Source organism: Arthrobacter sp. 01T419 (genome assembly GCF_056398865.1).
Map to the genome: position 1 here is coordinate 227172 of NZ_JBFTQF010000005.1, position 57671 is coordinate 284842.

General features: G+C 63.3%; 51 protein-coding genes, 1 tRNA gene and 1 pseudogene (2 of these 53 cut by a window edge). 41 read left to right on the forward strand and 12 right to left on the reverse strand.

Annotated elements, in window-relative coordinates; translation table 11 throughout:
- From AC1DLO_RS10120 to AC1DLO_RS10170, 11 genes and pseudogenes are all read left to right on the forward strand, one after another.
- A protein-coding gene (locus AC1DLO_RS10120; RefSeq protein WP_476889642.1) for a cupin domain-containing protein crosses the window boundary here: on the forward strand, window positions 1-304 show its 3' portion. It extends 131 nt beyond the left edge of the window; 304 of the gene's 435 nt are visible here — the last part of the coding sequence; the start codon falls outside the window, past its left edge; the stop codon is at window positions 302-304.
- Window positions 301-477: a hypothetical protein gene (locus AC1DLO_RS10125; RefSeq protein WP_476889643.1), complete on the forward strand. Its 177-nt coding sequence runs from the start codon at window positions 301-303 to the stop codon at window positions 475-477. The genes AC1DLO_RS10120 and AC1DLO_RS10125 overlap by 4 nt, the downstream gene beginning before the upstream one ends.
- A gap of 339 nt (window positions 478-816) precedes the next feature.
- Window positions 817-2760, forward strand: a complete 1944-nt coding sequence (locus tag AC1DLO_RS10130) for a beta-glucoside-specific PTS transporter subunit IIABC (protein ID WP_476889644.1) — start codon at window positions 817-819, stop codon at window positions 2758-2760.
- A gap of 27 nt (window positions 2761-2787) precedes the next feature.
- Window positions 2788-4206 carry a glycoside hydrolase family 1 protein gene (locus AC1DLO_RS10135; protein ID WP_476889645.1) on the forward strand — a complete coding sequence of 473 codons (1419 nt, stop codon included), beginning with the start codon at window positions 2788-2790 and terminating at the stop codon, window positions 4204-4206.
- Between the two features lie 60 nt (window positions 4207-4266).
- On the forward strand, window positions 4267-4914 hold the full coding sequence (locus AC1DLO_RS10140; RefSeq protein ID WP_476914471.1) for a BglG family transcription antiterminator: 648 nt from the start codon (window positions 4267-4269) through the stop codon (window positions 4912-4914).
- Between the two features lie 163 nt (window positions 4915-5077).
- Window positions 5078-6790 carry a phosphoenolpyruvate--protein phosphotransferase gene (ptsP, locus tag AC1DLO_RS10145; RefSeq protein ID WP_476889647.1) on the forward strand — a complete coding sequence of 571 codons (1713 nt, stop codon included), beginning with the start codon at window positions 5078-5080 and terminating at the stop codon, window positions 6788-6790.
- A 76-nt stretch (window positions 6791-6866) separates the two neighbouring features.
- Window positions 6867-7049 (forward strand): hypothetical protein, encoded by a 183-nt coding sequence (locus AC1DLO_RS10150; protein WP_476889648.1) that lies wholly within the window; start codon window positions 6867-6869, stop codon window positions 7047-7049.
- 55 nt (window positions 7050-7104) lie between these two features.
- Complete coding sequence (locus AC1DLO_RS10155) at window positions 7105-7398, forward strand: HPr family phosphocarrier protein (protein WP_476889649.1); 294 nt, start codon at window positions 7105-7107, stop codon at window positions 7396-7398.
- Window positions 7399-7406: 8 nt separating this feature from the next.
- Window positions 7407-7718 (forward strand): annotated as a pseudogene (locus AC1DLO_RS10160) (TrmH family RNA methyltransferase); the annotation flags it as partial.
- A 170-nt stretch (window positions 7719-7888) separates the two neighbouring features.
- Window positions 7889-8146: a type B 50S ribosomal protein L31 gene (locus AC1DLO_RS10165; RefSeq protein WP_009358283.1), complete on the forward strand. Its 258-nt coding sequence runs from the start codon at window positions 7889-7891 to the stop codon at window positions 8144-8146.
- Window positions 8147-8227: 81 nt separating this feature from the next.
- On the forward strand, window positions 8228-9325 hold the full coding sequence (locus AC1DLO_RS10170) for a lipoate--protein ligase family protein (protein WP_476889650.1): 1098 nt from the start codon (window positions 8228-8230) through the stop codon (window positions 9323-9325).
- On the opposite strand, the gene pepN is transcribed toward AC1DLO_RS10170, so the two are convergent.
- Window positions 9322-11925, reverse strand: a complete 2604-nt coding sequence (gene pepN / locus AC1DLO_RS10175) for an aminopeptidase N (RefSeq protein ID WP_476889651.1) — start codon at window positions 11923-11925, stop codon at window positions 9322-9324. The genes AC1DLO_RS10170 and pepN overlap by 4 nt on opposite strands.
- Window positions 11926-11929: 4 nt before the next feature.
- A complete protein-coding gene (locus tag AC1DLO_RS10180) occupies window positions 11930-12973 on the reverse strand; it encodes a YeiH family protein (RefSeq protein WP_476889652.1) in 1044 nt (347 codons plus the stop codon).
- Window positions 12974-13085: 112 nt separating this feature from the next.
- Here AC1DLO_RS10180 and AC1DLO_RS10185 point away from each other — a divergent pair, with 112 nt between their 5' ends.
- From AC1DLO_RS10185 to AC1DLO_RS10195, 3 genes are all read left to right on the forward strand, one after another.
- The gene (locus AC1DLO_RS10185) at window positions 13086-14642 is read left to right on the forward strand and encodes a circularly permuted type 2 ATP-grasp protein (RefSeq protein WP_236811067.1); all 1557 of its coding nucleotides are present in this window, start codon (window positions 13086-13088) and stop codon (window positions 14640-14642) included.
- Between the two features lie 72 nt (window positions 14643-14714).
- Window positions 14715-15641: an alpha-E domain-containing protein gene (locus tag AC1DLO_RS10190; protein ID WP_476889653.1), complete on the forward strand. Its 927-nt coding sequence runs from the start codon at window positions 14715-14717 to the stop codon at window positions 15639-15641.
- Window positions 15638-16489 carry a transglutaminase family protein gene (locus AC1DLO_RS10195; protein ID WP_476889654.1) on the forward strand — a complete coding sequence of 284 codons (852 nt, stop codon included), beginning with the start codon at window positions 15638-15640 and terminating at the stop codon, window positions 16487-16489. Before AC1DLO_RS10190 ends, AC1DLO_RS10195 begins: the two co-directional genes overlap by 4 nt.
- Window positions 16490-16514: 25 nt before the next feature.
- Here AC1DLO_RS10195 and AC1DLO_RS10200 read toward each other — a convergent pair whose 3' ends face one another.
- Together AC1DLO_RS10200 and glgC are read right to left on the reverse strand one after the other, a co-directional pair.
- Entirely contained in the window at window positions 16515-17966 is a 1452-nt protein-coding gene (locus AC1DLO_RS10200) for an SDR family oxidoreductase (RefSeq protein WP_476889655.1), read from the reverse strand.
- Between the two features lie 101 nt (window positions 17967-18067).
- A complete protein-coding gene (gene glgC / locus AC1DLO_RS10205; RefSeq protein ID WP_476889656.1) occupies window positions 18068-19450 on the reverse strand; it encodes a glucose-1-phosphate adenylyltransferase in 1383 nt (460 codons plus the stop codon).
- A gap of 104 nt (window positions 19451-19554) precedes the next feature.
- Here glgC and glgA point away from each other — a divergent pair, with 104 nt between their 5' ends.
- A complete protein-coding gene (gene glgA / locus AC1DLO_RS10210; RefSeq protein WP_476889657.1) occupies window positions 19555-20754 on the forward strand; it encodes a glycogen synthase in 1200 nt (399 codons plus the stop codon).
- A 115-nt stretch (window positions 20755-20869) separates the two neighbouring features.
- On the opposite strand, the gene AC1DLO_RS10215 is transcribed toward glgA, so the two are convergent.
- Complete coding sequence (locus tag AC1DLO_RS10215) at window positions 20870-22972, reverse strand: acyl-CoA dehydrogenase family protein (protein WP_476889658.1); 2103 nt, start codon at window positions 22970-22972, stop codon at window positions 20870-20872.
- A 35-nt stretch (window positions 22973-23007) separates the two neighbouring features.
- Window positions 23008-23730 (reverse strand): TetR family transcriptional regulator, encoded by a 723-nt coding sequence (locus AC1DLO_RS10220; protein WP_476889818.1) that lies wholly within the window; start codon window positions 23728-23730, stop codon window positions 23008-23010.
- A 68-nt stretch (window positions 23731-23798) separates the two neighbouring features.
- Between AC1DLO_RS10220 and AC1DLO_RS10225 the strand changes: the two genes are divergently transcribed.
- From AC1DLO_RS10225 to AC1DLO_RS10235, 3 genes are read left to right on the forward strand one after another with little or no spacing between them, the layout of a single operon-like run.
- Entirely contained in the window at window positions 23799-25169 is a 1371-nt protein-coding gene (locus AC1DLO_RS10225) for an acetyl-CoA C-acetyltransferase (RefSeq protein ID WP_476889659.1), read from the forward strand.
- Between the two features lie 5 nt (window positions 25170-25174).
- Window positions 25175-26527, forward strand: a complete 1353-nt coding sequence (locus AC1DLO_RS10230) for a 3-oxoacyl-ACP reductase (RefSeq protein WP_476889660.1) — start codon at window positions 25175-25177, stop codon at window positions 26525-26527.
- On the forward strand, window positions 26524-27435 hold the full coding sequence (locus tag AC1DLO_RS10235) for a MaoC family dehydratase (protein WP_476889661.1): 912 nt from the start codon (window positions 26524-26526) through the stop codon (window positions 27433-27435). The genes AC1DLO_RS10230 and AC1DLO_RS10235 overlap by 4 nt, the downstream gene beginning before the upstream one ends.
- 218 nt (window positions 27436-27653) lie before the next feature.
- On the opposite strand, the gene AC1DLO_RS10240 is transcribed toward AC1DLO_RS10235, so the two are convergent.
- Window positions 27654-27736: transfer RNA gene (locus AC1DLO_RS10240), tRNA-Leu, on the reverse strand.
- Between the two features lie 277 nt (window positions 27737-28013).
- On the opposite strand from AC1DLO_RS10240, the gene AC1DLO_RS10245 reads away from it, so the two are divergent.
- On the forward strand, window positions 28014-29318 hold the full coding sequence (locus tag AC1DLO_RS10245) for a M20/M25/M40 family metallo-hydrolase (RefSeq protein ID WP_476889662.1): 1305 nt from the start codon (window positions 28014-28016) through the stop codon (window positions 29316-29318).
- Between the two features lie 11 nt (window positions 29319-29329).
- Window positions 29330-30490, forward strand: a complete 1161-nt coding sequence (locus AC1DLO_RS10250) for an acyl-CoA dehydrogenase family protein (protein ID WP_476889663.1) — start codon at window positions 29330-29332, stop codon at window positions 30488-30490.
- Between the two features lie 61 nt (window positions 30491-30551).
- On the opposite strand, the gene AC1DLO_RS10255 is transcribed toward AC1DLO_RS10250, so the two are convergent.
- Window positions 30552-30785, reverse strand: a complete 234-nt coding sequence (locus tag AC1DLO_RS10255; protein ID WP_059389241.1) for a DUF5703 family protein — start codon at window positions 30783-30785, stop codon at window positions 30552-30554.
- A 39-nt stretch (window positions 30786-30824) separates the two neighbouring features.
- Here AC1DLO_RS10255 and AC1DLO_RS10260 point away from each other — a divergent pair, with 39 nt between their 5' ends.
- Entirely contained in the window at window positions 30825-31097 is a 273-nt protein-coding gene (locus AC1DLO_RS10260) for a hypothetical protein (protein ID WP_078108892.1), read from the forward strand.
- A gap of 45 nt (window positions 31098-31142) precedes the next feature.
- Here AC1DLO_RS10260 and AC1DLO_RS10265 read toward each other — a convergent pair whose 3' ends face one another.
- Window positions 31143-32075, reverse strand: coding sequence for an aldo/keto reductase (locus AC1DLO_RS10265; RefSeq protein WP_476889664.1), 933 nt, complete (start codon window positions 32073-32075; stop codon window positions 31143-31145).
- A gap of 52 nt (window positions 32076-32127) precedes the next feature.
- On the opposite strand from AC1DLO_RS10265, the gene AC1DLO_RS10270 reads away from it, so the two are divergent.
- Window positions 32128-32961 (forward strand): undecaprenyl-diphosphate phosphatase, encoded by an 834-nt coding sequence (locus tag AC1DLO_RS10270; protein ID WP_184735241.1) that lies wholly within the window; start codon window positions 32128-32130, stop codon window positions 32959-32961.
- A gap of 16 nt (window positions 32962-32977) precedes the next feature.
- Window positions 32978-34261 carry a cysteine--1-D-myo-inosityl 2-amino-2-deoxy-alpha-D-glucopyranoside ligase gene (gene mshC / locus AC1DLO_RS10275; RefSeq protein ID WP_476889665.1) on the forward strand — a complete coding sequence of 428 codons (1284 nt, stop codon included), beginning with the start codon at window positions 32978-32980 and terminating at the stop codon, window positions 34259-34261.
- A gap of 62 nt (window positions 34262-34323) precedes the next feature.
- On the opposite strand, the gene AC1DLO_RS10280 is transcribed toward mshC, so the two are convergent.
- Window positions 34324-35229: a PAC2 family protein gene (locus tag AC1DLO_RS10280; protein WP_476889666.1), complete on the reverse strand. Its 906-nt coding sequence runs from the start codon at window positions 35227-35229 to the stop codon at window positions 34324-34326.
- A gap of 120 nt (window positions 35230-35349) precedes the next feature.
- On the opposite strand from AC1DLO_RS10280, the gene AC1DLO_RS10285 reads away from it, so the two are divergent.
- The 18 genes from AC1DLO_RS10285 to AC1DLO_RS10370 all read left to right on the forward strand — a co-directional run bounded on the left by AC1DLO_RS10285 (window position 35350) and on the right by AC1DLO_RS10370 (window position 56216).
- Complete coding sequence (locus AC1DLO_RS10285; protein ID WP_476889667.1) at window positions 35350-36081, forward strand: HAD family hydrolase; 732 nt, start codon at window positions 35350-35352, stop codon at window positions 36079-36081.
- Window positions 36082-37251 carry a site-2 protease family protein gene (locus AC1DLO_RS10290; RefSeq protein ID WP_476889668.1) on the forward strand — a complete coding sequence of 390 codons (1170 nt, stop codon included), beginning with the start codon at window positions 36082-36084 and terminating at the stop codon, window positions 37249-37251. It begins immediately after the preceding gene.
- 119 nt (window positions 37252-37370) lie between these two features.
- Entirely contained in the window at window positions 37371-38423 is a 1053-nt protein-coding gene (locus tag AC1DLO_RS10295) for a tRNA (adenine-N1)-methyltransferase (RefSeq protein ID WP_184735231.1), read from the forward strand.
- Between the two features lie 101 nt (window positions 38424-38524).
- Window positions 38525-40339, forward strand: a complete 1815-nt coding sequence (gene arc, locus AC1DLO_RS10300; RefSeq protein ID WP_476889669.1) for a proteasome ATPase — start codon at window positions 38525-38527, stop codon at window positions 40337-40339.
- Between the two features lie 50 nt (window positions 40340-40389).
- Complete coding sequence (gene dop / locus AC1DLO_RS10305) at window positions 40390-42006, forward strand: depupylase/deamidase Dop (protein WP_476889819.1); 1617 nt, start codon at window positions 40390-40392, stop codon at window positions 42004-42006.
- Between the two features lie 122 nt (window positions 42007-42128).
- On the forward strand, window positions 42129-42332 hold the full coding sequence (locus tag AC1DLO_RS10310; RefSeq protein ID WP_184735227.1) for a ubiquitin-like protein Pup: 204 nt from the start codon (window positions 42129-42131) through the stop codon (window positions 42330-42332).
- Between the two features lie 78 nt (window positions 42333-42410).
- Window positions 42411-43220, forward strand: a complete 810-nt coding sequence (prcB, locus tag AC1DLO_RS10315; protein WP_476889670.1) for a proteasome subunit beta — start codon at window positions 42411-42413, stop codon at window positions 43218-43220.
- A gap of 1 nt (window position 43221) precedes the next feature.
- On the forward strand, window positions 43222-43929 hold the full coding sequence (gene prcA, locus AC1DLO_RS10320; protein WP_476889671.1) for a proteasome subunit alpha: 708 nt from the start codon (window positions 43222-43224) through the stop codon (window positions 43927-43929).
- A 1-nt stretch (window position 43930) separates the two neighbouring features.
- Window positions 43931-45295, forward strand: a complete 1365-nt coding sequence (pafA, locus tag AC1DLO_RS10325; protein WP_476889672.1) for a Pup--protein ligase — start codon at window positions 43931-43933, stop codon at window positions 45293-45295.
- 108 nt (window positions 45296-45403) lie between these two features.
- Window positions 45404-46342 carry an FKBP-type peptidyl-prolyl cis-trans isomerase gene (locus AC1DLO_RS10330; RefSeq protein WP_476889673.1) on the forward strand — a complete coding sequence of 313 codons (939 nt, stop codon included), beginning with the start codon at window positions 45404-45406 and terminating at the stop codon, window positions 46340-46342.
- A 50-nt stretch (window positions 46343-46392) separates the two neighbouring features.
- A complete protein-coding gene (locus AC1DLO_RS10335) occupies window positions 46393-46788 on the forward strand; it encodes an FKBP-type peptidyl-prolyl cis-trans isomerase (RefSeq protein ID WP_184735218.1) in 396 nt (131 codons plus the stop codon).
- 95 nt (window positions 46789-46883) lie between these two features.
- Window positions 46884-48920: a helix-turn-helix transcriptional regulator gene (locus AC1DLO_RS10340; protein ID WP_476889674.1), complete on the forward strand. Its 2037-nt coding sequence runs from the start codon at window positions 46884-46886 to the stop codon at window positions 48918-48920.
- A gap of 9 nt (window positions 48921-48929) precedes the next feature.
- Window positions 48930-49280, forward strand: coding sequence for a hypothetical protein (locus AC1DLO_RS10345; RefSeq protein WP_476889675.1), 351 nt, complete (start codon window positions 48930-48932; stop codon window positions 49278-49280).
- A 32-nt stretch (window positions 49281-49312) separates the two neighbouring features.
- On the forward strand, window positions 49313-49582 hold the full coding sequence (tatA, locus tag AC1DLO_RS10350; protein ID WP_476889676.1) for a Sec-independent protein translocase subunit TatA: 270 nt from the start codon (window positions 49313-49315) through the stop codon (window positions 49580-49582).
- Window positions 49583-49630: 48 nt separating this feature from the next.
- On the forward strand, window positions 49631-50425 hold the full coding sequence (gene tatC, locus AC1DLO_RS10355; protein WP_184735638.1) for a twin-arginine translocase subunit TatC: 795 nt from the start codon (window positions 49631-49633) through the stop codon (window positions 50423-50425).
- A gap of 24 nt (window positions 50426-50449) precedes the next feature.
- Window positions 50450-53347 (forward strand): DEAD/DEAH box helicase, encoded by a 2898-nt coding sequence (locus AC1DLO_RS10360; RefSeq protein WP_476889677.1) that lies wholly within the window; start codon window positions 50450-50452, stop codon window positions 53345-53347.
- 32 nt (window positions 53348-53379) lie between these two features.
- Window positions 53380-55041, forward strand: coding sequence for an amidohydrolase (locus AC1DLO_RS10365; RefSeq protein ID WP_476889678.1), 1662 nt, complete (start codon window positions 53380-53382; stop codon window positions 55039-55041).
- Window positions 55042-55472: 431 nt separating this feature from the next.
- A complete protein-coding gene (locus AC1DLO_RS10370; protein WP_476889679.1) occupies window positions 55473-56216 on the forward strand; it encodes a polyprenol monophosphomannose synthase in 744 nt (247 codons plus the stop codon).
- 72 nt (window positions 56217-56288) lie between these two features.
- Here AC1DLO_RS10370 and AC1DLO_RS10375 read toward each other — a convergent pair whose 3' ends face one another.
- Window positions 56289-56636, reverse strand: coding sequence for an RNA polymerase-binding protein RbpA (locus AC1DLO_RS10375; protein ID WP_059389983.1), 348 nt, complete (start codon window positions 56634-56636; stop codon window positions 56289-56291).
- A gap of 243 nt (window positions 56637-56879) precedes the next feature.
- Window positions 56880-57671, reverse strand: the 3' portion of a protein-coding gene (locus AC1DLO_RS10380; protein WP_260404710.1) for an SPFH domain-containing protein. Its footprint extends 228 nt past the window's final position; 792 of the gene's 1020 nt are visible here — the last part of the coding sequence; the start codon falls outside the window, past its right edge; it ends in the stop codon at window positions 56880-56882.

Genomic DNA, 57671 nt, shown 5'->3' on the forward strand with positions numbered 1-57671 from the left:
CGAGCCGGGATGCCGCAACAACTGGCACATCCACCACGGCACCGCTGGCGGCGGTGACCAGATCCTGCTCTGCACGGCGGGCAGCGGCTGGTACCAGGCCGAGGGCCAGGACCCCGTCAGCCTGGAGCCGGGAACGGTGATCCACGTCCCGGCCGGGACGAAACACTGGCACGGCGCGAAGGTCGACTCGTGGTTCTCCCACCTCGCCTTCATCACCCCGGGCGAGAACGTCAGCAACGAATGGCTCGAGCCCGTCACCGACGAAGTATACGGAGAACTACAGAAGAACGGAGAGAAGGCATGAGCATCCTAAACGAGAGCTACAACCTGGCCAACGGGGTCGAGATTCCCAAGCTCGGCCTGGGCACCTGGTTCATCGACGACGACAAGGCAGCTGCCGCGGTCCGTGCCGCGGTGGAGATGGTTTGCATGACCGCGTGGACCCCGCAGCAGCTCGAGGAACGCCACTTGAGGTGACGGAGCCAAGCAAGTTCGAGCCGATCACCACGCCTTGCGCCCGCTGCACTGTGGGTCATGAGGGACACCCGATCGGTGACGCCGGTACGTATCCTGATCGCCCAGCGATCTGGACGGCTTGACGTGACTCATATCACCTGACATGATGGTTTCTGGTTCTTTCGAGACCTGGGTATGTAACTCGCTTCGGGCGAGGCAAGGCTCAAGCTCTGCGACCTTCATCGGTCAACCGGCTTGGGTCTTTTTTGTGCCCTGAACCAGGATTATCTGAAACAGCTCAAGCCGTGTTGCCTCACACCTCCGCCCAATGAAGGGCGGATCTGAGAACGCGAGGAAATCATGAGCAAGCAATACGCTCCCTTAGCCGCAGACATCGTGCGGCTGGTTGGCGGCAAAGCCAACATCACCGAGGCCTACCACTGCCAGACCCGGCTTCGTTTCGCCCTCAAGGATGAATCCGCCGTCGCGCTGGACGAGCTGAATGCCACTGAAGGCATCGCAAAAACCCTCTCCAAGGGCGGGGTCTTCCAAGTGGTGGTCGGCATGCACGTCAAGGACGTGTTCGACGAACTGGAGCGCGAGCTCGGCGATCTGTCTGCGAACGCCAAGGACGCCGACGGCGAAGCCAAGGACAAGCGCAAGAACATCGGATCCGCGGTCATCGAGTTCGTCTCCAGCGTCTTCCAGCCCCTCATCCCGGCCCTGTCCGGCGCTGGTATGGTCAAGGCCCTCCTTGCCCTGCTGGTTGTCCTGAAGGTGGTGAACACCGGATCCCAGACCTACGCGCTGGTGAATCTCTTCGCAGATGCGGTATTCTACTTCCTGCCCGTGCTCCTGGCGTTCAGCGCGGCACAGAAGCTGAAAATCAGCCCCATCCTGGCCGCCGCGGTCGCCGCCATGATGCTGCACCCCAACTGGGTCGCCCTGGTGACAAAGAAAGAGCCGGTCAGCTTCTTCGAGATCCTACCCTTCCCGCTGGTGAACTACTCGGGCGCGGTCATCCCGATCATCCTGGTCATCTTCGCCCAGTACTACGTGGAGCGCAGTTTGACCCGGGTAATCCCGAAGTCCGTAAACCTGGTGTTCGTCCCCATGCTGACCTTCCTCATCATGGGCACTCTGGCCCTCGGCGTCCTCGGACCCATTGGCAGCATCCTCAGCGGCTACCTGGGCTCGTTCTTCACCTTCCTCAGCACCAACGCCGCCTGGGCACCGGCCTTGTTGGTCGGTGCGACACTTCCGGTCATGGTCATGTTCGGCCTGCACAACGGCATCGCCCCGCTCGGTGTCGTTCAGCTGGCCCAGACCGGCAAGGAAAGCATCTTCGGCCCCGGTGCCCTGGTCTCCAATATCGCCATGGGTGCTGCGTCCCTGGTCGTCGCTTTCCGAACCAAGGACAAGAAGACGCGTCAGATTGCTACCGCAGGCGGTATCACCGGGCTCATGGGTATCACCGAACCGATTCTCTACGGTATCGCCCTGCCCAAGCGCTACCCGCTCATCGCCGCCATGATCGGCGGTGGCGCGGGCGGCCTGTACGCGGGATTGACCCAGACGCACCGCTTTGCCACCGGCTCCTCCGGCCTGCCCGCCGTTCTGCTCTACATCGGTGACAACACGCTAGTGAACATGATCAACATCATCATCGCCCTGGTCATCTCCGCCCTCGTCTCCGCCGTGCTGACCTTTGCCCTCTCGTTCAAGTTCGAAAAGCCCGCCGTCGAAACGGCCTCGGCAGCGGACGACGACGCGGCCCCGTCCCGCCGTCGCTCTGCTGCCACTGAGACCGCCGCCGTCGCCGGTGGCACAGCAACTCTGGTGAGGACCGAAACCATCGAATTGGCAGCGCCCTGCGCCGGCACAGTTGTTCCGTTGGCCGACGTCAGCGACCCGGTCTTCGCCTCCGGAGCCATGGGCCCGGGCATCGCCGTGGAACCGTCCGAGAGCGTCATCGTCTCCCCGGTGAGCGGCACGGTAGCTGTGGCCATGAAGACCGGCCACGCTTTCGGCATCAAGACCGACGACGGCGTGGACGTACTGGTGCACGTGGGCATCGACACGGTCACCATGAAGGGTGAGGGTTTCCACGGCGCACTGGAACGCGGCACCCGTGTGGAGGCAGGGCAGCCGCTCGTCACAGCCGATCTGGATGCTATCCGCGCCGCCGGTCACCCGGCCACCGTGCTGGTTGTCGTGACCAACGGACCCAAGAACGCCCCTGTGGAGCAGCTTGAGGGCGGCCCCGTGGGGGCAGGCGCGGCGATCGCCGTCGTCGGACGCTGACCAAGAAGCCACGAAAGGAACCGCAGAATGCAGCACGAGCAGCCCACCTCGTTCCCCGGGGACTTCCTCTGGGGAGCCTCCACCTCCGCCTATCAGGTGGAGGGCGGCTGGGACGCCGACGGCAAAGGCCCGTCCGTGATCGACATCCACATGCACCGGCCGGACGGCGTCACGGACTTCACCGTGGCCGCTGACCACTACCACCGCTACGCCGGAGACGTGGAACTCTTCGCCGAACTGGGACTGAACGCCTACCGTTTCTCCATCGCGTGGACCCGGATCATCCCGGACGGCGACGGCGAGGTGAACCCGGCCGGCGTCGCGCATTACCATCGGGTGATTGACGAGCTCCTGGCCAAGGGCATCGAGCCCGTCGTGACCATGTACCACTTCGACCTCCCCGCGGCGCTGGACGCGAAGGGCGGCTGGTCGGAGCGGGCCACCATCGATGCCTTCGATCGTTACGCCCGGGTCCTGTTTCAGGAGTACGGCTCCAAGGTGAAGTACTGGCTCACCATCAACGAGCAGAACATGATGATCCTGCACGGACGTGCCATCGGGACCACCGGCCGCAGCGGCCAGGTGGAGGGGCGTGAGCTGTACCAGCAGAACCACCACATGTTCCTGGCCCAGGCCCGGGCCATGTTGCTCTGCCACGAGCTCCTGCCGGAGGCGAAGATCGGGCCGGCCCCGAACATCGTCTCCGTCTACCCGGCCACCTGCGCCCCGGAAGACATCATCGCGGCAGATGACTGGGACGCCATCCGCAACCTGCTCTATGTGGATCTGTCCGTCCGGGGCAGTTACCACAATCTGGCCTGGGCCTACCTCTGCGCCAAGGGCTGGGAACCGGAGATCCTGAACGGTGATCTGGAGCTACTGGCTGCGGCCAAGCCGGACTTCCTCGCGTTCAACTACTACTCGACTCAGACGGTCGGTGCGTCCCGCGGGGACTCCTCGGACATCCAGGTGCGGGGTGGGGACCAGCAGATCGTGCGCGGAGAGGTGGGCCTCTACCGCGCGGTGAAGAACGAGCATCTGCCCGTCAACCCCTTCGGCTGGGAGATCGACCCGGTGGGGTTCCGCACCACCATGCGCCGCCTCTGGGATCGCTATCAGCTGCCGCTCATCATCACCGAGAACGGTCTGGGTGCCTTTGACGAGCTGGTGGACGGGCGGGTCCGGGACGACTACAGGATCGAGTTCCTGAAGCTGCACCTGGAACAGATCCGCCTGGCCATCAGCGACGGCGTGGACGTGTTCGGCTATTGCCCGTGGACGGCGATCGACCTGGTGTCCACGCATCAGGGGATCTCCAAGCGGTATGGGTTCATCTATGTGGACCGCACGGAGGATGACCTGAAGGGCCTGGCCCGAGTGAGGAAGGACAGCTTCTTCTGGTACCAGCGCGTCATCGCCTCCGGCGGGGACTCGCTGTCCCCCTGAGGACAGGCCCGCTCTGCGGGCACCGGTGGTGGGCTTGCCCGCTTCCTGGATGACATCCCCTTGGACTGCCTGAACGCAGCCGGCGAGGTCGCGGCGCTGGCGCAGAAGCGGCTCGACCTGCGGGTCAGCCAAGCCTTGGTGGTGCCGCTCGCGGATCACCTCAGCTTCGCCATCGAGCGTCTGCAGGAGGGGATCCCTGCCCAGTTCCCGCTGGCCTGGGAGGTCTCCCAGCTGTACCCGAAAGAGCTGGCCACCGGACGCGAGGGGCTGGGCCTGGTGGAGGCGTCCCTGGGGGTGAGGCTGCATGACGACGAAGCGGTGGCCCTGGCCATGCACTTCGTGAACGCTCAGTTCGCTACGCCCGGCATGGAGAAGGCCATGCAGATGACCGGTGTCATCGCGCAGACATTCGCGCTGGTGGATAAGACTTTCGGGTTCACCGTGGACCAGCAGTCCATGAACGCGGCACGCTTCGTCACCCATTTGAGATACCTGTTCAGCCGAGTCGCCTCGGGCAAACAGATCTCCGAGAAGTCCTCCGTGCTGGTGGACGCGATCATTCAGAGCCACCCGGAGGCCGTGGTGTGCGCCGCCAAGATCCAGTACCTCCTGGAAATGGGACTGGACACCAGCCCCACCCGGGACGAGGTGGCATACCTGGCGTTGCACGTGTCACGCCTGGTAGCGGACGTGAGTGAGTACCGCTAAAGCCCAGACGCGTCGTGCCCCGCGGCGTTCGGCGGCCGAGGGCATGCCCACGGAGCGACAGTCATGACACGGTGGGCGACACCGTCACAATCTTCCCTCAACCAACCGGCACCACTGATGCACGCGGGGCACTGTTGAACCGAACAGACGAAAGAGAACTTCGATGGAAGCTATAGCGCTGAAAGTAGCAGGAACCACAAGGCTCCAGGGGGTCGGAGTCAATCCGGGCCGTGTTATCGCCACCGTCCGACACATGCCAGAGCCACTCACGGAGCCCCGCGCCGGGGAGGCCCTGGCGGCCGGGGCTGACCCGGCGGAGGCCATCGCGGGTCTGAAGGCCGCGGCCCTGGCCGTGCATGACGAACTCAAGGAGCGGGCCACGCGCGCCAGCGAGGACGGCAAGGCAGTCCTGGAAGCCACCGCCCTGATGGCCAAGGACACCATGCTCCTGAAGGCTGCCGGCAAGCTCATCAACGCCGGGACCGGCGTGGAACGGGCCGTCTGGGAGGCCGCCGAGGGCGTCGCCGCGCAGTTCAAGGCCCTGGGCGGGTACATGGCCGAGCGCGCCACGGACGTCCTGGACGTCCGCGCCCGCCTGGTGGCTCATCTGCGCGGCGTTCCCGCGCCGGGCATCCCCAGCTCCGCCACCCCGTTCATCCTCGTGGCCGAGGACCTGGCCCCCGCGGACACCGCCACCCTGGACACCTCCGTCGTCCTGGCCCTGGCCACTTCCGGCGGCGGCCCCCAGTCCCACACGGCCATCATCGCGCGCTCCCTCGGCCTGCCCGCCGTGGTCGCGGCAGCGGGCATCGACGAGATCCCGGAAGGTGCCGAGGTGTACGTCGACGGCGCGGCCGGCGTCGTCGTCGCGGAACCCGGTGACGCGGAGCGCGAGGCCGCCGCCAAGTGGGCGGCGAGCGCCGCCACGCTGGCCACTTTCGATGGAACCGGCACGACGGCGGACGGTCACCAGGTGCCGCTGCTGGCCAATGTGGGCGGGGCCAAGGACGCGGTGGCCGCCGCCGGACTCGGTGCCCAGGGTGTGGGCCTGTTCCGCACCGAGTTCTGCTTCCTGGAGAGGGACACCGAACCGACCGTCGCCGAGCAGGCCGCGGCCTACCGGGCCGTGTTCGCCGCGTTCCCGGGAAAGAAGGTGGTGGTCCGCACGCTCGACGCGGGAGCGGACAAGCCGCTGCCGTTCCTGACCGATTCCACCGAGCCGAACCCCGCCCTGGGCGTGCGCGGCTACCGCACCGACTGGACCACCCCGGGGGTGCTGGAGCGGCAGCTCTCCGCGATCGCGGAGGCGGTTGCGGACACCGAGGCCGAGGTCTGGGTCATGGCCCCGATGATCGCCACCCAGCCGGAGGCCGCGCATTTCGCCTCGCTCTGCGCCGCGGCGGGCCTGAAGACCCCCGGTGTCATGGTGGAGGTGCCCTCTGCGGCGCTGACCGCCGGCAGCGTGCTCCAGGAGGTCGGCTTCGCCTCGCTGGGCACCAACGACCTCACCCAGTACGCGATGGCCGCGGACCGGATGCTCGGCCCCCTGGCCGGTCTCAATGACCCCTGGCAGCCGGCCGTGCTACGCCTGGTGCAGCTGACCGTGGAAGGCGCGAAGGCGGCCGGGGACAAGGCCGTGGGCGTCTGTGGTGAGTCCGCGGCGGACCCGGCACTCGCCGTCGTCCTGACCGGTCTGGGCGTGAACACGCTGTCCATGACGGCCCGTTCCCTGGCCGCCGTGGGCACCGTGCTGAAAACCGTTACCCTGGCCGAGGCACAGGAGTACGCAGAGCTGGCCGTGAATGCCGCTACTGCCGCGGAAGGCCGGGAAGCCGTCCGGGCCCGCCTACCGATCCTGGCCGAGCTGGGCCTCTGACTCTTGGGACTAGTGGGCTTTGAAGAAGGACCGTCACTTTGTCGTCGAGCGATGGGAATGCACCGAGGGTATGGCCGTGAGCGTCTATCGCGCGGGAGGCCATATCCGGACCGGAACCGTCGACATGGCGGCTCCGACAGGAGAGTGTGTGTGGATCGCCTCCGACCCTAACGAAGGGCGGATGCTCATCAACCGGAGTGAGGGCTACATCCTCACCGTGGATGAAAAGCAGTCTGCGTTCCTCAACGGCCTGACGTAACCGCCGAACAGATTTCCATACCCATTTGAAAATCAGATTCTTGAAGGAGAACCCCATGCCCGAACGTAAAGCAGTCGTCGCCTGTGCCTCCGGCCTGCACGCCCGTCCCGCCGCGATCTTCGCCGAAGCGGCCGCTGACCTAGACGTCGAGGTCACCATCGCCCTGGACGGCTCTGCCGAGGACGAAGCCATGGACGCCTCGAGCATCCTGTCCCTCATGACCCTGGGTGCGGGCTACGGCCACACCGTGGTGCTGCGCGCCGAGGGTCCAGGGAGTGAAGAGGCGCTGGACAAGCTGGCAGCCCTCATCGAAACCAACCTCGATGAGAATCTGTCGCCCACAAACTAGATTCGGGCATGGGCACAGTCTTCCAGGTTCCCTGGGCACGGCTGGAGTCCTGGCCGGGTGATCTTGAACGCCTCAAGGAACAGGGTTTCACTGTCGCCGCCATGGAGCTGACCGACGACGCAGTGGACCTCGACGAGCTTGCCGCACGAGACCCCGGAAAACTCGCCCTCGTACTGGGCACCGAAGGCGCGGGCATGAGCGCGGAGACGCTCGCCGCCGTCGACCTCGCGGTAAAGATCCCCATGCGGGCCGGTGTCGACTCGCTCAACGTCGCGGCCGCCTCTGCCGTGGCTTTCTGGGAACTGCGGCCGCGAAGCTGACGCGCCCAACGGGGTGATGCCACCCACATGTGGCCGGTTCGTGGCAAGGTGCGGTTTCCGCTATGATTGATTGTTGGCCCGGCACCGGGAACCTGTTTTCAGTGCGCGGACCGAATCCATTCATACCTGGCAGCTGGCAAAATCCAGCTGCGTGAACAAAAGGTCCCATTATGAAGTCTGATATCCACCCGAAGTACGAAGCTGTTGTTTTCAACGACCTGGCTTCCGGCGTCAAGTTCCTGACCAAGTCCACCGTGTCTTCTTCCAAGACCATCGAGTGGGAAGACGGCAACACCTACCCGGTCATCGACGTCGAAATCTCCTCGGAGTCCCACCCGTTCTACACGGGCAAGCAGCGCATCATGGACTCTGCAGGCCGCGTCGAGCGCTTCAACGCTCGCTTCAAGGGCTTCGGCGGCAAGAAGTAATCAACTTCACCTCCAAGCTTCTGTGAAAGCCCGCACCCGTCGTACCTTCGGCGGCTGCGGGCTTTTGCGTTTTCCGGCAGGATGGACACCATGACTTCCAGCGCGGCATTCCAACACCACGACCCCTTGCTCCATGGCGAGTACAAGGTCCCCGGCGGAAAGCTGGTGGTGGTTGACCTCGACGTGGTGGACGGGCAGTTCGCGCGCGTCTCATTGAGCGGCGACTTCTTCCTCGAACCGGACGAGGCCCTGCTGGACATCAACCAGGCACTCACTGGCCTCGCGGAGAGCTCGACGCCGGCCGAGATATCCGCTGCCGTCACCGCGGCGTTGCCTTCCGACGCCGTCCTGTTCGGCTTTTCGGCCGACGCCGTCGCCGTTGCGGTCCGCAGGGCACTGTCCAAGGCCACCGGCTGGGCAGACCACCAATGGGAGTTCATCCCGCCGTCCGTCCTTCCCACGCACCTGAACGTAGCCTTGGACGAGGTCCTCACCGAGCAGGTCGGGGCCGGGCTCCGCAACCCAACCCTGCGCTTTTGGGACTGGGAGGAGCCGTCAGCGGTGATCGGCAGCTTCCAGTCTTACCGCAACGAGGTGGATCCCGACGGCGTCGTTCGCCACGGCATCACGGTGGTCCGCCGCATCAGCGGTGGGGGAGCCATGTTCATGGAGGCAGGTAACTGCATCACGTATTCGCTCTACGTGCCGCAGAGCCTCGTGGATGGCATCAGCTTTGCGGACTCCTATGCCTTCCTGGACGCGTGGGTCATGGCCGCGCTGGAAAAACTGGGCATTACCGCTTTCTACGTCCCGCTCAATGACATCGCCACCGAGCAAGGCAAGATCGGAGGCGCCGCGCAGAAACGGCTCGCCAACGGCGGCATGCTGCACCACGTCACCATGAGCTACGACATCGACGCCGACAAGATGGTAGAAGTCTTGCGCATCGGCAAGGAAAAACTCTCCGACAAGGGCACCCGCAGCGCCAAGAAGCGTGTGGATCCGCTCCGCAGGCAAACCGGCCTGGCACGGACCGAGATCATCAAGGCCATGCAGGAAGTCTTCGCCGAGCGCTACGGAGCCACGGAGTCCCGCATCACCGACGCCGAATTGGCAACGGCCCGGGAGCGGGTGCAGTCAAAGTTCGGTACCGAGGAATGGCTGCACCGCGTTCCCTAACCCGCGGCTTGGGCGGTTAAGGCGCGGAACAAATGGCTCCGCTGCTCAAGGACGATGCGCCGGAGGGCCCGCGGGGCTGCCGGGTGGTTCGCAAGCCAATCGTCGGTACGCCGGAGCACCGGATGTTCCGCCGGAGCCATGCCCGGGGCGAGGTCCTGGGCCGAAGGGAAAAGACCCCGCACAATCCGGCCGGCGATCTCGATGCTCCTGGACTCCCAGACGCTTTCCAAGCAGTCGAAGTACGGTTCCGTGAACCCATCCAGGAGTCCGGACGGCGCTATGGAGAAACCTGCGATCGTCGCGCTCAGAATCTCGTTTGAGAGGGTCGTGTTGCTGACTGCGGCATCCCACGCGGCTGTCTTGACTGCGGCATCGGGGCGGGCAGCAGCGGCCAGTGCATGGCCTTCCTGTCCGGCTGCGGTGCGGTCCTTGGCAAGTTCGGCATCCAGTTCCGGCAGCCCGGCCGCTCCATTGGCTGCGAGGGCTTGCCACAGGCTCCACCGCAGATCCGAGTCCACCGTCAGGCCGTCCACCGTGACGCTCCCCGAAAGGACGCCCCGGAGGAACTCAACGTAGGAGCCATCATGGCGGGACAACTCGGCGAGAGTCCTGGCCCAGGCAAGTTGCTGGTCCGAACCTGGACCGCACGAACGCAACTGCAAAGCACTTGTTTCCAGCAGGCTCCCGCGGACCGCATCGCGATCCGTGGCCGGGACGTAGCGTTCGACGGCGGTCACTGCGTTACCCAAAACGTTCAGCAGCACGCCGATTCCCGATTCGGCGGGGGCGAAGCGCTCGACGGCGGCGACGTACAGCGCCGCCGGCGTGACGGCGTCGCGGGCTGAATCCCAGAGGGCTGTCCAGCACAACGCCCGGGCCATGGGATCACTGAGTCGGTCCAAGGCGGAACGCACTGTTGCCTCAGACGCCGCATCCAGGCGGACCTTCGCATAGCTGAGGTCTTCGTCGTTGACGAGGAGAAGGGCCGGACGCCGCCTGCCCGCCAGTTCCTCCACGGTGGTCTCGGCGCCGTCGACGTCGGTTTCGATGACCTCGGTGCGGAGCAACTCGCCGCTGCCGTCGAAGTCGTAGAGACCGATCCGGAGCCGGTGGGGGCGGTGTTCCTGGCTGCCGGTGATGGGGTCTTCGGATTCCTGGCGCAGGCTGACTGCCTCCATGACATCACTGGCCCCGGTGATCTCCGCCGTCATGGTGGAAATCCCCGAAGTCTGCAACCACTGGCGGGCCCACGCTCCAAGGTCCCGGCCCGATGCTGCGCCAAGGGCTTCGAGCAGGTCGGTCAGGGTGGTGTTGCGGTACTCGTGATCCCTGAAGTAGCGTCGCGAGCCGTCAATGAACGCTTCGAACCCGACGTAGGCAACCAATTGCTTGAGGACGGATGCACCCTTGGCATAGGTGATGCCGTCGAAGTTCTGCTTGGCAGCCTCCAGGTCGGGGATGTCCGCGACAATGGGGTGCGTCGTCGGCAACTGGTCCTGCAGGTACGCCCAGGATTTGCGCTTGTTCGCGAAATTCACCCACGCGCTGTCCCAGTCCGTGGCCCTGTCCACGCCGAGCGTGCCCATGTAGTCAGCGAAGGATTCCTTGAGCCAAAGATCGTCCCACCAGGTCATGGTCACGAGGTCGCCGAACCACATGTGGGCCATCTCGTGCATGAGGGTGTTGGCGCGGGCTTGGTACTGGGCATCCGTCGCCCGCGAGGTGAAGACGTACTTCTCCGTGAACGTGACCAATCCGGGATTCTCCATGGCACCAAGGTTGTACTCGGGCACGAACGCCTGGTCGTACTTGCCCCAGGGATACGGATAATCGAAGAGCTCGTTGAAGAAGTCCAGGCCGTTCTTCGTCAACCGGAAGAGTTCAGCGGCATCGAAGGACTCTTGCATGGATGCGCGGCAATAAAGCGCCAGTGGCACCTCAAGGCTGCTTCCGTCGTCGAGCGTCTTGCTCCAGTGGTCCGTGGCCTGGAAGTAGGGACCGGCCAACACAGTGGTGATGTAGGTGGACATCCGTTTGGTGGTGGCGAAGTCCCAGCGGCTCGTGGCCGGATCGGTGGTCAGCTGCGTCCGAGCGACCTCGGCGCCGTTGGAGGCCACCTGCCAGCCGGAAGGGGCCATGACATGGAAAGTGAATTCGGCTTTCAGGTCCGGCTGCTCGAAATTCGCGAACACGCGTCTGGCATCCGCCGGTTCGTATTGCGTGTAGAGGTAACACTCTCCGTCGGCGGGATCGACGAAACGGTGCATGCCCTCTCCGGAACGGCTGTAGAGGGCGGTTCCAGTGACCGTGACCTGGTTTTCGGCCTGGAGATTCTCCAGCCGGATCCTGTCTTCGTCTACTACTTCGGCGACGTCGAGGCCTTTTCCGTTGAGGAAGACGCTGTGGACTCCGCCGTGGATGAAATCCAAGAACGTGGAGGACCCGGGCTCGGCGGAAAAGTTGATGACGCTACGGCTCGTGTACCCCGGCACGCCGGGATCCGCTGCCTCGCGGATGTCGAGGGAGACGTCGTAGCTGTGGGTGCTGATCAGGGCGGAACGGGTAGCGGCCTCGGCGCGCGCCAGATTGTGATTCGACACCCAGCTATCTAATCATGAGCCAGACGGCGCCCAGGCCCAGCAACGCGATGAGGAACCAGGAGCCCAGGGCAACCAGCACGGCGCGGCCCCCGGTGTGCAACAGCGTGCGGACGCGCACCGCTGAGCCTAGCCCGAACAAAGCGGAGGCGAGCAGTATGTCCTGGATTCCTCCCGCGGCTTCCAGGAGTCCGGGACTGAGCCAGCCCAGCGAGCGGGTGGCCACCATGGCAATGAACCCGAGGACGAAGAGGGGAACGATCGGCGGAAACTTGCCGCCGTCGTCGTTCGCCTCACCGCCGTTGCGAGACTTCCGCCGCATCGACCATCGTTGCGTCAGGCCGGCCCCCGCAACGATGGGAGCCAGAAGGATCACCCTGCTGAGTTTAACGACGACGGCGATCGCCAGCGCCGCCGGACCGGCGGTTTGTGCCGTCGCGACGACTTGACCGACGTCGTGGACGGAGGCGCCGGTCCATGCGCCGAATTGTTCCGGGCTCAACCCCAAAGGGTGCATGAGCAGGGGCAGGACGCCGATGGCGAGCGTACCGCACAGCGTCACCAAGGCAACGGGCAAGACCGTGTCCTGGTGCTTGATGCGGCGCACCGCGGCCATGGCTCCGATTGCCGAGGCGCCGCAGATAGAGAAGCCCGTTGCAATCAGCAGGGCACCCTCCCGGGGAAGCTTCACCAACCGGGCGAGCCCATACGTGCCGGCGAAACTCAGCAGTACGACGGCGGCAATCAGGACAAGCGCAAACCAGCCAAGGTCAAGACCATCGACAACGCTCACCTTCAAGCCCAACAGGACGATGCCTGCCCGCATGTGGTGCTTGCCGGCGAAGTCCAGGCCCGGACGGGCGCGTCCGGCGGCCCATGCCGCCGTGCCCGGTATATTTGCAGCTAACAAACCCAGCGCTACGGCCGCTGTCATGGCAGGGATAGGGGGAAGCAGGGCATGGACAATGAACGCAAGTCCAGTTGCCGCCACTGCCATGACAATCCCGGCTCCCCATCGGGAGACGGATGCCGGAAGACGCTTGGGGTGCATTCGTCAACCTTGATGCATGCAAGCGGTGAAATGCGAACCGGTGCACACTTGGTGTCGCAACATGCAGAGCGCGAAATGCGTTCGTAATCGAAAAGGTGATTGTCTGAGTCCCATGTCAGAGCTATTCCGGGATTACTCCGAGGCCGCCGCCCGTTCCGGCGCCTACGACGAAATGTTCGCCCCAGGCACGGTTGCCCGAAAATCGTACGGCCAAGTGGACGGCGCACTCCGCGAGCTTTCGCTTGCCGATGTGAGCGCGCGTGCCGAGTCGATGGCGCGGACCTTCTTGGACCGGGGCGTGACCTTCGATTATGCGGGCGAGGAGAGACCGTTCCCGCTGGATATCGTTCCGAGGGTGATTCCGGCTGACGAGTGGGATGTTCTTGAACGGGGGGTCAAACAGCGCGTGCGTGCGTTGGAAGCTTTCCTGGACGATGTCTACGGGCGGATGGCGGTGGTCGCGGACGGTGTAGTGCCGCGAGCGTTGGTGACCACGAGTGCGCATTTCCACCGGGCAGTGCATGGTTTCGAGCCGGCGGGCGGCGTGCGCGTACACGTGTCCGGTATCGACGTGGTCCGTGATGCGGCGGGCACGTTCCGGGTGCTCGAGGACAACGTGCGTGTCCCTTCCGGGGTGTCCTACGTGTTGGAGAACCGGCGGGCGATGGCAAAGGGTTTGCCGGAGGCGTTCGGGCAGCAGCACATCCGTCCGGTCGAGGAATACCCGCGCCGCTTGCTTTCGGCATTGCGCAAGACGGCGCCCTCCGGGGTGGATGACCCCACGGTGGTGGTGTTGACCCCCGGGGTGTTCAACAGCGCCTATTTCGAACACACCCTGTTGGCCGGGTTGATGGGCGTTGAACTGGTCGAGGGCAGGGACCTGATCTGCCGCGGAAACCGGGTATACATGCGCACCACCGCCGGTGAGCAGCGCGTGGACGTGATTTACAAGCGGATCGACGACGAGTTCCTGGATCCCTTGCAGTTCCGCTCCGATTCCATGCTGGGGTGTCCTGGACTGGTGAACGCGGCCCGGGCAGGCGGGGTGACGATCGCAAACGCCGTAGGGAACGGGGTGGCTGATGACAAGCTGGTCTATTCCTATGTGCCTGACCTGATCCGGTACTACCTCCACGAAGAGCCGGTGATCGCCAATGTGGAGACCTTCCGGCTGGAAGAGAAAGAAGCACGCGAGCAGGTCCTCGACCGGCTTGAGGAACTCGTGGTCAAGCCGGTGGACGGGTCCGGGGGCAAGGGCCTGGTGATCGGCCCGGATGCTTCACGGGACGAACTGGATGCTTTGCGGAAGCGAGTGCTGGCGGATCCGCGCGGCTGGATCGCCCAGCCTGTGTTGCAGCTTTCTACCGTGCCCACCCTCTCGGGAGACCGCTTCGGCCCCCGGCACGTGGACTTGCGTCCGTTCGCGGTCAACGACGGCGACGACGTCTGGGTGCTGCCCGGCGGGCTGACCCGGGTGGCCCTGAAAGAAGGTTCGCTGATCGTGAACTCTTCCCAAGGCGGTGGCTCCAAGGACACCTGGGTTCTCTCGGACTCCCCGCAACTGCCCGCCGTCGAGCTGCCCCGGTCCTCCATCACGGTCCGTGAACAGGTCTCGGTCTGGCCCGTCGAAAGCAACTGGCGGGACCGCCAATCGGACCAACAGCAGTGATCCGTCACGTCATGATGCCGGAGCAGGACACATTCATCGTCACAACGCAGGACCCGAAGGAGGCACAGCCCCATGCTGAGCCGTATTGCTGAATCCCTTTTCTGGATCGGCCGTTATGTGGAGCGGGCCGACGGGACGGCCAGAATCCTGGACGTTCACCTCGAACGCCTGAACCACCTGCCGCTCGAGGAGCAACGCAGCGTGGCGAGGGAACTCCTTGCTGTCATGGGAGCCAGGCCGCAGAGTGAGGAATTCGGCTTGCCGGAGCTGCTTCACGCCCTCGCCTACGACAAGACGAGTGCCACGTCCATTGCAGGTTCGTTGGCGGCTGCGCGTGAGAATGCGCGGCGGGCACGCGAGACCGTGTCATCTTCATTGTGGGAGAGCCTCAACACCACGTACTACGGGCTGAACCAGCACCGTAAAGACGTCGTGGGTACGTATCGTTTCTGCAACTGGGTGCTGGAACGCACCGCCATGGTCAGGGGCCTCGCGGACACTACGGTGAGCCACGACGAAAGTTGGCTCTTCCTCGTCCTGGGCCGCTCGCTCGAACGTGCCGACATGACCGCACGCATGCTGTCCACGCGGGATGTCCTCTCCGCAGGAATGTCCTGGGTGAACATGCTGCGCTGCGCTGGTGCCTACGAGTCGTTCCTGCGGACCCGCCGTGCGGCCTTCGGGGACCAGCACGCTGCCGAGTTCCTCCTGTTGGACCGTTTGTTCCCACGCTCCATCGTCTTTGCCCTGCGCGACGCCGACGAGTGCCTCGCCAAGTTGGATCCCTCCGCGCAGCGGGTGGGCTTCATCAATGACGCCCGCCGGATCGTTGGCCAGGCCCGCACTTTCCTTGAGTTCCACCGCACGGACGACCTCATGTCCGAGCTGCCCGAACACATGGACCGGGTGCAGAAGGCGGTAACGCAGGCCTCTGACGCGATTTCCCGTAAGTACTTCAATCAGGCGGATGAACTTGCCTGGGTGGGAGAAGTTTCATGACCCGACTGAGCATCGTCCACAAAACGGCTTACAAGTACAACCGCCGCGTGACTCTGTCATACAACGAGGCGCGCATGACGCCGTTGACCGATCCGCAACAGGTGGTCCTTGAATCCTCACTGAAGATCACGCCGTCGCAAGCTGCCGTGAGCACCTACCGTGATTATTGGGGCACACGCGTGACAGCCTTCGACATGCAAATGCCACACGAGCGCCTCGAAGTCGTGGCCACCGCCACTGTGGAAGTCCATCGGGTGGAGCGAGTGGCCCTGGACGAGGAGATTGTTGGCTGGGATGTGATGGGCTCGGAAGAGATCCGGGACCAGTTCAGTGACTGGCTGCCGCAATCGCAGCTCAGCGGACCCGGTGACGAAGTCTTAGGCATCATTCCCCCAGTCGTCACCGACAAGAACCCGCACGAGACGGCCATGGCGATCTTCGAATGGATGCGCGGCGAAATGAGCTACGTGAAAGGCACCACGGGTGTCACCACGAATGCCGAAGAGGCCTGGAACCAGCGCCAAGGAGTCTGCCAGGATCTCGCCCATTTGGCCATCGGATCGCTTCGCAGCTGCGGCATTCCCGCGAGGTACGTGTCCGGCTACATCCATCCGCGTCCCACCGCAGAGATCGGCGAAACGGTGGCTGGCCAATCCCATGCTTGGTTGGAATGGTGGGACGGCGAATGGCGTAGCTGGGACCCCACCAACCACAAGCCTGCCGGAGATTTCCACGTCACCGTGGCGCGGGGCCGTGACTACCGGGATGTTCCTCCCCTTAAGGGCATCCTGTCCGGCGGCGGCGGCTCAGGCCTGACCGTGACTGTCGAGATCACGCGACTCACCTAGCCGGCCCGCGGCCCTCCCTCTGGATTTACCAGGGGGAGGGCTTATAGTCCTTCAGAAACACTCCGTACTGGTCTTCGCCGTTTTCGCCCATGACGATGGGATCGTAGACACGAGCCGCTCCATCCACCAGATCAAGGGGTGCGTGGAAGCCTTCCTCCATGAGACGGACTTTGGTGTAATGCGGGCGTTCGTCCGTGATCCACCCGGTGTCGACGGCGGTCATCAGGATCCCGTCGCTGTCCAGCATCTCCTGTGCGCTAGTTCGGGTCATCATGTTCAACGCAGCCTTCGCCATGTTGGTGTGCGGGTGCCCGGGGCCCTTGTATGCGCGGGAGAACTGCCCCTCCATGGCCGAGACGTTCACGATGTACTTGCGGTGGGCGGTGGAGCGCCTCATCGCCCCGCGGAGCCTGCTGACCAGGAGGAACGGCGCCGTCACGTTGCAGAGTTGAACCTCAAGCATCTCCAATGGATCGACTTCGTCTACCACTTGGGTCCAGCTGTTGATGGTCGCAAGGTCGGGAACCAAGCCTCCGGCGTCGATCGCGGTGCCCGTAGCGATTCGCTCCAGCGAGGCGGACCCCGTGGACAATGCGAGCGAGGTAATCGCATCCCCGGCGAGCACGGGATGTTCGGTAACGCTCTGGGTGATTGCCAGGGGATGCTTGTCGTGCGCGTGGCCGAATGTGACCAGCTCCGGACCGCCATTGGCTGCTTGCAAGGCTTCCGGCAGTGGCTCGTCCTCGGCATCCACCAGCGGCTTGTACGCATTCCCGGAACGCCGGACTGTTTGGGCGGCGTTGTTGATGATGATGTCGAGTGGGCCGGCTTCGTTGAGGGAGTCCGTGAGCGCCATGACCTGCGAAGGGTCCCGGAGGTCGATGCCCACAATCCTGAGCCGGTGCAACCAGTCCGCACTGTCCTCCATGGCGGCAAAGCGGCGCGCCGCGTCCTTGGGGAAGCGAGTGGTAATGGTGGTGTGTGCGCCATCGCGGAGCAGGCGCAGGGCGATGTACATGCCGATCTTGGCGCGCCCACCCGTGAGGAGGGCACGGCGTCCGCTGAGGTCCGTGCGGGCATCGCGCTTACTGTGGCTGAAGGCGGCACATTCCGGGCACAACTGATGGTAGAACGCGTCTACTTGCGTGTAGTGCTGCTTACAGATGTAGCAGGGCCGAGACCGGATGAGGTGGCCGGCGATTTCGCCGGTGGCCGAGGTAGCCAGCTTGTTGCCCCGGGTCTCGTCGTCGATCCTGTCCGGGGCTGCGGTGGCGGTCAGTGCGATGACAGCGCGGTCGGCTTCCGCGATCTCGTCCCGTTTGGTGACCCGGCGATGGCGCTTGACGGCCTTGAACATCTTTCCCGTGGCACGACGGATGGCGACGTAGTCCGGGTGCTCCTCGTCGTAGGCGTGGATGGTATTCAAGACCTTGAGGCAGGCCTGGATCTCTTCAGGCGTCAAATCGGCGGGGCTCATTGGCTCAATTTTACAGGGTCGGGCACAGCAAAGCCTCCCCGACGACTGAGGCTGGATGCCTGCTGTCGCCGGGGAGGCCGGGGAGCCGTCCGGGTTCCGGGTCAGACCTCTACCGAGGAAGCCTGGATTTTCGTAACCTGCTCCGCGGAGTCTCTGATGTCGGGGAACTTCTCCGTGGCAGCTTTGATCGCCTCCGGCACCGACCGGCGGTGCTCGGCTGCCAAGGCGAGCTCGGAAGCGTCAGGCTCCGGTACCACCTGACCCTTGGCGAGTACGGTGATTCCGGATTCGGTGACCTTGAAGCCGCGGGCACGGTCGAGATCGGGGTCCAAGCCAATGGCGGCCCCGGCAGGGACTTTCACGTTCTTGTCGATGATGGCTCGCTTGACCACGGCGCCTTCACCGATGCGCACCTTGTCCATCAGCACCGAGTCCTGGATCCTGGTGGCCGGTCCAACGTAGACATCGTTGGAGAGGACGGAGCCCTCCACGATTCCTCCTGAGATCACCGAGCCACTGGCCACGATGGAGTCCAAAGCGGTGCCGACCGTATTGTTGTCGCCCCGGACAAACTTGGCCGGCGGTGAAATGCTCTGCCTGGTGTAGATGGGCCATTCCGAGTTGTACAGGTTGAACACGGGGACCGGGGAAATCAGGTCCATGTGGGCGTCGTAGAAGGAATCGATGGTTCCAACGTCGCGCCAGTAGGTGCGGTCGCGGTCGGTAGATCCGGGAATGTCGTTGAGCGTGAAGTCGTAGACGCCGGCCTCACCCTGGGACACGAAGTAGGGGATGATGTCGCCGCCCATGTCGTGTTTGGTGTCCAGGCGCTCAGCATCGATGCGAAGTGCTTCCACCAGTGCGTCGGCATCAAAGACGTAGTTGCCCATGGAGGCAAGGAATTGCGTGGGGTCGGCGGCAAGGCCTTCGGTCTCAGCGGGCTTTTCCACGAACGCCGAAATCTTCTGGGGATCGTTTTTGTCGACCTCGATCACGCCAAACTGGTTGGCCATGTTCAGCGGCTGCCGGACGGCCGCAACTGTGGCCTTGGCTCCGCTGGCCACGTGCTGTTGAACCATCTGCTGGAAGTCCATGCGGTAGACGTGGTCCGCTCCGACCACCACCACGATGTCCGGGTTGGCGTCGTGAATCAGGTTCAGGGACTGGTAAATGGCATTCGCGCTGCCGAGGAACCAGCTCTTGCCCACGCGCTGCTGGGCGGGAACCGAGGCAACGTACCTGCCCAGCTGGGTGGACATCCTCCAGGTCTCGGAAATGTGGCGGTCAAGACTGTGCGACTTGTATTGGGTCAACACCACGATCTGCAGGTACCCGGAATTGACCAGATTCGAGAGAGCGAAATCGATCAAACGATAGCCTCCCGCAAACGGCACCGCAGGTTTGGCCCTGTCTGCCGTCAATGGCATAAGGCGGTTTCCTTCGCCGCCAGCCAACACAATTGACAATACTTTCTTCAACGCCATGGTGTTTGTTCTCCCTGTACGTCTTTGTAGCCCCCGAAAAAAGCCCGGGTTGCCGGACCCTTTCACACTAGAACACATACTCCGGAAGGACTACGTTAGGTAGCGTGCGCGTAGACATTGTGACTAAAGAGTTTCCACCCGAAATCTATGGAGGGGCCGGCGTGCATGTTGCCGAGCTCAGCCGCGTCCTGGCAAAACATGTGGATCTGCAGGTGCGCGCCTTCGGCGCGCCCCGTGATGCGGATTTCCACGGTGCAAAGGTGACGTCTTATTCCACACCTGAGGATCTGGGTACGGCCAATGCCGCCCTGCAGACCCTCGGGGTGGATTTGCGCATCGTGCCGGACATCGCCGGAGCGGACCTGGTCCATTCCCATACCTGGTACGCCAACATGGCCGGCCACCTGGCGTCGCTGTTGCATGGAATACCCCATGTGCTCAGTGCCCACAGCCTGGAGCCGCTGCGGCCGTGGAAAGCGGAGCAGTTGGGCGGGGGCTACGCTCTGTCCTCTTGGGTTGAAAAGACAGCCTACGAGGCCGCAGCAGCCATCATCGCGGTCTCGGACGGCATGCGGCAGGACATCCTACGCAGCTATCCCGACGTTGACCCCGCCAAGGTCCGTGTGGTCCACAACGGCATCGACGTCGACATGTGGCAGCCCGACGAGGGCGAGGACGCAATTCGTGCCCTGGGCATCGACCCCGACAAGCCCAGTGTGGTCTTTGTTGGGCGCAACACGCGCCAAAAGGGTGTTCCGTACCTCCTGAGGGCCGCTGCCAGCTTGCCGGAGGGTGTGCAACTTGTGTTGTGCTTGGGAGCCGCGGATACGCCCGAACTCGCCGCAGAAACGGCCAGGCTTATCGAGGAGCTGCAGAGCAAGCGAGAGGGTGTGCTGCTGATCGAGCGCATGCTTCCGCGCCACGAACTCATCCAGGTCCTCAGCCATGCCACGGCATTTGCCTGCCCGTCGATCTACGAGCCCCTCGGCATCGTCAACCTCGAAGCCATGGCGTGCGGTGCGGCCGTGGTTGCTAGTGCCACGGGCGGTATCCCCGAGGTTGTTCAGCACGGCGAAACCGGACTCCTCGTGGAGCTAGAGCAGGTAACGGACGGTACCGGAACCCCGCTCGATCCCGAGAAGTTTGTCGCCGATTTTGCCGCGGCCCTCAATGAGGTCGTCTCCGATCCTGCGCGCGCCAAGCTTATGGGTGCCGCCGGCCGCGTCCGGGCGGAACAGCATTTCTCCTGGGAGTCGATCACCGAAACTACCCTTGAGGTCTACCGTTCGGTCATCGCCTCCTGACAACTGGAGCCACTTGGGAAGAACGACGTGGGCGCCGCACTCCCGCTGAGGGGTGCGGCGCCGTCGTCGTTAAGGAGGATTCCTCAAATGTTCACCGGCCGGCCACGGCGGGATGCTAGCCGGACTTCCTTCCCTTCAATGCAAGCAGGGTCTTCTCCTCGGCTGGAGCGTTGCCACTGGCTCGTTGTGCCTGGAAATAGCTACGGGCTTCGTCCTGACGCTCCTTCTCGGCTCCGGACGCGATGGCCGCCCGCAGGTGCTCCGGACCGTAGCCGAAGGAATCAACGAGGTCCAGCGCGTGGGGACGGATCTTGACGAGCAGCCGGTTGATGTAGGCACCCACTGTGCGCCCGCGCTGCATGGAAAGGCGGCCGTTCATGAGGTACCAAGACAAGTGCTTTTCGATGAGCGAGAGGCCAAAGAGATCGCGAAGCCATGTCAGCACGCGAAGCGTGCCGGGATCGCTGATCTTGCCGAGGGCTTCCGTGAACGCTTCCCATTGCAAGAGTTCGGCGTGTGCCTGCGCGGCGTCGATCAGATCGTCTTGGTGTTGGTTGAAAAGGGCGGCGGCCTGGTGCTGTGGAAGCTTGTTCGCGCCCTTGAGCGCCGAACCGACCTCCGCCACCATCGATTGCACCCGGTCGGTCAGTAGCGTGCGCTGGCCTTCTTCGTCACGCAAGGCCAATGCTGCCTTCTGAACGGATCCCGTGTCAGCGACGAACTGTGCCACCTGCCGGAGCCCGGTGCGGTTGATCGCGACGTCCGCTGCCTGGGCTGCTACGAAACGAGCCAGTACGCCGAAGTCCACATTGCGGAACTCCTTGGCGTAGTCGGCCAGCAGGCGCTTCGCGACGAGTTGGAGCAGCACGGTGTTGTCGCCCTCGAAGGTGGCATAGACATCCAGGTCTGCGCGGAGCGAGGCGAAGCGGTTTTCGATGAGGAATCCGGCGCCGCCGCAGGCCTCACGGCATTCCTGGAGGGTGTCGAGAGCGTGCCAGGTGCTCAAGGGCTTAAGCGCTGCTGCGAGGGTCTCCAGGTCTTGGCGGTCCGCGTCGGTGTCGTGCCGGCCGGAGAAGACGTCGTCGAATTTTTCGAGCAACTGTTCGTGCGCGAAACTTGCCGCAAACGTGGTGGCAAGCCGGGTGAACAGTCGGCGCTGGTGGCGCTGGTAGTCCAGCAGGACCTCCTCGTCAGTGGGAGAGGATGCGTTGAACTGACGCCGTTCGGTGGCGTACCGGATGGCGGTCGTCAGGGCCACCTTGCTCGCGGCGACTGCGGCGCCGTCGAGGGATACGCGGCCCTGCACGAGCGTGCCGAGCATCGTGAAGAAGCGGCGGCCCGGGCTGGCGATCGGGGACGTGTATTGTCCGTCGGGGGAGACGTTGCCGTAGCGGTTGAGCAGGCTGGTGCGGGGGATGCGTACATCGCTGAAGTGAAGCCGGCCATTGTCGATGCCGTTGAGGCCGCCTTTGACGCCGTCATCCTCGCCCCCGATTCCGGGAAGGAACTCTTTGGTGTCCGGGTCCCTGAGCGGAACGTAAAACGCGTGGACGCCATGGTTCACATTGCGGGTCACCAATTGGGCGAACACGACGGCGGCCAGGCCGTCTACGGCCGCGTTGCCGATGTAGTCCTTCCACGCCGCACGGAACGGCGTGTTGATGACGAACTCCTGTGTGGCCTCGTCGTAGGTGGCTGTTGTCGCGATACTGGCGACATCGGAACCATGTCCGGTTTCGGTCATGGCGAAGCAACCGGGGATCTCCAGGCTCATGATGCCCGGCAGCCAGTTGTTGTGGTGTTCCTCGGTGCCGAGGTGCATGACGGCGGAACCAAACAGCCCCCACTGGACGCCGGCCTTGATCTGCAATGAAGGATCGCCGGTGACGAGTTCCTCGAAGCCTGCGATGTTGCCACCGTGATCGTCCGAACCGCCCAAACTGGTGGGGAAAGCCCGGTGCACGGCGTTGTTGTCGACGAGGTACTTCAGCTGCCCGAACACACGCTTGCGGTGCTCGGTATGCGTCAGGCCTTCGATCTTGTGTACCTCAGGGCGACCGGCGAGGTCGCGCGCCGTGCGCCGGATGTGGGCCCACTTGCCCAGCAGCAGTTCGCCGAGCGCCGCTACATCAACTACGGGTGCTCCGGGCTGTGTGGTTGCAGCGGTTCCTGCGGGCTCCCGGGTGCTGGAGGGGGTGCGATCCACTACTTCAGTCATGGTGATTCCTTCTTTGGTTCCGAACAACTGATGTGTCATTGCTGATTTTCTGCGGAGTTGGACTTGAGCTCAGGGGCTATTCCCACGCACAGCCAATCGGTGATCCGGGAGGCCATGGTTTCCTGGTTGGGCTTCGCGGGCGAGGCCGGACTGCCCAGCCACATTTCGCCGGCATTGCGGACAAGTCCGATTGCCGCCGTGGGCCAGTAGTCAATGAGTGCTTCCTTTTCCGCCCCCAGGTGTTCCCTCATGGGTCGGGCAATCATGGCGCTGATCGATTCGAAAAAGTGACCGAGGGCCCCGGAAGCGGCGATGGCGTCCTGAGCCGAGGGCTCGCCGTGCGTGAGCCGGGTGATGAACGCGTAGACGGCGGGGCTGGACTCCGCCATCTGCAAGTACGCGGAGACCATGGCGAACAAGCCTTCGCGTGGAGTCTGCGCGCTTTCCGCCGCTTCCTTCATCCGCCGTTGCATTTGTCCCAGCACTACTTCGCCCATTGCCTGTTGCAAGCCGGCTTTGTCCCCGAAGTACCGGTAGTACACGGACTTGGAGGTGTTGGCGGCGGCGGCGATGTCCTCCATGGACGCATCGCTGCCCAGCGCATGGACAGCTTTGCGCGCGGCTTTGATGAGTTCGCGGCGGCGTTCCTCACGGTGACTTTGCCAGCGGGCGGTGCGGCCGTCGACGACGGGGCTCCCGCCGCCTGCCGGGGCGGCGGTCCCGGCAGGGGGATCGGCAGAAAGTGCTGGGCTGGGGATGTTCACGATACTCAGCGTATCAGGTACGCTGAGTATCAGTAACCAGGTTTGATCAAAAGGAGAAACACATGCCTGCAGCAGCACAGCCCGCGAGCGCACCACAGGAAACCTCCGAAGGCCAGGGCACACTCCGCAAGGCCGTAGTGGTTGGCGGCAACAGGATCCCCTTTGCTCGGACCGGCGGCGCTTACACCAAGTCATCCAACCAAGACATGTTGACGGCGGCCCTGGCCGGGTTGATCGCGCGTTTCGGACTCCAGGAGGAGCGGATCGGTGAGGTTGCGGCAGGAGCTGTGCTCAAGCACTCCCGCGACTTCAACCTGACCCGCGAAGCGGTGCTTGGCTCAGCCCTGTCACCAGAGACGCCTGCTTACGATCTCCAGCAGGCGTGCGCCACGGGCCTTGAGACCGTTCTTGGCCTCGCCAACAAGATCAAGCTGGGTCAAATCGATTCGGCCATCGCAGGCGGCGTCGACTCTGCGTCCGATGCCCCCATTGCCGTCAGTGAGGGCCTTCGCGAAATCCTGCTCGACCTCAATCGGGCCAAATCGCTCCCCGAGCGGCTCAAGGTCCTCTCGCGGCTGCGTCCCAAGGACCTCGCCCCGGATGCTCCGAACACTGGGGAACCGCGGACCGGCCTGTCCATGGGTGAGCACCAGGCCCTGACCACGGCCCAGTGGAAGATCAGCCGCGAAGCCCAGGACGAGCTCGCGTTCAACAGCCACCACAACCTCGCCGCCGCCTACGAACGTGGCTTCTTTGATGACCTCGTGACTCCGTACCGCGGGCTCAGCCGCGATTCGAACCTCCGGCCGGATACGTCCATGGAGAAGCTTGCCACCCTCAAGCCCGTCTTCGGCAAGAGCCTTGGAGCCGAGGCGACCATGACGGCCGGCAACTCCACCCCGCTTACGGACGGTGCATCCACAGTGCTGCTGGGTGCAGAGGAATGGGCCGACGCCAGGGGCCTGCCCAAGCTCGCGGTTGTCGTCGACGGCGAGGCGGCCGCCGTCGATTTCGTCCATGGCAAGGATGGCTTGCTCATGGCGCCGGCCTTTGCCGTGCCGCGGCTTCTCGCCCGCAACGGGTTGTCCTTCGAAGACATCGACTTCTTCGAGATCCATGAAGCCTTCGCAGGCACGGTCTTGAGTACGCTTGCGGCGTGGGAAGACGAAGAATTCGCCCGCACCCGTCTGGGATTGGACGGGGCCCTCGGCAAGATCGACCGCGCCAAGCTTAACGTCAACGGCTCCTCCCTGGCCGCCGGCCATCCCTTCGCTGCCACTGGTGGAAGGATCGTCGCCTCGCTGGCGAAGATGCTCCACGAGAACGGCCCGGTGGACGGACGTCCGGCTCGTGGGCTCATTTCCATATGCGCCGCCGGGGGACAGGGCGTCGTCGCGATCCTCGAGGCCTACTCCGCTCCCGAAGGGCGGTAGCCGGCATGACCGACAAATACACGCAGTTTGTCAGCCACGGGTTCGGGAAGGACCTGGCCAAAAAGCTCGGACTGCCCCAACCTGCCGTGCTACGGAGGTACAAAGCGGGAGAACCGCTGGTTCCAGGGCCGGTACTTTTGCTGGGGAGCGGGAACGGGAACGCAGCAGGTGCCGATGAACTGGCTTCTGTGCTGCTCGGCTGGGGGCTGGACGTGAGGCGAAATGCCCTACCCAAGGAAAAGCTAGGAGCGATCATCCTAGTGCTCGACGACGTCGAGCATCCCCAGGACCTTGCCGGCCCCGTTCTCACGGCTGCGCAATCGCTCCGAGATTTGGTCCCGTGCGCAAGAGTCGTCACGATCTCCCGCACCTCGGCATCTGCGGAAAGCCCGGCGGTTGCCGCGGGCCGCCAAGGCATTGACGGGCTGTTGCGTTCGCTTGCCAAGGAACTCAGGGCGGGTGCTACCGCCAATGGCATTCTTCTCGGGGACGGCGCCGGCACCACCAGCCCCAGCACACTCGGTGCGCTGCGCTTTTTCTTGTCGGGTCGGTCCGCATTCGTGGATGGGCAGTTCCTGACGGTCACCACAGGTGTCGGTCAGCTTCCCACTGACGCTGACAGGCCCTTGGCCGGCAAAGTAGCTGTGGTAACCGGGGCCGCTCGGGGAATTGGTGCGGCGATCGCGCGAACCCTGTACCGCGACGGCGCCCGGCTGGTGGTGGTCGACATTCCCGCCGCGGGGGACCACCTCGCGGCCGTAGCCAACGAGGTGCACGGCACCGCCCTGCAGCTGGACATCACGGCGGAGAACGCCGGCGAGCGGATCATCGCCCACGCGATGGAACGTCACGGCGGCCTCGATATCGTCATCCACAATGCCGGTATTACTCGGGACAAGCTCCTGGCCAACATGGACGAAAGTCGCTGGAACTCGGTCATAGGAGTGAACATCGCCTCGCAGTTGCGAATCAACGAGGCGCTCCTGGCGTCTGGGCGGTTCGATAAATCCCCCAGGATTGTCTCGGTGGCTTCCACGAGCGGTATCGCGGGGAATCGCGGGCAGACCAACTACGCGGCTTCCAAGGGCGGAGTGATCGGAATGGTCCGAGCCACTGCACCCCTGCTGGCTGAAAGCGGTGGCTCCATCAACGCCGTAGCCCCCGGGTTCATCGAGACCGAGATGACTGCCCGGATCCCCTTTGCCACGCGTGAGGTGGCGCGACGGCTCAATTCCCTCCAGCAGGGCGGCCGCCCGGGCGACGTCGCTGAGGCCATCGCGTTCCTGGCATCGGATGCGGCCGCCGGCATCTCGGGCGAGGTGCTCAGGGTGTGCGGGCAGAACCTGGTGGGTGCATGAGTACAGAACAACCGCTCATCCTGGGCGACGTGCCGTCCCTCTCGAAGCTGTATGTGAACGCAGCTGCTACTGCGGCGCGTCGGAGGATGTTGGGTTTCCAGGCTGCCACCGTGCTCCCTCAAGGAAGCCATGAGGTCCGGGGGGTGCAAGCCGACGTCGGGAACCTCACCGCATACCAGCACCTGATCGGAGAGAGCGCCAGCGACGTGCTGCCTGCCGGCTTCATTCACGCCCTCGCGTTCCCGGTGGCCATGAGTGTGCTGAACCGCGACGACTTCCCGCTTCCACTGCTCGGAATGATCCACCTGCAGAACCATGTGGAGCAGTTGCGGGCGGTCCAATTCAGCGAACTGCTCGACATCCGGTCCTGGGCCGAGGACATGCGCGGCCACAGGGCGGGAACCCAGCTGGACGTCGTCGCCGAGGTCCGTTCAAGCACCGACGGGGCCTTGCTCTGGCGAGGTGTTTCGACGTACCTGGCCAAGGGAGTGTTCTTGCCAGGAGTCGATAAGGCGACGACGGCCGCCGCGCCGGGAGAGTTCACTCCTCCGGCGCTGACGGCCGTCTGGCAGCTCGGCGTGGATACGGGGCGCCAGTACGCCGCGGTGTCCGGGGACTTCAATCCGATCCACCTGAGCCTCCTCTCGGCCAAGGCGCTTGGCTTGCCACGGTCAATCGCGCACGGCATGTACCTTGCCTCCCGCGCCTTGGCGGACGTTGGTTCGGTGAAATCGGAGGCGTTCCATTGGGACGTGAAGTTCGAGGCACCCGTGTTCCTCCCGGCGCGGGTGGCCTTGGAAATCAGCACGCTCCACTCCGCCTCGGGGGCTTGGGAGGCTTCTGACTATGTCGCCTGGAACCCCCGGAGCGGAAGGAGGCACTTCAGCGGATCCGTGACGGCGCTGTAGGGCGTCGGGGAGTCGGCTGCAGCAAGCGGCTACGACGACGGCGGTCACCCACGCGGGTGACCGCCGTCGTCGTCTCTTGGGTCCGGTTCGCCGGCGTGCGGGAATTCGCGGAAATGAAATTCAATAAATGTGATGAATGCCGCATCGATCGCTGAAAACGCAAATTCATATTAAACAAACAAGGCCCGGAATCATTGCGATTCCGGGCCTTGCAATTGTGCGCGGAGGGGGACTTGAACCCCCACCCCCTTTCGAGGACTAGCACCTCAAGCTAGCGCGTCTGCCATTCCGCCACCCGCGCAGGTGGTGTTCGGAGCCTTCGTTCTGCGCCTCTCGGCGCTTCTCTTTCCTCCGAAGCAGCGAGAAAAACTCTAACACGGTTTCTGGGAAATAAAAAAATCGGAGCCGGCCACGGTGCCGGGACCGGCAATTAGTTCCTGTCAGTCCGCGTCAAAACGCCGGAAAACACGCGGCCAAACGGGCAGCCGGTGGGTAGGCTGGGGGAAGCGCGCGGGAGCGTCCGCACCTTGACGCCCGGCCGCCGGAGTACACGAATCCCAGCCAGCGAGGAGAGTTCCATGACTGATATCCGACCCGAGGACGAGGTAGTCCGGATTTGCCAGGAACTCATCCGGATAGACACCTCGAACTTCGGTGACGATTCTGGTCCCGGCGAACGCGCTGCAGCCGAATACGCCGCGGCGCTGATTAGCGAAGTGGGATTGGACGCTGAAATCTTTGAATCCGCTCCGGGACGGGCCAACGTCGTGACGCGCATGGCGGGGGAGGATCCCTCGGCCGGGGCCCTGGTTGTGCACGGCCACCTTGACGTGGTTCCCGCGCTCAAGGACCAGTGGTCCGTGGATCCCTTCAGCGGTGAACTCAAAGACGGCCTCATCTGGGGGCGCGGCGCCGTGGACATGAAGGACATGGATGCCATGATTCTCTCCGTCATGCGCGACTTCGCGCGGACGGGACGCAAGCCCAAACGAGACATCATCTTTGCGTTCTTCGCTGACGAGGAGGCCGGAGGCAACCACGGTGCGCGCTACGCCGTCGAACACCGACGTGAGTTGTTCGACGGCGCTACGGAAGCGATCTCGGAAGTGGGTGGCTTCTCGGCCACCATCGGAGGTCAGCGCACCTACCTGCTCCAGACCGCGGAGAAGGGCCTTTCGTGGCTGCGGCTGGTGGCCCACGGCCGGGCCGGGCACGGCTCGCAAATCAACACGGACAACGCCATTACCCGTCTGGCGGGCGCGGTCACTCGCATCGGTGAATACCGATGGCCGGTCGAGCTGACCCCTACCACCCGACAGTTCCTGGACGGTGTCACCGAACTCACCGGCGTCGAATTCGATCCGGACAATCCCGAGATCCTGCTGAAGGAACTCGGCACTGTTGCACGCTTCGTCGGTGCCACCTTGCAAAATACGTCCAACCCCACGCTGTTGCGCTCGGGCTACAAGCACAACGTGATCCCCGAATCGGCAGAAGCATTGGTGGATTGCCGCACGCTCCCCGGCCAGCAGGACTTGGTCTTCGAAACCGTCAAAGAACTTGCCGGCGACGGCGTGGACGTCAGCTACGTCAACAAGGACGTGTCACTCGAGGTACCGTTTGCCGGCAATCTGGTAGACGCCATGATCGATGCACTCCACTCAGAGGACCCCGGAGCCAAGGTCTTGCCGTACACGCTGTCCGGCGGCACCGACAACAAGTCGCTCAGCAAGATCGGCATCACGGGCTACGGTTTCGCCCCGCTGATGCTCCCGGAGGAACTCGACTTCACGGGTATGTTCCACGGAGTTGACGAACGCGTCCCGGCCGATTCCCTCAAGTTCGGATCCAGGGTGCTCAATACCCTGCTGAGCAACTACTAAAGGAGCATGGGTTGATTCCCGAGGCAATCCTGCCAGACGAGCTGCTGGATCGTATTCGGGGCCGCGCCGCGGGATACGACCAGAACAACTCGTTCTTCCACGAGGACCTTGTAGAGCTTGCCGCGGCGGGGTACCTGAAGATCTTCGTCCCAGAGCGCGACGGCGGACTGGGACTCGGGCTCGAAGCTGCGGCTGCGCTGCAGCGCCGGCTCGCCACGGCCGCTCCGGCCACGGCGTTGGCCGTCAATATGCACCTTGTCTGGACCGGCGTCGCGCATGTCCTGGCGGCCCGCGGGGACAACTCCCTCGAATTTGTCCTCAAGGAGGCCGGCCAAGGCGAGGTCTTTGCCTTCGGGATTTCCGAGGCAGGCAATGACTCCATGCTCTTTGACTCAGGGACCAGGGCCGAACCGCAGCACGACGGCGGGTACAGCTTCACGGGGCGCAAAATCTTCACGAGCCTGTCACCGGCCTGGACCCGCCTCGGGATCTTTGGCAAGGACGGTGCCGCACGGGACGGAGCGGGAGAGCTGGTCTTCGGCTTCATCCAACGTGATGCTCCGGGTCACCAGACGCTGGCTGATTGGGACACCCTGGGCATGCGCGCCAGCCAATCGAACACCACGCTCTTGCAGGATGCCGTGGTTTCACCGGAGCGCATCTTCCGGAAACTGCCGGTGGGGCCAAACCAGGATCCGTTGATCTTCGCGATTTTCGCATGCTTCGAAACGCTGCTCGCCGCGGTGTACACGGGCATCGGGGAGCGGGCATTTATCTTGGCTGTCGAGGCCGCCAAGCGCCGGACCTCGGCAAAGTACGGCGGCCGAAGCTTCTCCCAAGACCCGGACATCCGCTGGAGGATCGCCGATGCCGCCATGGCGATGGATTCCATCCAGCCGCAACTGGCGTCCGTTGCCCGTGACGTGGATGCCCTGGTTGACCATGGGGCCCAATGGTTCCCGAAGTTTGTCGGACTTAAGGTGCGGGCAACCGAGAACGCCCGGAGCGTGGTGGACGTGGCAATCCGCGTTTCCGGCGGGTCCAGCTATTTTTGTGGCTCCGAACTTGAGCGGTTGTATCGCGACGTTCTGGCCGGGATATTCCACCCTTCCAACGACGAGTCTGCGCACACCACGGTCGCTAACGCGTGGCTCGGCCCGCTCGAAAGCTGAATTGCTCGAAGGCGGGAGCGCACGAAGGATGGACTGTGGACCCCGGAAACGAGGCCCGCAGCTAGACGGTGCGCTGCACGTTGAGTACCCTGCGGCGCAGCCAAAACCGGCGTCCGCCGCCAATATAGAGGATGCTGCGCTCCAGTTCCCACTTGCCATATTCGGAGTGCTCCACGAGCCGACGCCGCGCCTCGGGCAAGGAATCGTCAGGGCTGACAGTCAGTACGAGATACTCGTACTGCCTTGCGTAGTCCCGCTGACGCTCTACCGAACTGCTCAGAAATTGTTCTCTCATCCCTCTCCATTTTCGTCTTTTTCGGGCTAACGTGAAGTCATGAGCATCGATCCGCGTGTCGCGCTTCAGTCATTGACAGCCGCCTTGGAAGAGCACCTGATTGCCGCTTCCGCCCGCCGGGGCGAAGGAGATCCCACTGTGGAGGCAGCGTTTTTCGCCGTCGCAGATGCCTTTGAGGTATATGAGGACTCACTATACGAGGCCTACTCGGAAGTCACACCCCTTCAGGTGTTTGACGACGATGAAGAAGACGACGACGAGGAGAACAACGAGCTCCTCGACGAGGATGAGCTGGAGATCCTTGATCAGTAATGCCGGGCCAGTATGCCGATCAGTAATGTCGCGGTTTCAGCTGAGTCAGATCGCGGAAACGTCCTCCAGCGCGCGGGAGATCTCGGTGGGAAGAGGCGCCAGTTGCGCATCGAGCAGTTCCTTGAGCTGGACAGTGTTGCGCGATCCCACAACTGCTGTTGACACGCCCGGGCGGGACAACAGCCAGCTGAGCGACACGTCCACAGCCGAGCGTCCCAATCCACGCCCAGCCATGGCCACTGCTTCGACGATTCGCGCTCCACGCGCGTCGAGATATTTTTCGGCGTAGCTGCTCAGGAGACCTTCGGCCGCACGCGTGTCGGAAGGGATCTGTCCCCTGTACTTGCCACTGAGCACGCCGCGGCCGAGCGGCCCCCACGCCATGAGGCCCAGGCCGGCGTCCTCGACGGCGGGCACCAGCTCCTCCTCCGGCTTCCGATGCAGGAGCGAGTATTCAGATTGGTTGGCGACGATGGTGAATCCCGCCACCGCGGCCGCCTTGGCTGTCTGCCAACCGTTGTAGTTGGAAATGCCGACGTACCGCGCGCGCCCGGACCGCAGTGCGAGGTCGAGCGCGGAAAGTGTTTCGTCCAGCGGGACGTTGCCATCAAAGGCATGGGCGAACCAGATGTCGACGTAATCCGTTCCCAAGCGGGCAAGGCTGGCGTCGAGCGCGGACAACATGGAGCCTCGGGAGGCATCGACAGTGCGTCGGCCGTCCGACGTCGAGACGCCTGCCTTCGTCGAAAGGACTACCTCCGAACGCGCCACAACGTCGCCCAGCATGGACCCCAGGAGAGCCTCGGCTTGTCCACCCGCATAAGAGGCTGCGGTGTCAATCATGGTGCCGCCTGCAGCAACGAAGGTGTGGAGCAGTTCCCGTGCATCCTGTTCGTCCGTTTCTTCCGCCCAGGACATGGTGCCCAGGGAAAGGGTGGACACCCGAAACCCGCTGTTGCCGACGTAACGCTGCTGCATAGCTGATAGCTTACGGGGAGTTCGGGTAGTTCATGACGTAGGGTCTATTCACGTGAACTGGATAGAAGCGGCCTTCCTCGGCCTCGTGCAAGGCCTGACAGAATTCCTTCCGATTTCTTCAAGCGCACACCTGCGTATTGTCGGCTCATTCCTGCCCAATGCGGCAGATCCCGGTGCTGCTTTCACGGCCATTACGCAGCTGGGCACGGAGACGGCCGTCATTGTCTTCTTTTGGCGGGACATCGTCAGGATTGTGCGGGCTTGGTTCGGATCGCTGCGCGGCAAAGTGGCGAAGGACGATCCCGACGCCCGGATGGGTTGGCTGGTCATTCTCGGCAGCCTGCCCATCATCGTGCTTGGACTGCTCTTCCAGGACCAGATCGAGTCCGTCCTCCGCAGCCTGTGGATCGTGGCCACCATGCTTATCGTCTTCGGCATGATCCTTGCGGTGGCCGACGCCGTTGGCCGGCAGAAACGGGAGTTGAGCCAACTGACCTACAAGCACGGCATCCTGTACGGGCTGGCCCAGGCCATGGCGCTCATCCCCGGCGTATCCCGTTCGGGCGGAACCATTACAGCCGGCCTGTTGATGGGCTACACCCGTGAAGCCGCCGCGCGGTACTCTTTCCTGTTGGCGATCCCGGCCGTCTTCGGAAGCGGCCTGTACCAGCTGTACAAGGTGGTGTCGAAGGAAGGAATCACCGGACCCTTCGGCCTTCCGGAAACAGCGCTGGCTACGGTCATCGCCTTCGTTGTGGGCTTCGTCATCATCGGCTGGTTCCTCAAGTTCATTTCCACCCACAGCTACCGTGCCTTCGTGTGGTACCGCATCCTCCTTGGCCTCGCCCTCTATGTATTGCTCGGTTTCAATGTCATCAGCGCCTAGCACTATGGTTGAGGCTGTGAAATCGTGGATCTCCCGCCCTGTGCCTGAACTGCCCGGCAGCATGCCCCAACTGCGACTGTTTGATACCGCCCTTAAGGCACTGGTGGACATCGAACCGCGCGGCGATCAATCCATGTACGTCTGCGGCATCACGCCCTACGACGCCACCCACATGGGCCACGCGGCCAGTTACGTCGCCTTCGACCTGCTCAACCGAGCATGGCGGGACAGCGGTCAGCGGGTTGCCTACGTCCAGAACGTCACCGACGTCGACGATCCCCTCCTGGAGCGCGCCACCGCCACCGGCGTTGACTGGCGCGAGCTGGCAGCGAGCCAGATTGAGCTTTTCCAGACCGACATGGACGCCCTCAACGTGCTGGCACCCAACCACTACATCGGTGCCGTTGAGGCCATCCCCATGATCGTCCCGGCGATTGAACAACTGATCACGGACGAACTCGCCTACCGGGTGCATGGCACCGGCGGCGAGCCCGACGGCGACGTCTATTACGACGTCGAGGCCGCGGGCAAACGCTCGGACAGCCCGGATGCCTGGACCCTCGGCGACATCTCAGGTCTCGGTGAAGTGGAAATGCTGGAACTCTTCGCCGAACGCGGGGGAGATCCCGGCCGTTCCGGCAAACGCAATGCGCTCGATCCATTGCTGTGGCGCGTTGCCCGCGACGGTGAGCCAAGTTGGCCCGGTGCAAGCTTGGGCGAAGGGCGGCCCGGTTGGCATATTGAGTGCACGGTCATCGCCCAGAAGTACCTGCCCGCTCCCTTCACCGTGCAGGGCGGCGGCTCGGACCTCGTGTTCCCGCACCACGAAATGGGCGCCGGACACGCATATTCGCTTCGCGGAGTACCCTTGGCGCACCACTATGCCCACGCTGGAATGGTTGGCCTGGACGGCGAAAAGATGAGCAAGTCGAAGGGCAACCTGGTGCTGGTCTCGAAGCTCCGCGCCGCGGGGGAGGAGCCTGCGGCAATCCGCCTGGCGATCCTGGCAAACCACTACCGCTCGGATTGGTCCTGGACCGATGAAGGATTCGCCAAAGCCAAGGAACGCCTTTCAACGTGGCGTACCGCCCGGGACATTGCTCCCGAAGGGACGGCGTTGGAACTCCTGAAACGGATGCGTGCCGAACTGGCCAATGACCTCAACGCGCCTGGCGCGATCGCTGCCGTCGACGCCTGGGCAGCGGCCGCCCTCAGCGAGCCGTCCAATGCAAAGCACGGCGCGCTGGACGCAGCGCTGGTGAGCGACGCCGTCAACGGATTGCTCGGCGTCGAACTGTAGCTACGCTCCCGAAACGAAAATCGACCCGGGTCCCTGCGGGATAAGCCCTGGCGGCACGGCCGTCAGGGCTTATCTTTGCCCCGGCGCTTGAGGTAGCGCTCGAATTCGCGGGCGATGGATTCACCGCTTGCTTCGGGAAGGTCGGCCGTGTCTTTGGCTTCTTCGAGCTGCCGGACGTAGGCGGCGATTTCCGGATCCTCGGTGGCCAACTCGTCCACGCCGCGCTCCCACGCCTCGGATTCCTCGCTCAATGCATGCGTTTCCAAGGGCACCTGGAGAAGATCCTCGATCTTGTTCAAGATGGCCAGTTGCGCCTTGGGGGAGGGCGCCTGCGCGACATAGTGCGGCACGGCCGCCCACAGCGATACGGTGGGCAGGCCCGCGAGCAGGGCGAATTCGGCCAGGACGCCGACAATGCCTACCGGCCCCTCATACTGCGAGGCCTCCAGGTTCAAGCGCTGCCTCAGTCCACTATCGTCCGACGTGGTGCTGACGGGGATCGGGCGGCTGTGTGGGACATCGGCCAAGAGGGCGCCAATCAGCACAACGTAGTCAACCTTGAGCGTTTCGGCGTGAACCAGAAGCTCTGCGGTGTAGGCGCGCCAGCGGTAGGAAGGCTCCGTGCCAAGCACGAACACCACGTCCACATTGCTGTCCGGGACGCTGGCCTTGTAGAGGCGCGTGGAAGGCCATTTCACCTTGCGGGTTCCTGCCGCGGTGCGTCGAACCGTCGGCCTCGTGAACTGGAAGTCGTAGTAGTCGTCGGCATCTACGGATGCCACTTTCTTCCCTTGCCACAACTTGTTCAAGTAGTGCAAGGAATCACTGGCGGCCTCACCGGCGTCGTTCCAGCCTTCGAAAGCCGCCAGCATCACCGTGATGCGCTGGCCCTCGGGTACAGGCTGGAGAAGGCGCTCAGGCTCCGGTGAAGTGGCCTGTCCGTCAGGGGCTCCGTCCAAACTGTTCATCCACTCACCCTACGTCCAAGACCGCCACCCACGCATGGCCTTGAGGGGGTCGGCGTGGCCACACTTCGCCCCCGGCGTAGAACGACAATTGCCTCCTGTCCTTCCACGTAGACTTGAGGCATGCATGCCTCAGCCACCCAGCCCCTCCTCAAAGCCGCGCTATGGGATATGGATGGCACCCTGGTGGACACCGAGCCGTACTGGATTGCTGCAGAACGCGCCCTCGTAGAGTCCCACGGCGGCATGTGGAGCCATGAACAAGCCATGCAGCTCGTAGGACAGTCGCTGATGCACTCTGCAGGTATTCTTCAGGCGGCCGGTGTGAACCTGGCAAAGCGGGCGATCGTGGACATCTTGAGCGGCCAGGTCATCGACCGCCTCCGCGTCGAGGTGCCATGGCGGCCCGGCGCCAAGGAATTGCTTGACGAGCTCTACCAGACGGGCGTCCGCTGCGCGCTCGTAACGATGTCCGAAGGTCCCATGGCGCGGGAAGTCGTGGCGAACCTCCCCAAGCCGTACTTTGAATTCCTCATTACCGGTGACACTGTCGGCCAAGGAAAACCCCACCCCGAGGCTTATCTCACCGCCGTCGAGCGCCTCCAGAACACCGACCCTGAGCTGACCGCGGACCGTTGCGTCGCACTCGAGGATTCCGTTCCGGGAGTTGCGTCCGCGATCGCGTCCGGACTGGTGACCGTTGGAATTCCGCACCAGATGCCGCTTCCTGAGGACCCCCGCAGGGCAACTTGGGACACCCTCCAGGGCAGGAAGGTCGCCGACCTTGAAGCACTTGTTGTTGCCCGTGCCTCGGCCAATGTGCTGGATAACGCCCTCCTCGGACAGGCAAACTAGGTGAGCACTCCCCGGAATGGCGGCCACAGCACCCGTGGCGGCAGGAAGGACGGGATACCGCTCGGCCGCATAGCTGGGATCCCCGTCTATCTTGCGTATTCCTGGTTCATCATTGCCGCGTTCACGGTCGTCGTCTATGGACCCGCGCTGCTCGTGAGGAACCACTCCTTGGGAATTGGCGCCTACTTTGTTGCCTTTGCCTACGCGCTCCTTCTTGCGCTCTCAGTGCTCGTGCACGAACTGGCCCACGCGCTGAGCGCCAAGGCCTTCAAATGGCCCACCGAGAAGATCGTGTTGAACCTCTGGGGCGGGCACACGCAATTTGAGGGCTTCATCGCCTCCCCGGGACGCTCGGTTGTGGTTGCCTTGGCAGGACCCGCCGCCAACTTTGTCCTCGCGGGCGCAGCCTGGCTAATGCTGGAGGCAGGTGTCATCACCGGGGTAGGGGACACCCTGACCAACATTTTCATGTGGGCCAACCTGCTGATCGGGATTTTCAATGTGCTCCCGGGTCTTCCCCTTGACGGGGGTCGCTTGGTGGAGTCCGCGGTATGGAAAGCGACAGGAAGCCAGGAAAAGGGAACAGTGGCGGCCGGATGGGCCGGACGGGTCATCGTGATCGTCCTGGTTCTTTGGTTCATCGCCTTACCCTTGCTGAGTGGCAGCACGCCAGACGTGAGTTTGATGCTCATCACACTCCTGGTCTGCAGCTTTCTTTGGATGGGCGCTTCAGGTGCCATCAGGCACGCAACCCTCCGCGGCCGCCTCCACTTGGTGAGTGCCGCCGCGCTGGCCGAACCCGCCGTCGGGATTCCGAACTCGGCCACCGTCGCGGATGTCCTGCGCGTGGCACCCTACGGTATTCCCGCCGTTGTGATCTGTGGACCGGACGGACGGCCACAAGGACTCGTTGATCCTGCGGCCACTGCAGCCGTGCCGGCCTCGGAGGTATCCACCACCATGGTCACAGCAGTTTCAACTCCGCTCGCCGAGGGCGCCTACGTACCCAGGACATCAAGCGGCCAGGAGCTGATCCAGTATTTGGCCCAGCTCAGCGGCGGCGAATATGCCGTGGTGGATGAAATCGGCACCGTCACGGGTCTGCTAAGGCAGCAGGCCGTAGTGACGGCGATTACAGGTAAAGTAGCCCGCCGGAGCGGGCGCCCGTAGGACCTTTCCCGGTAGAGTTACCTGCCGGCCGCGAAAAAACCCGGCCGGCAGTGCGCATCCCTAAGCAGTAACTGCGGCAACAATTGACGGCCCAGCCGTACAGGAGCGAGGAAATACCCATGAGCAGCGAAACCGCCGCCAACTACACGGCCACCGCCGCCGCCAACCCTGCCATCCAGCCGACTGGTGCGGCACGGCGCCGCGGGCCGTTCCGAGTGGGTGAGCGGGTCCAGCTCACGGACGAACGTGGCCGGATGAACACCATCACCTTGGAAGAAGGCGGGGCCTTCCACACGCACCGCGGCTTCCTGAACCACGATGAAATCATCGGCCAGGTTGACGGCTCCGTGGTGGCCAACAACATCGGTCAGCAGTACCAGACGCTCCGGCCGCTGCTCTCAGACTTCGTGCTGTCCATGCCCCGCGGAGCTGCAGTGGTGTACCCCAAGGATGCCGGGCAGATCGTCACCATGGCCGACATCTTCCCGGGCGCGCGCGTTGTGGAAGCCGGCGTGGGTTCCGGTGCTCTTTCGATCTCCCTGCTTCGTGCAGTGGGCGACGGCGGTTACCTGCACTCTTTCGAGCGCCGCGAAGAATTCGCCGACATCGCCCGTGGCAACGTTGAAACCATTTTCGGCGGCCCGCACCCGGCCTGGAAGATCTCGCTGGGCGACTTCCAGGAGGAAGTAGTCCGCAGCGAAGAACCAGGATCCGTGGACCGTGTGGTGCTCGACATGCTGGCTCCTTGGGAATGCCTTGATGCGGTGGCGACGGTCCTGGCCCCCGGCGGCGTGTGGATCAACTATGTAGCCACCGTCACCCAGCTCTCCCGTACTGCCGAAGCCATCCGTGCCGACGGCCGGTTCACGGAACCAGACGCCTGGGAGTCCATGGTCCGTGGCTGGCACCTCGAGGGCCTCGCCGTCCGTCCTGACCACCGCATGGTGGCCCACACCGGCTTCCTGCTCGTGACGCGTCGCCTCGCGGACGGTGTTACCGGAATTTCCGTCAAGCGCCGTCCGTCCAAGACGGAGTTCAGCGAAGAAGACTTGAATGCCTGGACGCCGGGAGCCGTCGGGGAGCGGGCGGTTTCCGACAAAAAACTTCGCCGTGCGGCACGCGACGCGATTGCCGGGACCAACGTCAAGGACGAGCCCTCGCCCTCGCACTAGTCAAACATCACAAACTGGTCCGCATTCCGGATGTCACAGGTTTCCCGACGCTTTTGAGGGCTAAGGTCTATTTATAGAAAGCGGGAAGGAGCTGATGCTTCGTGGATACGTCGAACAATGACTTCGGGCGGACAACACCTGAGGAGCCATCGAACAAGGCCGTGGCTGAAGGAAAAGTGGGACATGGCGGTGGAGCAATTCAACCGGCGGAGGACGCCGGTGAGCTCACCGTTGCGGAACGCCAGATAAACATCCTTCGCGACAAGCTGCGCCACATCGACCGTCAGTTGGCCGCCGCCACCCAGAACAACACCAAACTCGTGACCATGCTGGAAACGGCCAAGGCCGAAATCCTGCGGCTCAAGGGCGCCCTCGAACAAGACGGCCAACCGCCTTACAGCTTCGGGACCATCCTTCAAATCAACCCCCGGCGGCAGCCAACGGCAGGCAGCACGGGGCAGGCGGCCACCGAGGAATCGGTTGACATCTTTAATGCCGGCCGAAAGATGCGCGTAGGCGTCAGTCCGCTCGTGAACCTGAACCAGCTGGCGGTTGGGCAGGAGGTCCTCCTCAACGAGGCCCTGCTCGTGGTAACCGGCCTAGGCTATGAAAGGGCTGGCGAACTCGTCACGCTCAAGGAAATGCTTGGCACCGACCGCGCCCTGGTGGTTGGCCGGGCAGACGAAGAGCGGGTTGTCAGGCTTTCAGGCGCCCTGCAGAAAGTGCACCTGCGCGTCGGTGACGCACTGTCGCTCGATTCCCGCACCGGCTATGCCCTTGAGAAAGTGCCCCGGGCGGAAGTTGAGAACCTTGTCCTCGAGGAAGTCCCCGATATCACCTACGAGGATATCGGCGGCTTGGGCCCGCAAATCGAACAAATCCGCGACGCCGTCGAACTGCCGTTCCTTCATCCGGACCTGTACCGGGAACACGGACTTAAGGCGCCCAAAGGCATCCTGCTTTACGGCCCTCCGGGTTGTGGCAAGACGCTTATCGCCAAGGCCGTGGCCAACTCCCTAGCCGCGCGCGCGTCCGAACGGGCAGGCAACGTGGACCTGAAGAGCTACTTCCTGAATATCAAGGGTCCTGAACTCCTTGACAAATACGTTGGCGAGACAGAGCGCCACATCCGCCTGATCTTTGCGCGTGCCCGGGAAAAGGCCTCGGATGGCAGCCCCGTGGTGGTGTTTTTCGACGAAATGGACTCACTGTTCCGCACCCGCGGCACAGGTGTCTCCTCCGACGTCGAGACAACCATCGTCCCGCAGCTCCTCAGCGAGATCGACGGCGTCGAGCGGCTGGACAACGTGATCGTCATTGGCGCCTCGAACCGCGAAGACATGATCGACCCCGCCATTCTTCGCCCGGGCCGGTTGGACGTGAAGGTCAAGATCCACCGACCCGACGCAGAGGCGGCTGCTGACATTTTCGCCAAGTACATCACCACCGACCTGCCCTTCCATGCGACGGATCTGGCTGAACACGGCGGCGATGTGCAGGCCACCGTGGATGCCATGATCCAGCGCACCGTTGAAGCCATGTACTCCACCGAGAAATCCAACGAGTACCTCGAAGTCACCTACGCCAATGGCGACACCGAGATGCTCTACTTCAAGGACTTCAATTCCGGAGCCGTTGTCCAGAACGTGGTGGACCGGGCCAAGAAGTACGCCATCAAGGACCTCCTGCTGACCCAGCAGAAAGGCCTGCGGATCGATCACTTCCTGCGCGCCGTCGTCGATGAATTCCGCGAACACGAGGACATGCCCAACACCACCAACCCGGATGACTGGGCACGCATCTCAGGCAAGAAGGGCGAACGCATCACGTATATCCGCACCATCGTCCAGGGCAAGGCCGGCCAGGAGCCCGGGAAGTCGATCGAGACGACTCCCAACACCGGCCAGTACCTGTGACGGCCCGGCCGGAAGGCCTGCCCTCGGAGAAACTTCCCGTGGGCGGGGCCATGCGGGTCATGGGATCGGAAACCGAATACGGTATCCACGCGCCCACGGCGCCCGGGGCGAACGCCACCATGATGTCCGCGCGAATTATTCAGGCCTACGCGAACCTGACGCGGCAGCGGGCGGCGGGGGGCGCGGAAACCCGGTGGGACTATACGGACGAAGAACCACTGCACGATGCACGCGGTTGGACGCTTGAGCGCAGTGCGGCAGATCCCAGCCAACTGACTGACAGGCCTCCCGTGCTTGACGCCGAGGCCGTTGCGCTTGCCTATGGGCGGCAGGAGCTCGAAGCCGATGGCAGCGACGAATCTGGTTCACTGCTGATGAACATGGTCCTCGGTAACGGGGCGCGCCTGTATGTGGACCATGCCCATCCGGAATACTCCAGTCCCGAGGTCACGAATCCCCGCGACATCGTTGCTTGGGACGCGGCCGGCGATCTGGTGGCCTTGGCCACGGTTCGGAAGGTCGCAGCCGATCCCGATTTGCCGGCCATCAACCTGTACAAAAACAACACCGACAACAAATCGGTGTCCTACGGTTCCCACGAGAACTACCTCATGCCGCGATCGGTGCCGTTCGGGGAGATCGTCCGTGGCCTGACGCCGTTCTTCGTCACGCGCCAAGTCATCTGCGGGGCAGGGCGACTCGGCAAGGGCCAGGACGGTTCGACTGCCGGATTCCAGATCAGTCAACGTGCGGACTTCTTCGAAGCCGAGGTTGGACTGGAAACCACCATCAGGCGTCCGATCATCAACACCCGCGATGAGCCCCACGCAACGGCGGACAAGTACCGTCGCTTGCACGTCATCATCGGCGACGCCAACCTGAGCCAAGTGTCCAACTACCTGAAGTTTGGCACCACGGCGCTGGTCCTGAGCCTCATCGAAGCCGGCCAAGCCCCGAAGATCGAAGTGCATGAGCCTGTGGCAGGACTGCAGGCAATCAGCCACGACACCTCCCTGACTGCTACGGTCAGGCTTCTTGACGGCCGACGTGTAACAGCGCTGGATATCCAGTGGATGTATTACGAGGCTGCGGCCAAACTTGCCCAGGAGAGCGGTGTCTCCGATTCGTTCAGTGGAGACGGCCATACCCGGGATGTCCTGGACCGCTGGGAGTCGACATTGGGGCTTCTGGGGAGCAACCCCGCTGGTGCCGCGTCTTCTGTCGAGTGGCTCGCCAAGATGTCCCTGTTGGATGGCTATCGGAACCGTGACGGACTGGAATGGAACGACGCCCGCTTGGGGCTGATCGATTTGCAGTGGTCTGACGTGAGGCCGGAGAAAGGCTTGTACTACCGCATGCTTTCCCGTGACCGCATGCAGAAGATCGTCGACGACGCAGCCATCAGCCGCGCCGTCGTCGAACCGCCATCGGACACGAGGGCATATTTTCGCGGGAAATGCGTTTCCAGTTTCGGTAAGGACGTAGTGGGCGCCAGTTGGGATTCGGTCATTTTCGACGTTCCCGGCATTGGCAAACTTCAACGGGTGCCCACGCGGGAACCCCTCCGGGGCACGGAAGCACTCACCGGCCAGCTCTTTCAAAAGCACGCCACCGCGGGTGCCTTCCTCCGTGAATTGCTCGGACTGGACCCGTCCCCGCCCGCCTGAACCGGCAGGGGATGAAAGGCCGTCAAACGGGCTCTTAAAACCGCAGCGTCGCGGCCCGCCCCGTGGCAGTATGGCATTACAGGAAGTCCCCGTTGCCGGGGATGGACAGAATGGAGAAGGAAATGGCAGCTCAGGAGCAGCAGCAACCGCAGTCCCGCGACGTCGAGACAGAAGCTGACGTCCCGGAGGCACCGCCCGCAGCACCAGAAGCGCAGGCTTCGGTCGCCACCCAGGGCGTGGACGATCTCCTCGACGAAATTGACGGTGTCCTTGAATCGAACGCCGAAGAGTTCGTACGGGCGTTCGTGCAAAAGGGCGGCCAGTAAGAAGCCGCCAGCTAATCTCAGGGCCCGGCCGGCGCGAGGCCGCCGGGCATCGGATGTCAGAGTCGAAGGAGCGCAGCAATGCAGGATCCAGCAGCCGGCCATCTGGCCACCCAAGCAACGTCTTCGTTCACAGAGCATCTGCAACGCTCCAGGCCTGAACTCCTTCCCTTCAATCAAGCGCTTCCCGTGGGACAGATCCCTCCGGTGCCCCATGCCACAACAATCGTTGCCCTGAGTTATCCGGGTGGCGTCCTGATGGCGGGGGATCGGCGCGCCACCATGGGCAACGTGATCGCCAGCAGGCACATCGAGAAAGTCTTCCCGGCCGACGATTACTCTGTCCTGGGCATTGCCGGCACTGCCGGGCTCGCCATCGACATCACGCGGTTGTTCCAGGTGGAATTGGAACACTACGAAAAGATCGAAGGCACGCTGCTGAGCCTGGATGGCAAGGCCAACCGGCTCGGGGCCATGATTAGGGGCAACCTGCCGATGGCCATGCAGGGTCTCGCAGTGATTCCGCTCTTCGCGGGCTTCGATCAGGCAGCCGGCGTGGGACGGCTCTTTTCCTACGATGTGACCGGCGGACGATACGAGGAATTGGAGCACCACTCCGTGGGCTCCGGTGCCGTGTTCGCCCGTGGTGCCCTGAAGAAACTGTGGCGGCCGAACCTCACCGAAGAGGAGGCAGTCGCCGTCGCCGTCGAAGCCCTCTATGACGCCGCCGACGACGACTCCGCCACAGGCGGTCCGGATCCAGTCCGCCAACTCTGGCCGGTGGTGTACACGGTCAATCGCGCCGGTGCCCGTCGGGTTTCCGAACGGGAGTTGGCGGCGATCGCCGGAACCATTATTGAAGCGCGCGCAGTTGCCGGACGGGAGGCCTGATATGACCCAGCAGTTTTATGTTTCGCCCGAGCAGCTGATGAAGGACCGCGCGGATTTCGCGCGGAAGGGCATCGCCCGGGGCCGTTCAGTTGTCGTGATCAGTTGCGCGGACGGTATCGCCTTGGTGGCGGAAAACCCATCGCCGTCCCTCCATAAGATCGGTGAGATCTACGACAAGATCGCCTTCGCCGCGGTGGGCAAGTACAACGAGTTTGAGAGCCTCCGGCAGGCTGGTGTGCGCTACGCCGACGTCCGCGGCTATTCGTATGATCGCGAGGACGTTACTGCCCGCGGGCTGGCGAGCGTCTATGCGCAGAGCCTCGGCGCCGTCTTCACCGCGGAACAGAAGCCGTTCGAAGTGGAGCTTGCGGTGGCAGAGGTCGGGCACACCCAAGCCGAGGATCATCTGTATCGGCTGACCTTTGACGGTTCCATTGCCGATGAGAACGGCTTTGTGGTCATGGGCGGCTTGGCCGAGCAAGTAGCTGAAGTCGTGGCTGCTGGCTGGCAGGCCGAGCTTAGCCTGGCCGGCGCCCTACGCCTGGCGGTCAAGGCACTGGCCACGGACAAAGAGGTGGACGCCCTGCCCGGGACCGCTGTCGAAGCCGCAGTGCTGGACCGAAGTCCGGAAAGCGGGCGCGGGTCCCGTCGGGCTTTCCGCCGGCTCCGGGCAGAAGAAATCACGCAGCTGCTGGCAGGGGAGGCCTGAGATGGACAAAAGAATATTCGGGATAGAAACCGAGTTCGGTATTTCGTATTCGAGCCCGGATTCTAGGCCCTTGGCCCCCGAGGAAGTCGCCAGGTACCTTTTCCGCAAGGTGGTGAGCTGGGGACGCTCCTCCAACGTCTTCCTGACCAATGGCTCGCGCCTCTACCTCGACGTCGGCTCACACCCGGAATACGCCACGGCGGAATGTGACGACCTTGCGCAGCTGATCGCCCACGACCGGGCGGGTGAACTCATTCTCGATGACCTCGTAGACGAAGCGCAGGCGCGCCTTGCGGCCGAGGGATTCAACGGCACGGTCTACCTGTTCAAGAACAACACCGATTCCGCCGGAAACTCCTACGGCAGCCACGAGAACTATTTGATTCCCCGGCGGGGTGAGTTCTCGCGGCTCGCCGAGATCCTCATTCCCTTCCTCGTCACACGGCAGCTGATCGCTGGTGCGGGCAAGGTCCTGAAAACGCCCCATGGTGCCACCTTCGCGTTCTCTCAACGGGCAGACCACATTTGGGAAGGCGTATCTTCGGCAACCACCAGGTCCCGCCCCATCATCAACACGCGCGATGAGCCGCACGCGGATGCCGAATTCTTCCGTCGCCTGCATGTGATCGTTGGGGATTCCAACATGTCCGAGACGAGCGCCCTGTTGAAGGTGGGAACGGTGGATCTGCTCCTGCGGATGATTGAGGCCGGAGTCATCATGCGGGACATGCGCATGGAGAACCCCATCCGTAGCATCCGCGAAATCTCCCACGATCTGAGCGGCAAAGCCTTGGTGCGCCTGGCCAACGGGAGGCAACTGACGGCCCTGGATATCCAGCGCGAATACCTCGCAAAGGTCAGCGCCTTCGTGTCCTCGAACGGGGCCCACAACCCCCACGTACCGCTCATCCTGGACCTCTGGGAGCGCACGCTCAACGCCATCGAAAGCGGCGACACCAGTGGGATCGACACCGAAGTGGACTGGGCCATCAAGAAGAAGCTGATGGATGGCTATATGCGTCGCCATGGAATCGGCCTGGATTCCTCGCGGATCGCGCAACTGGATCTTACCTATCACGACATATCGCGCAGGCGCGGGCTCTTCTTCCTGCTCCAGTCACGTGGTGCTGCCCGGCGCCTGGTGGCAGACACAGACATCAAGGACGCCGTGGATGCGCCGCCACAAACCACCAGGGCCAAACTCCGCGGCGACTTCGTCCGGCGGGCCCAGGAACTTGGCCGTGACTACACGGTGGACTGGGTCCATTTGAAGTTGAACGATCGCGCCCACCAGACGATTTTGTGCAAGGACCCCTTCCGTAGCGTCGACGAGCGGGTGGATGCCTTGTTGGACTCAATGAGCTGACTCCCAGCTTCACCGGTTATTCTGGAGGTTGGCCTTTGACGGGCCTCTACGTGCATGGCCGAGCCTGGCCCGGCCGTGCTCTCCTTTTGCCCCGACGAAAGTTCATTTGTGCGACGTCTACTAGCAATTCTTATCCCCGGCCTCTTGCTGCTCACCGCCTGCGGCGGAAGCCCGGCACCAACAGCAACTCCGGAGCCCACCAGTCAGTCCGCCGGCGAAGTCGCCAAGCTGGATTCCCTCAAGGTCTCCGACAATGGAGACAAGAAGGCTCCCGGCCTGGAATTCACCAAGCCGTTGGACGTAACGCAGCCGACCATCAAACTGGTCAGCGACGGCACCGGCGACAAAGTGAAGGCCGGCCAGATCGCTGAGATCACCTACATCGCCGTCGACGGCAAAGATGGCAAGACCCTTGAAGACACCTTCACTACGGGACCCATGCCGGTCGAACTGAACGACCAGCTCAAGACCGGCAGCGCTGTGCTCTACAACGCGTTGGTCGGCGCGAAAGTGGGCGCCGACATCGCTTTCGCCGTCCCCGGAACTGCGGCGAGCGGAACAACAGCGGCAACTTCGTCGCAGCTGGTGGTCTTCAAGATTACCTCCGTCAAGGACGCCACCAAGGCCCTGGATAAGCCCGAGGGCGATACCGTGACGCCTCCTGCGGGCCTTCCCACAGTGAAGGTCGATGACAAGGGGATCCCGCAGATCTCAGTCGACGGAGCGACGGCACCGCAGAGCCTTGTTGCCCAGGACCTGATCAAGGGCAAGGGCGCAGTCGTGAAGGAAACGGACACCCTGACGGTCAACTACGTCGGCGTCAACCTGGTGGGCGGCAAGAAGTTCGACTCCAGCTACGACCGTGGAAAGACTGCAAGTTTTGCGCTGAACGGCGTCATCAAGGGATGGACCCAAGGCCTTGCCGGCAAGACAGTCGGCTCCAGGGTTCTTCTGGTTATCCCCAAGGACCTCGCTTATGGCGACGCCGGTCAAGGCGACGCGAAGGGCGATCTCGTCTTCGTCGTGGACATCCTCGGCGCCAACTAGCTTCGGCAAATATTCACACCGCATTGTCCCTATCAAATTGAGGAGTACCCATGTCATTTGGTCAGCGTGATTACGACCGCACTAAGCCGGAAATCGACTTCCCGGAGGGCGACGTCCCCACGGAACTCGTCATCAAGGACCTCATCGTCGGTGACGGCGCCGAGGCTCAGGCCGGCGACACCGTGTCTACTCACTACGTTGGCGTTGCGTGGTCCACCGGCGAGGAATTCGACGCATCGTGGGGCCGCGGCGCGCCGCTGGACTTCCGGGTCGGCGTCGGCCAGGTCATCCAGGGCTGGGACCAGGGCCTTCTTGGCATGAAAGTGGGCGGCCGTCGCCGTCTCGAAATCCCCTCGGAGCTTGCCTATGGCTCCCGCGGCGCGGGCGGGGCCATCAAGCCCAACGAAGCCCTGATCTTCGTCGTGGACCTCGTGGCAGTTCGCTAGCTTCCACAGCATGAGAAGGCGCGTTTGCAGCCGGAGGAATCCGGCCGCAGACGCGCCTTCCGCCTTTGCCGCGGGAATTTAGTAACGTTGCAATCGTGTCCGCATCACGTACCGAACGACTCCTGAACCTGCTGATCGCCCTTCTGAACACGAAGTACGGGCTGTCCCGGGCTGTTCTGAGGGACAAGGTCTACCACGACGCCGGCGACAGCGACGTCGCGTTCGGACGCATGTTTGAACGGGACAAGGTAGACCTGAAGCAGTTTGGCTTCGACATCGAGACGCTCCTAGACCACGGTTTCGGCTCGGACGATCCCGCTTCCACGCGCTACCGCATCGGCAGGGAATCCAACCGCCTGCCGGATGTCCATCTGACCCCCGCGGAGGGAACAGTACTGCTTTTGGCCGCGCAGTTATGGGAACGCGCTGCCCTGGGCTCAGCAGCAGCCAGTGCGCTGCGGAAACTGCAGGCCTCAGGCGACCTTGCCGACGTCGAACTTCCGGCAGGGGTCCAGCCGCGCATCAAACCTGCGGGCCAGGCCTTTGACCACATCATCGCCGCCATGAACGGTCAGCATCCCGTCAGTTTCCGCTACCGTGCCGCGAGCACCGGAAAAGAGGAGGACCGGCTGGTAGAGCCTTGGGGCCTCGGGAGTCGCTTCGGCCAGTGGTACCTGGTGGGCTTCGACCGGGGGCGGGACGCGAAACGCTTCTTCCGCTTGTCCCGGATGACAAGCGAGGTTCATATCGAGGCACGGGACCACTGCGAGATTCCTCCGGGCTTTGACACCCGCGCCGAACTGGACAGCCTCAGTGAACTTCCCTTGCAGGAAGCCCTCCTCGACGTCGCCGAAGGCCGTTTGCTAGGGCTTCGCAAACGGGCGGTGAGCATCACGGGCGTTGCTGGCGCCAGCGGCCCCCAGAACGGCAGGGAGCGCCTCTGCGTGCCGTTCCGGGACAGTGAGCTCCTCGCCGAAGAACTGGCCTCCTACGGTCCGCATGTAAGTGTGGTAGGCCCGCCTGAGCTGCGTGACGCAGTGGTCCGGCGGCTTGAAGCCGCCGCTGCCTTCGCCGCGCGCCCCGCCGTCGAGGTCCGTTTTCCCGAGGCTGGTCCCGCGCCCCGGGCACGCAAGCGAACCTCGGAGGACCAACTCAACCGAATGCTGCAATTGGTGCCCTTCCTCGTCCATAACCAGGGCTTGCCCATCCAGGAGGTGGCGGACCGCTTCGGTATCACTCGCAAGGAACTGCTCGAGGACTTGAAGATACTGATCTGCTCCGGGCGTCCCGAGGGCTATCCGGATGACTTGTTCGATATCGATTGGGAAAACGAGCACGTCTACATCAGGGAGCACCTCGAACTCAACCGGCCCATCCGTTTCAGCGTTGAAGAAGCCTGCGCGCTGCTGACGGGCCTCGCCACCCTAGGCGGACTTCCCGCGCAGGCGGGAATGTCGGAAGACGAACAGAGCGGCGCCCTGGAGTCCGTGACCCTGAAGCTCACAGGCGCGGCGGGGGAGGCCGGCCGTTTGGCGGCGGCCGTCGCCGGCCCTCCCGTGACTCCGGCCGACGCCGGAGCTTTCGGCACCATCACCCGGGCGATCCAAGCGGGCAGCCAGTTGCGTCTTCGCTACTTGTCACAGCAGCGCGATTCAGTCTCCGAGCGGGACGTCGACCCCCTCCGGCTCTACTCGCTGGACAACACCTGGTACTTCGAGGCGTACTGCCACAGCAAAGCAGGGTTGCGGAACTTCCGGCTGGACCGCGTGGAGGAGCTCGCACCGAACGGCAGGGTTGTTTCGGGGGCTGCCAGCGCCGAGGGCGGCGTTCCCGTGAAGCTCTACACTCCCAACGACGACGACGTCGTGGTTGTCCTCCAGCTAACTCGACAAGGCACCGGGCTTGCTGATGACTACTACGCGGAGCGGACAGCAGTGCTTCCCGACGGCGGCCTGCTTGCTGAGATCCGATTCGGGAATGCGGATTGGTTGCCGATGTTCGTTGCCCAGCATGGCGGTGCGGTCCGGATCCTCCAGCCTGCCGAACTGGCGGGTGCCTCGGCAGAGTGGCTAGCCGCGGCCCTGGCACAGTACAAGCAACCGGACCCAATGCGAGCAGTGAAGGCTGGATAGACTACTCAAATGTCTTGGTGGTCCTGGATCCTTCTGTGGGTCGCTCTGATTTCGGTGTCCCTGCTTTGCTACGTCCTTTTGGGCATCAGGCTTTTCCGGAAATTCATGGCGACGGTGCATGAGTTGAGTGCGGCGGGGGAGCGGCTGGGGCATCGCACGTACCTTCCCGCACACTCCGACGACGACGGCGGAGCGTCGCCGAAAGTGTTCGGAGCGGCCGTTTTTGCCTCACCGGAACAGATGCGTCATGATTACGTGACGGCCAAGGCCTCCCGCCAGGAAGTGCGTCGCCAAAAGCGCGTTAAGCGCAAAGCAGAACGGGGCCAACCCCAGTCTCTGCACGACATCGAATTCAGTTAGACGTAGGATGTATTCCAACGAAAGGACTTCCCGTGGGACGACTATTTGATGGCCCTTGGCCAATTGTCATTATCATCATCGTGGCCCTGCTGCTGTTTGCAGCACCCAAGCTGCCTGCTATGGCCCGCAGCCTCGGCCAGTCGATGCGCATCATCAAATCCGAAGTCAAGGAAATGAAGAACGACGGGAAGCCTGCGGCCAAGGACGACTCGGACCCCGTTGAAGGCAAAGTGGTCAACCACCCCGAAGCCAACTCCAAGAGCGGTAACGACACTGACGTTCCGCCAGCAACCCGTAGCTAAGCAGTAGTGGCAACGAAGACGGGCCGCAAAGCCAACCCCGAAGGGCGGATGGCGCTCCTAGACCACCTAAGGGAGCTTAAGAACCGGCTGATCAAGTCTGCCATCGGCGTGTTCCTAGGCGCCGTGGCAGGATGGTTTCTGTATGAGCCTGTGGTCAACAGCTTGTCGGATCCCTTGGTCAAGATCGCCCAGGAGACCAAGCGGACAGCCGTCCTGAATTTCGCGAGCGTGGCGGATCCGTTCGACTTCAAGCTCCGTATTGCCATCCAGATCGGCCTGGTGATCTCCAGCCCGATCTGGATCTACCAAGTCTGGGCATTCATCACTCCAGGTCTGACCAAGAAGGAGCGCCGCTACACTCTCGGGTACATGGCGGCGGCGGTGCCTTTGTTCCTGGTAGGCGTGTATGTCGCATGGTTGGTGATTCCGAACGTCGTGCGGGCATTGCTGCAGTTCACGCCACAAAACGGTGCCAACAACATTGACGCATCGCAGTATCTGACCTTCGCCACGCACATGCTTCTCTTCCTCGGCATCGCCTTCCTGGTCCCCGTGGTGTTGGTGGGCGTCAATATGGCAGGCGTTTTGAGCGGCAGGACCATCCTCAAGGCGTGGCGCATCACCGTCTTCCTCGTGTTCGTCCTGGCCGCCGTGGCGGCGCCCGGTGCGGACGCTCTGTCGATGTTCATGCTCGCCGGCCCCCTCCTTGCGCTGTTCTTCGCCGCAATCGGGCTGTGCATGCTCAACGACAAACGGCGGGCCCGCCGTCAGGCCAAGGTCACGGCTGAGACGGAAGCCACGGCCGACGTCGCAACACCTGCTTCCGATCTGGAGAATCTGTAGTCTTCCGGCCACTAGGCTTGAAGCATGTCCTCCAATTCAGGGGCCCTTTCGCCCTCAGAAGCCTTTCAAGCTGCAGCGCAACGGAGTGCTGAGTCGAAAACCTATCTCGGCACCTTCGCCCAATCCTTGGAGTTCGAACTCGACGATTTCCAACGTGACGCGTGCCGTTCGCTCCAGGAAGGCAAGGGCGTGCTCGTTGCGGCGCCCACGGGGGCAGGGAAGACCATCGTCGGAGAATTCGCGATCTACCTTGCCCTCGAGCGAGGGCTCAAGGCCTTTTACACGACGCCCATCAAGGCACTGAGCAACCAGAAGTTCTCTGAACTCTCGGCGAAGTACGGCGCATCAAGCGTGGGACTGTTGACCGGTGACACCACCATCAACGGCGAGGCTCCCATTGTCGTCATGACCACCGAGGTCCTGCGGAACATGTTGTACGCGGACTCGGACACCCTGGGTGACCTTGGCTATGTAGTGATGGATGAAGTGCACTACCTTGCAGACCGCTTCCGCGGCGCCGTCTGGGAGGAAGTGATCATCCACCTACCCAGCGAGGTACAGGTGGTTTCCCTCAGCGCCACGGTGTCCAACGCTGAAGAATTCGGTGCGTGGCTGGATACCGTGCGCGGACACACCGATGTGATTGTCTCCGAGCACCGTCCCGTTCCCTTGTGGCAGCATGTCATGGTGGGCCGCGAGCTCGTCGATCTCTTTGCTGGGGACACCAGTTTTGATCAGATCGCTCCGGGAGCAACCGATGGTGGGACACCCCTGCCAGCGGCAGTCCAGGAGGCGGACCGGATTTCCAGGCAGAAGGAATTCGAGGTCAATCCCGAGCTGTTGTCCATGGCCAGGGCCGAGAGTCAGATGAACTTCCGGGGCCGATTCGGCCACGGTGGACGCAGCCGCCGCAGGCAGGACCGCCAGCGTGACAACAGTGCCGCGGAGCAGCGAAGCCCCGTGCGCAAAGCCAGCCGACCACAAATCATTGCGAGCCTGGACCGCCAAGGACTCCTGCCGGCCATTACCTTTATTTTCTCCCGTGCCGGCTGTGACGGGGCTGTGGCACAGTGTGCCGCAGCCGGGCTGTGGCTGACCACGGAGCAGGAACAGCAGATCATCGCGGCCCGGGTAGATGAGGCAAGCCGCGAGATTCCCGCGGACGACCTCGATGTGCTGGGTTTTTGGAGCTGGCGTGATGGCCTGCTCCGAGGGCTCGCTGCGCACCACGCCGGTTTGCTGCCTACTTTCAAGGAAGTCGTCGAAACCTTGTTCGCCGACGGCCTGGTGAAAGCCGTGTTCGCCACGGAGACCTTGGCGCTGGGTGTCAACATGCCGGCCCGCTGCGTGGTCCTCGAGAAGCTCGACAAGTTCAACGGCGAAGCCCACGTCAACATCACCGCGGGGGAGTACACCCAGCTGACCGGCCGTGCGGGAAGACGGGGAATCGACGTTGAAGGTCACGCTGTGGTCCTTTGGCAGCCGGGAACGGATCCTGCGGCCGTCGCCGGCCTTGCCTCGCGGCGCACCTATCCTCTCAACTCGAGTTTCCGGCCCACCTACAACATGAGCATCAACCTGATCGCCCAGTTCGGGCGTCCCCGGGCGCGGCAGATCCTCGAATCATCGTTTGCGCAGTTCCAGGCCGACCGTTCCGTCGTAGGGCTGGCCCGGCAGGTTCGGAGCCGTGAAGAGTCACTGGCCGGCTATGCGGAGTCGATGAAGTGTCACCTTGGCGACTTTACCGAGTACGCCAAGCTCCGGCGGGATCTCAGCGAAGCGGAACAGTATGCATCACGCAGCACCTCCAGGGCCCGCAAATCCCTCACGGCAGACTCCCTCACCCGCCTCATGCCTGGAGATATCGTCAAGGTTCCGGGTGGACGTTCGCCAGGTTACGCCGTCGTGCTCGATGCCGATCCCAATGCGCGTGAACCGCGGCCCGCGGTCCTCACGGAAGACAATCAATTGCATAGGATCGGCGCCCACGAGGTCGAAGGTCCGGTCGCACCCGTATCCTGGATCCGCATTCCGAAATCGTTCAACGCGAAGCTGCCCAAATCCCGCCGTGATCTGGCATCAGCCATGCGGAACGCAGTGCGGGAGGGGCGACCGCCTGCCCGGGGGAGCAGCAGGAACGAGGACTTTGGCCGCGCCCGCTACTTGCCGGACCAGGAAAAGAAGATCGCGGAGCTGCGAAGGGCGTTGCGCGCCCATCCTTGCCACGGTTGCAGCGAACGTGAAGACCATGCCCGTTGGGCCGAGCGTTGGTGGAAACTGCGCCATGAGACCGACGGGCTCGTCCGGCAGATCCAAGGCCGTACCAACACGATCGCGAAGACTTTTGACCGCGTGTGCGATGTCCTCGCCGCTTATGGCTACCTCCAGACATCCGACGTCGGCCATGTCACCATCAGCGCGGATGGACAACGCCTTCGCCGTATCTACGGCGAAAAGGACCTGCTGATCTCCCAGTCCATTCGGCAAGGCGCCATTAAGGACCTCGACGCCGCAGAACTGGCTGCGCTGGCCAGCACCATGGTTTACCAAGCCAAGCGTGACGATCGCGGTCTCCGGCCCAAGATGCCGTCCATCTCCCTCGAAACATCCGTGGACATCGTGGTGCATGAATGGTCCGCGCTGGAGGACGTCGAGGACAAAAACAGGCTCCCGTTGACCGCCGAGCCGGAACTTGGACTCGTATGGCCCATTTTCAAGTGGGCCAAGGGTCGCCATCTTCAGGAGGTGCTTAGTGGCACCGACCTCGCCGCAGGTGACTTCGTGCGCTGGGCGAAGCAGGTGATCGATCTGCTGGACCAGCTGGCCAAGATCCCAGGGCTTGAGCGGCGCCAGGCCAAGACATGCCGCGAAGCGATCGATCTGGTCCGCCGCGGTGTCGTGGCCTACTCCAACGTCTCCTGACCCACCACAGATTCCCAGCAAGGAGCATTTCCATGACCCATCCAGGCATGCGCACTGAAACCAAGCCCCGCAAGGTCACCATGTACCGGAACGGTTCCGTCTATACCGCGGCAGACCCTTTTGCCACGGCAATGCTGGTTGACGGAGACACCGTTGCCTGGGTCGGTTCAGAGCAAGCCGCGACGTCGATTGCCGATTCCTCGATGGAAATGATCGATTTGCGGGGTGCCTTGTTGGCTCCCGGTTTCGTAGATTCACACATGCATCTCACCGAGACTGGAATTGCATCCGATGCCCCCCAACTGGCCGGGGTCCGCTCGGCCCGGGAACTGCTCGACGTCGTCGCGCGCGCCGCGAAGTCCCTTGGCGCCGCCGGCACCGTACTGGGCCATGGCTGGGATGAATCGACCTGGCAGGACGGGACACTGCCCACTTCGGAACAACTCGAACGCGCCGCCGGTGGACGCAAGGTGTATCTGGCGCGAGTGGACGCGCACTCAGGCCTCGCGTCATCGTCCTTGGTTTCAGATGCCGGCCTCGACGGCCTTGACGGCTACGACGGGTCGGCGCACGTTCTGCGGGCAGCCCATACTGCCTCGCGGTTGGTCGCCCGGCAGTTCCCCGAAGCCGAGCGCCGCCGGTACCAAGAACTGGCCCTCCGCGAGGCTGCGGCTAACGGCTACGTGGCTCTGGCAGAGATGGCGGCGCCACACCTATGCAGTGTCGAGGACCTGCGGATGTCCTCGTCGTGGAACGAAAGCAGGGAGGGTGTCGCCGAGATCCTGCCCTATTGGGGCGAGCTTGCCGCCTCTGCCGAGCATGCCGCTTCCATCCTGGCAGGCTTGGACGTGCCTGTTCTTGGCTTGGCCGGCGATTTGAACATCGACGGTTCCATCGGGTCCCGTACGGCAGCCCTTCGCTCCGACTACTCTGACGCGCCGGGGCACCGTGGAAGCCTGTATCTCTCTGTGGACGAGGCCGCCCGCCATCTGGCCGCTTGTTCAGCCTTGGGTATCCAGGCAGGTTTCCACGTCATCGGCGACGCCGGCCTGAAGACTGCGCTGGATGCCTTGGACCTTGCCGCTGCAGAAGTGGGGGAGCAGCGGGTCCGTGCAGCAGCGCATCGCCTTGAGCACGTGGAAATGGCGGATGCTTCTGATCTCGCCCGTCTTGCCAAGTACTCGATCACCGTGAGCGCCCAGCCTGCGTTCGATGCCGCCTGGGGCGGATCAGGAAAACTCTATGAACGGCGACTGGGCGCCCGGAGTGCAGCGATGAACCCCTTCGCCTCCTACTACTCCACCGGGGTGCCTGTGTGCTTTGGAAGCGACAGCCCGGTCACCCCGTTGCGCCCATGGTCCAGCGTCAGGGCATGCTTGGAGCACAGCAATCCGGATCAGCGTATTTCGGCACGGGCCGCTTTTCTTGGACACACCCGGGCGGGTTGGCGGGCCAGCAAGCAGCGCAATCCGCTCATGGGGCAATTGGTTCCTGGGGCGCCTGCAAGCTTTGCGGTATGGGAAGTTGAAGAACTGATGGTTCAGGTGGCAGATGACCGTGTTCAATCCTGGTCCACGGATCCACGCGCCCGCACGCCCCTTCTGCCCGCGCTCGACAGCGGAAACGACCCCGCCTGCCTGCAGACCGTGCGCGAAGGTCGGGAGCTCTTCTCAAGTGATTCATTGCGGTCATAGTTGCAAATATCCTGCCGATCCTGAAGGCCCCCTGACCTGCGTCTATGAGTGAAACCGCAGGTCAGGAGGCGCTTGACAGGATTTGTGAAGCCCGTAGCATTTAGGGTCAACAGGCTGCCACAGGGAACACCTGGTGGTCTGGCCACGGTGGGGTCCGTGTCAAAACAGCGGGCCTGCTTTCCAGACCGTGGCACTCGTAGTGGGCAGGTCCACTGTGCAGCAGAAAACGGTTCGGCCTCGAGTTGAAAACACGGGCCGGCACTGGACCTGGGCCTGTGGACCTGCCCGCGGCCAAGCGCGCTCAGCGTGTCGAGGGCCACACTTGGCCCTGAGTACGTCGGGTTGTCGTCCTATAATGGAGAGTTGCGCCGGAATCCCAGCCATGCTGTTGCTCTGGCCGACTGACCGCTCCATCAAGGAAAGGCCTCTTCTTGCGTGTCCTGACGATCATCCCTACGTATAACGAGCTGGAATCGCTACCCAAGACCCTCGGACGGCTCCGTGCCGCTGTCCCCGCTTCTGACGTCTTGGTTGTCGACGACAACAGCCCTGACGGCACGGGACAGCTCGCCGACAGCATCGCGGCCGAGGACAGCCAGGTCCATGTCCTCCACCGCAAAGGCAAAGAAGGCCTCGGGGCCGCCTATATCGCCGGATTCAAGTGGGGTATGGCAGCTGGCTACGACATCCTCGTAGAGATGGACGCTGATGGTTCTCACCAGCCCGAGCAACTGCCGTTGTTGCTGGATGCCATCAACGACGGCGCAGACCTCGCCATGGGCTCGCGTTGGGTTCCCGGCGGAGGAACTGTGAACTGGCCGCTGTACCGCCAGGCGATCTCACGCACGGGCAGCACGTACGCTCGCCTCATGCTTGGCCTGAAGATCAAGGACATTACCGGGGGGTACCGCGCCTTCCGCCGCAGCACCCTAGAGGCGCTCAAGCTGGACCAGGTCGAATCGGTCGGCTACGGCTTCCAGGTGGACCTTGCGTGGCGGGTCGCCAAACTCGGACTGAAAATCGTAGAACGCCCCATCACCTTTGTGGAGCGCGAACTAGGGGCGTCGAAGATGAGCGGCAACATCGTTGTTGAAGCCATGATCAACGTGACCAAGTGGGGGTTGGCCGCCCGCTGGGCAGCGTTGACCGGGAAAAAGGCTCCGGCTTCAAAGTAGGCCAGGACAAACGAAGGCCGGGTCCGCGCTCTGCGAAGAGTGCGGACCCGGCCTTCGTCTTGGGCCGGCGCGTTATGCCGAGCGGCGCTCCCCGCGGCGCTCGCGCAGGATGTTCAGCCGGTCTTCGAGGATCTGCTCGAGTTCGGGAAGGCTACGGCGTTCCAGCAGCATGTCCCAGTGGGTGCGGACGGCCTTCTCGTTGGTGTCAACAGGGCGTTCGCCATCAACCAGGAGCGCTTCCTTGCCCGTCTTGGAAACCCAAACAGGGGGAATTTCCGCTTCGGACGAGAAGGTCACGAAGACCTGTTCCCCGTCCGCGCAACGGTATTCAACCCTCTGGCGCGGTGCCGGCTCGACACCGGATTCGGTTTCCATGCTCTGGGCGCCAAGACGCATGCCCCGCAGGCTGCGATCGCTCATGATTACTCCCTCTGTCTGTTCACGGAACCAGGCTCCGCGCTAGCCGGACGCCGAATCGACGCCGCCCGGGCTACTGTATGCACACGTTGCATCACTAGATGAAACGCCTGACCAAGCGTTAATGTTCCGTTCGGACTGAACCGGCCGGACAAATACACCATTATACTCGGATCGATGCAGGCAGGACAAAGCGAGGGGGACTGGCCAAAGAATTTGGCCAGTCCCCCTGCAGGCTGTCCGCGGTTACGGCGACGGTTCCTGTGTAGCTGGCGTCGATTCAGCGTGTCCGGAACTCACTGCAGTGGTGGCAGCCGGTGCGGAAACCTCGGCCGGGGGTTTCCCGGAATCGCTGAACAGGTCTGCAACGCCGGAACCTCCGTTGACGCCTCCCAGTGCTCCGCCGATACCCTTGAGCGCTTCACCGACCTCGCTGGGGATGATCCACAGTTTGTTGGATGATCCTTCCGCGATCTTCGGCAAGGTCTGAAGGTATTGATAGGCCAGCAGCTTTTGATCCGGATTGCCCTTGTGGATGGCATCGAAGACCTTCTGGATGGCTTGGGCTTCACCGTCGGCGCGCAGGATAGCCGCCTTTGCGTCACCCTCGGCGGCAAGGATTGCAGCCTGCCGCTGGCCTTCGGCCGTCAGGATCTGTGACTGCTTGGTACCTTCGGCAGTCAGAATTGCGGCACGCCGGTCGCGCTCGGCCCGCATCTGCTTTTCCATCGAGTCCTGGATGGAGTGGGGTGGGTCGATTGCCTTGAGCTCCACGCGTGAAACGCGGATTCCCCAGCGTCCCGTGGCTTCGTCCAAGACCCCGCGGAGCTGGCCGTTGATCTGATCACGCGAGGTGAGCGCTTCTTCGAGATTCAGGCCGCCCACCACATTACGGAGCGTTGTGGTGGTCAGCTGTTCAACAGCCTGGATGTAGTTGGCGATCTCGTAGGTCGCGGCCCGAGGATCCGTCACCTGGAAGTAGACCACCGTGTCGATGGAAACAACCAGGTTGTCTTCGGTAATCACCGGCTGAGGCGG

Bases quoted from the DNA above. Each gene is read 5' to 3' on its own strand.
- AC1DLO_RS10245 (WP_476889662.1), top strand. From the start codon at position 28,014: ATGACTGATATCCGACCCGAGGACGAGGTAGTCCGGATTTGCCAGGAA.
- AC1DLO_RS10285 (WP_476889667.1), top strand. From the start codon at position 35,350: ATGCATGCCTCAGCCACCCAGCCCCTCCTCAAAGCCGCGCTATGGGAT.
- dop (WP_476889819.1), top strand. From the start codon at position 40,390: ATGCGGGTCATGGGATCGGAAACCGAATACGGTATCCACGCGCCCACG.
- AC1DLO_RS10295 (WP_184735231.1), top strand. From the start codon at position 37,371: ATGAGCAGCGAAACCGCCGCCAACTACACGGCCACCGCCGCCGCCAAC.
- AC1DLO_RS10265 (WP_476889664.1), bottom strand. From the start codon at position 32,075: ATGCAGCAGCGTTACGTCGGCAACAGCGGGTTTCGGGTGTCCACCCTT.
- tatC (WP_184735638.1), top strand. From the start codon at position 49,631: ATGGCGCTCCTAGACCACCTAAGGGAGCTTAAGAACCGGCTGATCAAG.
- AC1DLO_RS10165 (WP_009358283.1), top strand. From the start codon at position 7,889: ATGAAGTCTGATATCCACCCGAAGTACGAAGCTGTTGTTTTCAACGAC.
- ptsP (WP_476889647.1), top strand. From the start codon at position 5,078: ATGGAAGCTATAGCGCTGAAAGTAGCAGGAACCACAAGGCTCCAGGGG.
- AC1DLO_RS10225 (WP_476889659.1), top strand. From the start codon at position 23,799: ATGCCTGCAGCAGCACAGCCCGCGAGCGCACCACAGGAAACCTCCGAA.
- AC1DLO_RS10335 (WP_184735218.1), top strand. From the start codon at position 46,393: ATGTCATTTGGTCAGCGTGATTACGACCGCACTAAGCCGGAAATCGAC.
- AC1DLO_RS10345 (WP_476889675.1), top strand. From the start codon at position 48,930: ATGTCTTGGTGGTCCTGGATCCTTCTGTGGGTCGCTCTGATTTCGGTG.
- prcB (WP_476889670.1), top strand. From the start codon at position 42,411: ATGCAGGATCCAGCAGCCGGCCATCTGGCCACCCAAGCAACGTCTTCG.
- AC1DLO_RS10365 (WP_476889678.1), top strand. From the start codon at position 53,380: ATGACCCATCCAGGCATGCGCACTGAAACCAAGCCCCGCAAGGTCACC.
- AC1DLO_RS10170 (WP_476889650.1), top strand. From the start codon at position 8,228: ATGGACACCATGACTTCCAGCGCGGCATTCCAACACCACGACCCCTTG.
- glgC (WP_476889656.1), bottom strand. From the start codon at position 19,450: ATGGCGTTGAAGAAAGTATTGTCAATTGTGTTGGCTGGCGGCGAAGGA.
- AC1DLO_RS10375 (WP_059389983.1), bottom strand. From the start codon at position 56,636: ATGAGCGATCGCAGCCTGCGGGGCATGCGTCTTGGCGCCCAGAGCATG.
- AC1DLO_RS10235 (WP_476889661.1), top strand. From the start codon at position 26,524: ATGAGTACAGAACAACCGCTCATCCTGGGCGACGTGCCGTCCCTCTCG.
- AC1DLO_RS10155 (WP_476889649.1), top strand. From the start codon at position 7,105: ATGCCCGAACGTAAAGCAGTCGTCGCCTGTGCCTCCGGCCTGCACGCC.
- pafA (WP_476889672.1), top strand. From the start codon at position 43,931: ATGGACAAAAGAATATTCGGGATAGAAACCGAGTTCGGTATTTCGTAT.
- AC1DLO_RS10200 (WP_476889655.1), bottom strand. From the start codon at position 17,966: ATGAGCCCCGCCGATTTGACGCCTGAAGAGATCCAGGCCTGCCTCAAG.
- AC1DLO_RS10260 (WP_078108892.1), top strand. From the start codon at position 30,825: ATGAGCATCGATCCGCGTGTCGCGCTTCAGTCATTGACAGCCGCCTTG.
- AC1DLO_RS10310 (WP_184735227.1), top strand. From the start codon at position 42,129: ATGGCAGCTCAGGAGCAGCAGCAACCGCAGTCCCGCGACGTCGAGACA.
- AC1DLO_RS10125 (WP_476889643.1), top strand. From the start codon at position 301: ATGAGCATCCTAAACGAGAGCTACAACCTGGCCAACGGGGTCGAGATT.
- AC1DLO_RS10360 (WP_476889677.1), top strand. From the start codon at position 50,450: ATGTCCTCCAATTCAGGGGCCCTTTCGCCCTCAGAAGCCTTTCAAGCT.
- prcA (WP_476889671.1), top strand. From the start codon at position 43,222: ATGACCCAGCAGTTTTATGTTTCGCCCGAGCAGCTGATGAAGGACCGC.
- AC1DLO_RS10215 (WP_476889658.1), bottom strand. From the start codon at position 22,972: ATGACTGAAGTAGTGGATCGCACCCCCTCCAGCACCCGGGAGCCCGCA.
- AC1DLO_RS10195 (WP_476889654.1), top strand. From the start codon at position 15,638: ATGACCCGACTGAGCATCGTCCACAAAACGGCTTACAAGTACAACCGC.
- AC1DLO_RS10230 (WP_476889660.1), top strand. From the start codon at position 25,175: ATGACCGACAAATACACGCAGTTTGTCAGCCACGGGTTCGGGAAGGAC.
- AC1DLO_RS10185 (WP_236811067.1), top strand. From the start codon at position 13,086: ATGTCAGAGCTATTCCGGGATTACTCCGAGGCCGCCGCCCGTTCCGGC.
- AC1DLO_RS10130 (WP_476889644.1), top strand. From the start codon at position 817: ATGAGCAAGCAATACGCTCCCTTAGCCGCAGACATCGTGCGGCTGGTT.
- AC1DLO_RS10280 (WP_476889666.1), bottom strand. From the start codon at position 35,229: ATGAACAGTTTGGACGGAGCCCCTGACGGACAGGCCACTTCACCGGAG.
- AC1DLO_RS10190 (WP_476889653.1), top strand. From the start codon at position 14,715: ATGCTGAGCCGTATTGCTGAATCCCTTTTCTGGATCGGCCGTTATGTG.
- AC1DLO_RS10135 (WP_476889645.1), top strand. From the start codon at position 2,788: ATGCAGCACGAGCAGCCCACCTCGTTCCCCGGGGACTTCCTCTGGGGA.
- AC1DLO_RS10255 (WP_059389241.1), bottom strand. From the start codon at position 30,785: ATGAGAGAACAATTTCTGAGCAGTTCGGTAGAGCGTCAGCGGGACTAC.
- AC1DLO_RS10180 (WP_476889652.1), bottom strand. From the start codon at position 12,973: ATGCACCCCAAGCGTCTTCCGGCATCCGTCTCCCGATGGGGAGCCGGG.